Raw genomic sequence first — 57,671 nt, 5'->3', positions numbered from 1 at the left:
TTCCGCCTCCCCGGACTTCGGGGTGGGCGCCATCAACGACCGCTTCGGCCAGATCGAGCCCACGGCGCTGGTGGCCGTGAACGGCTATGGCTACGGCGGCAAGGTATTCCCGCGCCAGGAAGCCTTCCGGGACCTGGTGGCGCAACTGCCATCACTGAAGTGCGTGGTGAGCATCGGGCAGCTACCCGATGATGGGCCCATCCTCGGCGACAGGGTCACCACCTGGGAAGATGCCCTGGCGGCTGGTAAAGGGCAGGCGCCCTCCTTCACGCCGCTGCCGCCGGATCACCCGGTCTACATCCTGTATTCCTCCGGCACCACCGGTAAGCCCAAGTGCATCGTGCATGGCAGCGCCGGGCTGGTGGTGAACCATGCCAAGGAACTGATGCTCCACGGCGATGTGGGGTCGGACGACCGCTTCCTGTACTTCACCACCTGCGGCTGGATGATGTGGAACTGGCAGGTGTCCGCGCTGATAACCGGTGCCGCCGTGGTCACCGTGGACGGCTCCCCGGGCTACCCCGATCTGAACATGCTGTGGGAAACCGTGGCCCGGGAGAGGGTCACCCACTTCGGCACCAGCGCCCGCTTTATCGCCGGCTGTCGTAAGGCTGAGCTGAAACCTGCCAGGGACCTGGACCAGAGCCACCTGCGGGTGGTGTTCTCCACCGGCTCGCCGTTGCTGCCGGAAGACTATGACTGGGTCTATAACGATGGCTCACCGGAGGTGCTGCTGGGTTCCATCGCCGGTGGTACCGACATCTGCGGCTGCTTCGTGGGGGCAACGCCCCTGCTGCCGGTACGCCGGGGCGAGATCCAGTGCCGTTTCCTGGGTGTGGATGCGGTGGCCTATGGCGACGACGGCAAGCCAGTCAGCGAGGGTCGTGGTGAACTGGTCTGCCGCCAGCCACTGCCGTCCATGCCGGTACGTTTCTGGAACGACCCGGATGGTGAGCGTTACCGCGATGCTTACTTCGCCACCTTCCCCGGCGTCTGGGCCCACGGCGACTTTATCGAGTTCACCGAGCACGGTGGTGCCATTATCTATGGTCGCTCCGACGCCACCCTCAACCCGGGTGGTGTGCGTATCGGCACCGCGGAAATCTACCGACAGGTGGAAACTATCGCCGAAGTGGCGGACAGTCTGGTGGTGGGCCGGCAGATCGACGGTGATGTGGAAGTCGTATTGCTGGTGGTGCCGGCGGAGGGCCAGACTCTCTCCGACGACCTGGTGCAACAGCTGCGCCGCCGCATCCGTGAAGGTGCCAGCCCGCGCCATGTGCCGAAGCACATCATTGCCGTGGACGACATCCCCTACACCCGCAGCGGCAAGAAGGTGGAGTTGGCGGTGGCCCGGCTGATCAACGGTTCGGCCAAAGAGGACAACCGCGACGCCCTGGCCAACCCGCAGGCCCTGGACCATATCCGCGAGCAATGCCGCGCCGCCGGCCTGCTGGACGGGGGTGCCTGAACCGGAAGCGATTGCCAATTGTCACGGGTTCTGCAAGTCTTTCCTCCATGGCCCATCATGACAATCCGGGAACAGGGAGGTGAACCCGTGACAGGTAACCGGTACCAAGGCGTACCCCTGGCGCTGCTCCTGATCCTGCTGCTGGCTGGTTGCAGCCTGCCGGTGGTGGACCATGGCAGCGACCTGACGGGGTTACCGGAAAGCGAGGTCCGGGAGACCCTGATCGGCCGGTCCGTGGCGACGCTGGCGTCCCGGAACCCTTGCGACACCGGCGTCTATCCCCTCTACGAACCGCTTGATGCCTTCGCCAGCCGGGTGCTGCTGATCCGCGCCGCCGAGCGCACGCTGGATGTGCAGTACTACATCTGGCAGGAAGACACTACCGGCCTGCTGTTGCTGGGAGAACTGCTGGAAGCCGCAGACCGGGGCGTCCGCGTGCGCCTGCTGCTGGACGATAACGGCATCGGTGGCCTTGACCCCCTGCTGGCGGCCATGGACAGCCACCCGGATATCCATGTCCGCTTGTTCAATCCCTTCACGGTGCGAAGCGCCAAATGGCTCAATTTCCTCACCGACTTCAGCCGGGTCAACCGGCGCATGCACAACAAGTCCATGACCGCTGATAACGCCCTGACGGTGCTGGGAGGGCGTAATATTGGTGATGAGTATTTCGGGGCCACGCCAGGTGCACTGTTCGTGGATCTGGACGTACTGGCCATAGGCACCACCGTGCCAGAGGTGACGCAGCAGTTCGATCGCTATTGGGCCAGCGAGTCCGCCTATCCCCTGGAAGCACTGGTGGAGCCCGTGGGGGCATCCCAGCGCCGCGCTTTGCGGGGGCAGATTCAGGAGACCGCCCGATCACCGGAAGCGCAACGCTACTTTCAGGCGGTCACCGACCGTCCCTTTGTGGGGCTGTTGCTGGATGGCGAGCTGGAACTGGATTGGGCAACGGCCCGTCTGGTGAGCGATGACCCCGCGAAGGTGCTGGACCAGGTGGATGACAGTCGTCTGATGATGAGCGACCTGGCCCGGGATATGGGCCCGCCCGGCCAATCCCTGGAACTGGTCTCCCCCTATTTCGTGCCCACCGACGAAGGCGTGGCGGTGTTCGAGCGGCTGGAGGAAAAGGGCGTCGAGGTACGCATCCTCACCAACTCCGCCGAGGCCACCGATGTGCTGGTAGTCCACAGCGGCTACGCCCGCCATCGCAAGGAACTGTTGAACGCGGGGGTGGAACTCTACGAGATGAGGGCCGTGGGGGCCGGTAACGGCGGCAGGGGCAGTTCCGGTTTCAGCCTGAACAGTTCCTCCAGCCTCCACGCCAAGACCTTTGCCATGGACGGCGACCGGGTGTTCGTTGGCTCCTTCAACTTCGACCCCCGGTCGGCGAAGCTCAACACGGAAATGGGCCTGATCCTGCAGAGCCCGGAACTGGCACGGCAACTGGCCAGCGTATTCGGGCCGGATCTCACGCTTCACGCCTACCGGGTGGAACTGGACGACGATGGTGACCTGATCTGGCGGGATGGCGCGGGTGATGTGCTGACCAATGAACCGGGTACCAATGCTTTCGATCGAGGCATGCTGTGGTTGTTCTCGCTGATGCCTATCGAGGGACTGCTTTAACTTCAGGCCTTTGGGCGACACTCAAAATTCACAAGTGTTATCCGGGATCGTTGCTAGACTAAGTTTGTCTACCATTGGCTAAATCGTACGCAATTGTCTGATCGCTTTGAACAGACTGCTGTTTGTGATGCTGTTGCGACTCATGGGGCAGACGTATCATTAATAGCTTAGAGGGATTTGGCAATGTCATTACGTATGATGGCCATGCTGGCCTTTGCTTCCGTGTTGCCAACGATTGGTAACGCCCAGGATTCGACGGACCACCAGGACTACCCCACCTACGGCTCCAAACCCAATATTGTCATGATCATCTCCGATGACACCGGCTACTGGGATCTAGGCGCCTATCTCGGCGGCAAGGCCCGGGGTATGGATACTCCCAACCTGGATCAGTTGGCCAACGAAGGCATGATGTTCACCGATTTCTATGCCCAGGCCTCCTGTACCCCGGGTCGTGCCGCCATGCAGACCGGCCGCAACCCGAACCGCTCCGGTATGACCACCGTGGCCTTCCAGGGCCAGGGCGGCGGGTTACCGGAGGCGGAGTGGACTCTGGCCTCGGTACTCAAGCAGGCGGATTACAACACCTACTTCGCCGGCAAGTGGCACCTGGGCGAGGATGACTACGCCATGCCCATTGCCCATGGTTACGACAAGATGGAGAACGTGCTGCTCTATCACCTCAATGCCATGACCTACGCCCTTGATGGCTGGAACCCCCAGATCACGGATGATCAGCGCAAGTTCTTCCAGGACAACACCATTGGCATTCTTGAAGGCGAGGCCGGTGGTGAGGCCACGGAAGTCCTGTCCATGGCCGACATGACCGAGGAGGACCTGGCCAATCTCGACACCAATACCGCGGAAATGGCCGTGGTGGAAATGGAGCGCCTGGCCAAGCTGGATCAGCCCTTCTTCATGTCCATCAACTGGTCCGCCAATCACCAGCCGAACATACCAGCCGATGAATATGTGGGTGCTTCGGACGTGAAGTCCAAGTATGGCGACAAGGTGGTCGAGATGGACGCCCAGACCGGCAAGATCCTGAACAAGATCAAGGAACTGGGTATCGAGGAGAACACCCTGGTGGTTTATACCGTCGACAATGGTGCATGGCAGGATGTGCACCCGGATAGTGGCATGACCCCATTCCGTGGTTCCAAGGGTACCGACCGTGAAGGTGGCTGGCGGGTACCGGCCTTCTTCAAGTGGACCGGAAAGATCGAGCCCAACAGCAAGTCCAGCGAGATTGTTGGTGGCCTTGACCTGATGGCCACGTTCGCGCACCTCGGTGGTGTCGAACTGCCCTCTGAAGACCGGGCCGGCGAGCCCATGATCTTCGACAGTCATGACATGGCGCCGATCCTGTTCGCGGATGTGGACGACGAAGACTGGGGCCGTAACACCTGGCTCTACTTCACCGAGACGGAACTGATGCCGGGTGCCATCCGGATTGACCAGTGGAAGGCGGTATTCAACCAGAAGGGCGACAACGGTGCGCTTGCCGGGTCTGAAGCGCCGGCAGCCGAGCTGGGCTGGCGTGGTCCTTCCCAGTATGCCGATGTGGTACCGCAGCTCTACAACCTCTGGGAAGACCCGCAGGAACGCTACGACATCTTCATGACCTCGGGTCGCGAGAACACCTGGGCGTTGCCGTTCTTCAGCCAGGAGCTGGAACAGGTTGCCCAGAGTTATATGGAGCACCCGCCGCGTCCGCTGCAGTCGGATGCCTATGGTGGTCCCATGACCATCAAGCGCTTCCGTGCCCTGCAACAGGTTCAGGGTGTGCTCAAGGAAAAGGGCATCGAGCTGAACGACGTCCAGCAGTGATGACCGGGCCGGGCCGCGATAGTGGCCCGGCCTGTTCTGAGTGGGACTTCAAGGGACACGCATGGGAGCAGAACCATGAAACGAGCAATCGCCGCACTGATCGGTGCACTGGCGTTGGGACCCTGCCTGGCCGACCCGTTGCCCTCCTGGAACAATACCGGCAGCAAGGCAGCCATCATTGACTTCGTGGAATCGGTCACGGACAAGGACGCTGACACCTTCGTGCCAGCAGAAGACCGCATCGCCGTGTTCGACAACGACGGCACGCTGATCAGTGAACAACCGATGTATTTCCAGGCCGCCTACGCCCTGGACCGCCTGAGGGAAAAGGCCGCCGAGGATCCGTCCATCCTCGAATCGGACGTCCTCAAGGCCGCCAATGAAGGGGATATGAAGGGCATGATGGCCGGCGGCATGGAGGGCCTGAGCGAAATCATCAATGTCAGCCACGCCGGCATGTCCGTGGAAGAATTCCAGGCCGATGCCAGGGCCTGGCTGGCCAGTACCGAACACCCGACTTCCGGGCTCACTTATGGTGACATGATCTTCCAGCCCATGGTGGAGCTGCTCACCTACCTGAGGGATCAGAACTTCAAGGTGTACATTGTCACCGGTGGTGGCGTGGACTTCGTTCGCGCTTTCGCTGAGGATGCCTACAACGTACCGCCCGAGCAGGTGGTGGCTACCCTGGGGAACACGGAGTACCAGATCAGCGAAGGCGGTACGCCGATGCTCATGAAAACCGGTGGTATCTTTTTTATCGATGACAAGGCCGGCAAGCCGGTTGGCATCATGCGAGGTATCGGTAAGCGTCCGGTCATGGCAGTCGGTAATTCCGACGGCGACTTCCAGATGCTGGAATGGACCACAGCCGGGGCGGGTCCCAGGCTTGGCATGCTGTTACACCATACCGACGGTGAACGGGAATTCGCCTACGACCGGGATTCACACTTCGGCAAGCTGGCGGATGGCCTGGACCAGGCGGGTGACCGGGGCTGGGTACTGGTGGACATGGCTAACGACTGGGAGACGGTCTGGACTGGCAACCAGTAGCCTGCCTGGCCTGGATTCCGGCACGGAAGGACACAGTCATTCGCACGGTGACGTACCGGGAGACGCCAGCCCATGGACCATGGCGGGTCTTTCCCGGTTTCCGTCTGGCCTGCGGTAACTTTGGGACACAGGGGCGGTCGCCATTGCAGCGGCCCGGGTGTCAGGCGTAACAGGGCGTGATGTGTACCGACTCTTGATAATACTGGCCTGCCTGCTACTGACGGGACTGGCTCACGGGGCTCCGGCGAGCCCGAAGGCGGCCTCACCCGGTATGGCAGCGGATGACCGGGGCTATGTGCGCTCATCAACCTGTGCCGGGTGCCATGAGAATGAGCATGACCTCTGGCGGAATTCCCACCACGACCTGGCCATGCAGCCGGCCATCCCGGGCACGGTACTGGGGGATTTCGGCGACACCACCTTCGACTACTTTGGCACCACCTCCACCTTCTACCGCGACGGCGATACCTACTACGTTCGCACCGATGGCCCGGATGGCGAGCTGGCGGATTACCCCATTGCCTACACCTTCGGTGTCGAGCCACTACAGCAATACCTCATTGAAATGCCGGGCGGACGACTGCAGGCACTGGGCGTTGTCTGGGACACACGCCCGAAGTCGGCCGGCGGCCAACGCTGGTACCACCTCTATCCGGATGAACCGGTCCGCGCCGGTGACGAGCTGCACTGGACCGGGCTCAACCAGAACTGGAACTTCATGTGCGCGGATTGCCACTCCACCAACCTGCAGAAGAACTATGACCTGGAAACGGACACCTACGCCACCACCTGGAACGCGATCGATGTAGGTTGCGAGGCCTGCCACGGTCCGGGTCAGCAGCATGTGGACGCGATGGAAGCGGAAGACTGGGGCCAGCCGTTCAACGGCTTTGAACTGTCCCTGTCCCGGGCAGAGTCCAAGGTTTGGGCCATTGACCCGGAAACCGGTAGTCCGCCCCCCGAGAGTGCCGGACCGGAAATGCAGCCGGAGCTGGAAGTCTGCGCCCAGTGCCACTCCCGCCGTGCCACCCAGTTCCATGGCGCCCGACCGGAAGACGGTCTGTTCAACCACTTCCTGCCTTCGCTGCTTGAGGAAGGGCTCTACCATGTGGACGGCCAGGTGGCGAACGAGGTATATGTCTACGGCTCCTTCCTGCAGAGCGCCATGTACCACGCCGGCGTCACCTGCTCCGACTGTCACAACCCCCACAGCCTGGCGCGCAAGGCGGAAGGCAATGCGCTTTGTGGCCAGTGTCACCAGGCCTCAAGGTTCGACACCGGGGAACACCATGGCCATCCGGAGGATAGTGCCGGGGCCGAGTGCGTCGCCTGCCATATGCCGGACGCCACTTTCATGGGCGTGGATGAACGCCAGGCCCACAGTTTCCGCATTCCAAGGCCCGATCTCTCGGTTTCCCTGGGGGTACCCAACGTCTGCATCGACTGCCATCAGGACAAGGACGATCAATGGGCGGCGGACTCGCTGCGACAACGTCACGGGGAACCGTCAAACGATCACTTTGCGGATGCCCTCCACGCCGGTCGCTACGGCGGCCCACAGGCGGAACAGAAGCTGGCCCGGCTGATCCAGGACACGTCACAGCCAGCCATTGCCCGTGCCACAGCGGCCAGCCTGCTGCCCCGCTACCTGTCGCAGCGGACCGTACCGGTCCTCCAGCAGGCGAGCCAGACCAGAGAGCCGCTGGTGGCGCTGGGGGTTGCCCAGGGGCTGACTGGCATTCCCGAACAGTACCGGGCCATCTTTGGCATTCCCGGACTTTACGACGAGCACCGCATACCCCGCAGCCTCACCGCCAGCAACCTGTCGGCCGACACCTTGCCGTCGGAGCAGCCGGAGGTGAGCCGCCGGCATGCCGACGCCATGGAGGAGTACATCCAGTCACAGCGCAACAATGCGGATCGACCGGAATCGCTGGTGAATCTGGCGGGGCTGTACGGTCAGCAAGGTCAGTTCGCGAAGGCGGAAGGTGTTTATCGCACCGCCATCAAACGGGTGCCATACTACACAGCGGCCTATGTAAACCTGGCCGATCTTCTGCGGGCGCGGGGCAGGGATGCTGAAGGCCGGCAGGTGCTGGAATCGGCACTCGGGAAAGTGAATGACCCGGCCTCAATCGAACACTCCCTTGGCCTGTTGCTGGTGCGCCAGCAGCAGCTTGATCCGGCCATCAAGCACCTTGGCAGTGCCGCGGGCAGCGATACCGCGCCGGCACGCTACGTGTACGTCTACGCGGTTGCACTGGACTCGCAAGGGCGCACCGAGGACGCTATTGCCGAACTGGAGTCAGCCACCGGCCGCTATCCGGGCAACCGGGAAATCCTCTCTGCACTGGTCAGTTTCCTTCGCAAGCAGGGGCAGGCCAACCGGGCCGCAGCCTACGAGCAACAGTTGCGGGACCAATAGTCAGGAACCCCCTGTTTTCACTAAGAAAAACCGTTTCCTATGGCGTAAACAGGAATGGTTACTATACTTACCTGAACATTAATAATGTGTAGTGGTTCACGCAGGGAGTCGCGGTTCTGAACGCCAACACAGCTCCTGATCCTGCCTGCCAGAGTCCTGCACCGAATCATCGAGAGAATGGTTTAAATCGCTTTGGCCAACGTCGCCAGCGCGTCATCTTCGGGAGTGACCGTGGTACTCGCGAATGTATGACTTCCCGGCTGTTGACCTTCATGAAATCGTCTGCGTGGGCCCAGGTAGTTCGTAAGGCCAGGTGGTTCGTAAGGAGGGAAGAAAACCGCACCGCAATCCTATACGTAAGACTATTCGCAACACTCAAAACGTAAACTGGCTGTCCATTGGGCGTGGCAGTACGGAAGTTGCCCGGGACGTGCGTAAATAGTAATGGAGATATCGACGATGATTACCATGAACTTTCGACGTAATTCCCTGGCCATCAGTCTGAGCGCCGTTCTGGCGTCGGGCGGCCTCGCCCAGGCTGCGGGCAATCCGGCAAGTGAGACCACAGCCCAGAACAATCAGGCCGTACTCGACCAACTGCCCTTTGATGACAGAACCGATTTCGAGACCTCTTCCAAGGGCTTCATAGCCCCCCTGCCCAATAATGGGCAGATCAAGAATGACAAGGGTGATGTGATCTGGGACGCTGGCCAGTTCGGTTTTGCCAACGACCAGGAGGCGCCGGATACGGTGAACCCCAGCCTCTGGCGGCAGCTTCAGCTTCTTAGCCAGCCGGGCCTGTACGAAGTGACGCCGGAGATCCACCAGGTGCGTGGTGCCGACCTGTCGGTGATCACCTTTGTTGAAGGTGACTCGGGCGTGATCATTATCGACCCCTGTATTTCGGCGGAAACGGCGAAGGCGGCCTTCGACCTGTACCAGGAACACCAGGGCGAAAAGACGGTAACCGCGGTGATCTATACCCATAGCCACGTGGACCACTTTGGTGGTGTCCGTGGTGTGGTGGATGAGGAGGACGTGAAAGCCGGCAAGGTGAAGATTGTGGCGCCAGAGGGCTTTGTGGAGGAGGCCGTTAGCGAGAACGTCTTCGCTGGCAACCACATGAGCCGCCGGGCTGGATACATGTACGGCAACCTGCTGGAGAAAGGGCCGCAGGGCAGCCTGGGTACGGGGCTTGGCCTCTCCACCTCCACGGGTACGGCCACACTGATTGAACCCACGGATGATATTACCGAGTCCGGCCAGACCATGACCATTGATGGTCTTGAGTTTGAATTCCTGATGGCCCCGGGTAGCGAAGCCCCTGCGGAGATGCATTTCTACATCCCCGAACTGAAAGCTTTGACCGCCGCCGAGAACGCCACCCACACCATGCACAATCTCTATACCCTGCGCGGTGCCAAGGTGCGTAATGCCCGGGCCTGGTCCAACTATCTCCACCAGACCATCCAGGAATGGGGCGACGATGTGGAAGTACTCTACGCACCGCACCACTGGCCCACCTGGGGCAACGAGAACGTGGTCAATCACCTCAAGAAGCAACGGGACCTGTACAAGTACATCAATGACCAGACCCTCCGGATGCTCAACCAGGGGTACAACATGGTGGAGGCTGCTGAAACGATTGAACTGCCCGACGAGCTGGCGACATTCTGGCCTAACCGTGGGTATTACGGCAGCCTGAACCACAACGTGAAGGCAACCTGGAACTTCTACGTGGGCTGGTTTGATGGCAACCCCTCCCGATTACATCCCCTTCCGCCCGTGGAAGCCGGTGAAAAGTTCGTGGAGTACATGGGCGGCGCTGAAGCCGTTATCGAGAAAGCCATGGGCGACTACGACGAGGGCAACTACCGCTGGGTGGCCCAGGTCATGGACAAAGTGGTGATGGCCGAGCCGGACAACCAGCGCGCGAAGGACCTGCTGGCGGATGCCCTGGAGCAACTGGGGTATCAGGCCGAAAATGGCCCCTGGCGTAACTTCTACCTGTCTGGCGCCAAGGAACTCCGTGACGGTGTCAAAGTGATGCCCATGCCAAGTACGGCCTCCCCGGATATTGTGGCCTCAATGCCCCTGGAAATGTTCTTTGACTACCTGGCCATTCAGATTGACGGCAACAAGGCCGCTGGCAAGCAGATGATGATGAACTTCGAGCTGACCGATACCGAAGAGGACTACGGTGTCGCGCTGGAGAACGGGGTCCTGAACTATTACGAGGAGCCTTTCGATGATGCGGATGTGTCCATCTCAATGACGCGAGCCAACCTGAATGACGTGTTGGCCGGTCAGGCATCGATAAAGGATAAGGTCGACTCTGGCGATGCCACCCTGGAAGGCGATACCGGCACTTTCGATGAGTTCCGCTCGCTGCTGGTCAAGTTCGACCCCTGGTGGCCCATCGTGACGCCGAAGGAAACCTCCATGTAGGAAGACTGGGAACCAGCGGGGCTGGCCTCGCTGGTTCTCACGCCCACCCTATTGGTAAGGACATGTCTTATGAATCCAACGACAATGCGATCAGTATGGGCTTGGGCTGGCGCCGGCGTTGTTGCTCTGCTTGTCCCGTTTAACGTGACTGCCCAGGAAGCGCCAGGCGCAGCGGCACAGGCCAACAACCCGCTGGCCAACATGACCGCTTTCAACATGCAGGATTACTACATCGGCGACGTGACCGAATCCGATGAATCCGCCAACCAGTTCTGGTTCCGTTATGCCAGGCCGTTTTCCGCCGGCGACACCAACTGGATTCTGCGGGCATCACTGCCCATCAACACCTTCCCCACCGCGCCGGACGGCGACAAGGAAACCAGTTTTGGTGACCTTAACCTGTTCTCCGCGTATCTGTTCGATACCGGCAATCCGGCGGTCAGCTTTGGTGTTGGTCCCCAGATCACCGCCCCGACGGCCGGCAAGGATGAGCTGGGCAGCGAGAAATGGTCCGGCGGGCTGGTGAATGTCCTGTTCAACGGGGCCGACCCCCAGTTCCAGTACGGTTACCTGCTCTCCTGGCAGGACAGCTTTGCCGGCGAGGATGACCGGGAGGATGCCAACTTTGCCGCCTTCCAGCCATTCGCTTTCTACCAGCTTGGTGGCGGCACCTATCTGCGGGCCGCACCCATCTGGGTCTACAACCTGGAGAACGACGGTTACAGCGTGCCGGTGGGTGTTGGTATCGGGCAGGTGATCAAGCGGGGCAAGACTGTGGTCAACATGTTTGTCGAGCCGCAGTTTTCGATTGCCGACAAGGGGCCCGGGCAGCCGGAGTGGCAGGTTTTCCTCGGTCTGAATCTGCAGTTTCTTAATTAGTAGTGGGCCTGTCACATTCAGTTAACCGTGAAAATGGCGCCCAAGATGATCCTGGACTGGGTAGCAGGGACAACCGCAACCTCTGCTGTCACTGAGACCGCCAGCAAAAAACGGCCTGGGCGGGCGGTCGGCACCGCTGAAAAGGCCTTCTACGACCAGACCTGGAAGCCGGACGATCTGGTAAAGGTGGAGTAAGCGGACAAGTTATTACAAAAAGGGGCCCGGGATATCAATGGCCTGGGCCTCAGACCATCCCCTCATGCTTCGGGACATGATTCAATGTTAATCCAGTCCCTGTTTTCCCTCTGGTAGGCTCTCTGCCCGATGACGATGTCGGGTTTGTTCTGCACCACTCATTCTGCACGATTCTCCTGACCGCCCGGGTTGCCGTAGCTGGTCCTGTTCTGGACCAACAGCTGCCGGTCGGTGCGCTCGGACCTGACATAAACGCCTACAATATCAACACTCTAAGGAAACCAGGCAGTGAAGACGCTTGTATTGATCTGTTCGCTTGTTGTTACCCTGCTTTGGGCCAATACTATTCTTGCCCACCCTAACCATGTCGTGACCGAGCCGTTATCAGATCTGCAGGTCACAGACCGGGCCGACTTTCTGAAGATGCAGTTGGTGGCCAGCAGAAAGCTCGAGGAAAGCTGGTCCGACGTGAAAGCCGACGCGGTGGAAGTGCGGGAAGTGAATGACAGGCGGTTCTGGATTGTGCGATACGACGACCGGCGGGAAGCGCCGGACCGGTTTTATATGGTACTCGACGCACTGGGCAATCTGGTGACCATCAATGACACGGGCAAGATCTAGGAATAGCAACCCGGCCTGGGTGAAATCACTGGCCCCGGCGACGGCCGGCAGGCTGAGTGCCAGCCAGACCACCAGGTTGATGCCGCTCCGTTGGCTGCCGGTTGTCATACGCTGTGCCGACCCATGCCAGTCCCGATGGTTGGCGGGTCAGTCGGTCGCCCCCGGGTCCTGGGCGTCCGTGCCCAGGTACAGGTAGTTGGTGTAGCTGTGTTTCGGGCCTCGTTTCTCGTCGATCAGATGGACCGATACGGACAGGTCCGGATGCTCGCCGGAGGTGAACCGAGTGAGCTGGCCGTCGGTCTCGCCATCCCGGTCACGGGTCATTTCAACGGTGCTCCAGTCCGGCCCCAGGCATTGCATCAGGTAGTTAACGGACTTGAGGTATCGATCCCTGGCAATATCGATGGAGGGTGCCGCCGCCGAACAGCTATAGGCGGTGTCGCCATTACCCCACTGCCAGATCTCGCAATGACCGGCCACCAGGTCTTTCTTCGCCCGATAGGTGGTGATATTGCGGGTGTTGTTGGCTTTTCCGCGGTAGGACGGGAAGCCCTCCGGGTATTCGGCGATCAGCCCCTGGACGGTGGCGCAGGGATCATCGACGCCCTGGGAGAGGCTGGCATCCCGGTTTGCGCAGCCAGTGACCACCGTCATAGCGCAGACCAGCACAATGGTTGGGCCTGATCGGGTCATTGGGAGCCCCCCTGACCGAGCGGTGCGTCCAATGCTTCGGCAACGACCGAGGCGAACTCCCTGGCGGCCTTGTCCAGGGAATCGGGGTCGACCGTGCGGGAAAGTGCCCGCCAGACCGCATTGCCGTTGGTGCCATCATAGAGAGTTGACTGGATGACGTATTCCACCGAGCGTTTGAAAGAGGCCGGCTGGACCGAACGTTCCATGTAGGTCATGGATGCCGTTGGACCAATGTCCCGGTTGTCCGGGATGTAGCTCACGGTTTCCGGCTGGTAGTTCTCGTGGTGTTTCTTGTCGACCAGTGACATCACCAGTACCCCGTCGTACTGGCCCTTGGTGGCGATATCGAGTAACTGGCTGCGCAGTTCCGCCGGGTTATCCCAGGACAGGACGTCGTTGTCATCGGCAAGGTAAAAGGCGCTGACACCTTTCCGGACGATCTGGTCGGTCAATGCCTTGCCCACCGCCCTGCGTACCTCCGGGTTTCCGTTGGCTGCCACTACCAGGATGTTGGAAAAACCACGACTGGGCTGGCCGGTCGACTGGACATCGGTAACGACGGTAGAGCTTTGATGTGCACAGGCGCCCAGTAGGGCTGCAAGGGCGATCAGGGCGACGAATGGACCAATCCGTCCATGGATCATGCGGGTACTCCAGGAAAGGTAGGCGGTGAAGGTTTATGTCCAATACTAAAGCACAGGTCAGGTGGGAATGCCAGGCCAGTTCCCGGGCGGTAAGCGTCGGTTTTAATGGGTGGGAATGCCATATGACGGAATGGTGAAATCTGACCTTAAGACTAAGATCGTAACCCAATATTAAAAAAAAATGCTATCTTATGTGACTCATCAAAAGACCCTATTCAGTCATTGTTGCGGTCGGGGGTTCACAAGACGCTTGACCAGATGGTGACCGTCCTGAATTCATCCATTATCCAGAGGACGAAAATGACAACCGAAAATCCGAAGATTGTCTACACACTGACCGACGAAGCGCCGGCCCTGGCGACCCGCTCCCTGCTACCGATCCTGCAGACCTTTACCGCACCGGCGGGCATCACTTTCGAGACCAGTGATATTTCCCTCGCCGCCCGTATCCTGGCGGCGTTCCCCGATTACCTTGAAGAAGACCAGCGGGTCCCCGATGCCCTGGCGGAACTGGGCGAGTACACCAAGGACCCGGACGCCAACATCATCAAGCTGCCGAACATCAGCGCGTCCATCCCGCAGCTCCGGGCGGCCATCAAGGAGCTGAACGAGCAGGGCTACAAGGTTCCCGAGTACAAGGAACATCCGGAAACCGATGAGGAAAAGGAAGCCCATAAACGCTATTCCAAGGTTCTCGGCAGCGCCGTGAACCCGGTACTGCGTGAAGGCAACTCCGACCGTCGTGCCCCCGCCGCGGTCAAGGCCTTCGCCCGCAAGTACCCGCACTCCATGGGTGAGTGGAGCCCCGCGTCCCGCACCCACGTTGCCCACATGCGTGGCGGCGATTTCTACTCCAGCGAACAGTCAGTCACCCTCGACAAGGCCACCAAGGCCAACATCGTGTTTGAGAACAGCAAGGGTGAGCAGACGGTGCTGAAGTCCGACCTGCCGTTGCAGGAAGGCGAAGTGCTTGATGGCATGTACATGAGCAAGCAGGCCCTGGTGAAGTTCTTCGAGGACGCCATTGCCGATTGTGAGAACAGCGGTGTGATGTTCTCCCTGCACGTGAAGGCCACCATGATGAAGATCTCCCACCCGATCGTGTTCGGTCACGCGGTGAAGGTCTTCTACAAGGAGCTGTTCGAGAAGTACGGCGACCTGTTCCAGGAAATCGGCGTCAACCCGAACAACGGCCTGTCGTCCGTGATCGAGAAGATCAAGCAACTGCCGGAGTCCAAGCAGGAACAGATCCAGGAAGACCTGCACAAGACTTATGAGCACCGGCCGGAAATCGCCATGGTGGACTCGGTCAAAGGCATCACCAACCTGCACGTGCCCAGCGACGTGATCGTGGATGCCTCCATGCCGGCGATGATCCGCAACTCTGGCAAGATGTGGGCCCGTGATGGCAAGCTGAAGGACACCAAGGCCGTGATGCCGGAGTCCACCTACGCCACCATCTACCAGGAAGTGATCAACTTCTGTAAGACCCACGGCGCCTTCGATCCCACCACCATGGGCACCGTACCCAACGTGGGCCTGATGGCCCAGAAGGCCGAGGAATACGGCTCCCACGACAAGACCTTCGAGATTCCCGAAGCCGGCACCGTCCGCATTGTCACCGAGGACGGCACCGTGCTGACCGAGCACAAGGTCGAGGAAGGCGACATCTGGCGTGCCTGCCAGACCAAGGACCTGCCGATCCGTGACTGGGTCAAGCTGGCGGTCAACCGGGCCCGAGCCACCGGCATGCCGGCGGTGTTCTGGCTGGATGACGAGCGTCCCCACGATGCCCAGCTGATCGAGAAGGTGAAGACCTATCTCAAGGAACACGACACCGAAGGCCTGGACATCCGCATCATGTCGCCGGTTCGCGCCATCCGCTGGACCATGGAGCGCCTGATCCGCGGCCTGGACACCATTTCCGTGACCGGCAACGTCCTGCGTGACTACCTCACCGATCTGTTCCCGATCCTGGAACTGGGCACCAGCGCCAAGATGCTGTCCATCGTGCCGCTGCTCAACGGCGGTGGCCTGTACGAGACCGGCGCCGGCGGTTCCGCGCCCAAGCATGTGCAGCAACTGCTGGAGGAGAACCACCTGCGTTGGGACTCCCTGGGTGAATTCCTGGCCATCGCGGTCTCCCTGGAGGAGCTGGGCGAGAAGCAGGACAACCAGCGCGCCCGTCTGATGGGTGAGGCCCTGGACACGGCCACCGGCCGCCTGCTGGAGAACAACCAGTCACCGTCCCGGGTAACCGGCGAGCTGGATAACCGCGGCAGCCACTTCCACCTGGCCCGCTACTGGGCGGAGGAGCTGGCCAACCAGGATGGCGACAAGGACCTGAAGGAGTTCTTTACCAGGCTGTCCAAGCAGTTGGAAGAGAACAAGGACCAGATCCTGGAGGAAATGAGCGTGATCCAGGGCCATCCGGCGGACATCGGTGGTTACTACCACCCGCCCGCGGACAAGGTCTGCAAGATCATGCAGCCCAGCGAGACCCTCAATAAAATCCTGGACGAAGCCCGGGAGAGCGCCAAGCGCACCTGAGTGACAGTCCGGTAGTAAAAAGCCCGGCCGGGGAGACCCGACCGGGCTTTTTTGTGCTATAGCGCAGGAGGTTCGATTGAAGGGGGGCGGGAGCTATCAGTCCTGCCGGATATCCGCAAAAATGCCGTTTGTCAGCTTTACCAGGTCCGCCGGCGCCAGTTCGATTTCCAGGCCCCGCCGCCCGGCGCTGACGTAGAGGGTGTCGAAGTGGTTCGCGGTGTCATCGATGACGGTGGTCAGGGCCTTCTTCTGGCCCAGGGGGCTGACGCCGCCGAGCACGTAGCCGGTGGTACGCTGCACTTTCTGCTTGTCCGCCATGGCGGCCTTCTTTGCCTTGGCGGCTTTGGCGATTTTCTTGAGGTTGAGGCTGGTGGAAACCGGCACGATCGCCACCACCAGTTGCCCGCCATCGGTCTCCACCACCAGGGTCTTGAACACCCGCGCCGGGTCCACGCCCATCTTTTCCGCCGCCTCCAGGCCGTAGGATTCGCCGTTGGCGTCGTGGTCGTACTGGTGGATGGTGTGTTGGATGCCTGCCTTTCTGGCAGACTCGATACCGGGTGTCATGGTTTACTTCGCTTCCGCAGGTTGGTGATGGATGGTTCTGGATGCCGGTGGCACCGTCAGCATAATCGCAAAACCGATCAGCAGGAAAATAAGGATGGTGCTCATTCCCCAGCGCTGGCTGCCGGAAACGGCGGTTACCCAACCTACCATCAACGGGCCCAGGAATGCGGTGGCCTTGCCTGAGAAGGCAAACAGGCCAAACATCTGGGTCTGCAGGTGTGGTGGCGCCACCCGGGCCATATAGGAGCGGCTGGCGGATTGCAGCGGGCCCACGAAGATGCCCAGGGTCATACCCACGACCCAGAACCATAGCGGATCCGTGACCAGGAGAATGGAAGCGGCGCACAGGGTCAGCCCGGTCAGCGACAACAGCACGGTATTGCGCCCGCCGATCGCATCATCCACCCAGGAAAAGGCCAGGGCTCCCAGACCGGAAGTGACGTTCAGGGCGATGGCGAACTGCAGTACCTGGGTCTGGTCCATACCAAAGGTGCCGGCGGCATAAACCCCACCGAAGGTGAAGATGGTGGCGAGGCCGTCGGTGTAGAGCATGCGGGCGATCAGGAAACGGACAATGGTCCGGTACTGCCGCACCTGGCGGATGGAGTCCCGGAGCTGGACCAGGCCCGCCCTGACCGCCGGCACCAGTGGCAGGCCCCGGGACGGCCGGTCCGGAACGAAAAAGAAGGCCGGCAGGGAGAACACCAGGTACCAGATCGCCACCAGTACAAAGGTGGCGCGCACATGCTCCAGCGCGTCTCGGTCCAGGCCCAGCCAGCTGGTATCACCCTCAATGAAGACGAACAATGCCACCACCAGGCAGGTAACGCCGCCGACGTAGCCCAGTCCCCAGGACCAGCCGGACCAGCGGCCCACCCGTTCGGGCGTGGCGAGATCAGGCAGCATGGCGTTGTAGAAGATAAAGGCGCATTCAGCGCCCAGTATGCCGAGACTGATCCAGAAGGCGGCGAACCACAGGTCACCACTACCGGGCGCGACAAACCAGAGCATGGCGGTGGAGACCACGCACAGCAGGGTGAAGGCAATCAGCCAGGGCTTGCGGCGGCCGTTCTGGTCGGCGATGGCCCCCAGTATCGGGGCGAGGACGGCCACGGCGAGACCGGAGAGCCCGACGATGTTGCCCCAGGCTTCGGTGCCGGCGACATCGTCCTGAACCACCGACTGGCTGAAATAGCGGGCGAAGATGAAGGTGAGGATGATGGTGAAGAAGGCACTGTTGGCCCAGTCATAGAGTGCCCATGACCAGAGCGCCCGTCGGTTTTCCTTGGCAGTGGATCCCGGGTGACCGGATGTCATGTGAAGTATCCCTGTAGCGATGTCTTCTGGAAACTTTGTATTCCCGCAGTATGACAGTCGTAAAAAATTGTGGAAGCGGTCGACGTTACAGAGGTGACACACTACTGTTAAGAGTATCCCCGGTAACGCCCCGGGCAATGAAACTGTACCTCCTCGCGTTTGCCGGAGCCCCGGCGCGACAGTGATAAAGGCTATTGCCTGGCAGTATGATGGACCGCTATTTGATGGACCACACCCGAAGAGACCGACTACCGTTAAAACGGTCACTCATTATTGCTTTAGCCTACCTCCTGGCTGGCGGGGTCTGGATCCTGTTCTCAGACGCTGCCGTTGAACGGCTGGTCAATGACCCCCAGATGCTGACCCGTGCTCAGACCTGGAAGGGATGGGGCTTTGTCGCGGTAACCGCCGCCGTCCTTTTCCTGGCCATGTTGCGGCAGTTCCGCCGCGACCAGGAACTGTTTGAACGCCAGTACGGGCAACAGCAGGAGATCATCAAACTCAGCGAGTTCCAGCGCAGTGTCATCGACAACGCCAATATCTGGATTAACCTGCTGGATCAGGATGGCCGCATCCAGCTCTGGAACCGGGCAGCGGAACAGATCAGTGGTTATACCAGTGACGAGGCCATCGGCAATGACACCATCTGGGAGGCCCTTTACCCAGACCCCCCATATCGGCAGTGGGTGCGGGACAGGGTGTATCGCATCCTGGCCGGTCGTGAAGAGGCCGAAGGCCTGGAGACATCCATCCAGACCCGCCAGAACGGTGAACGGGTGATGGCCTGGCATTCCAAGGCGTTCCGGGATGTCCATGGACGGGTGGTAGGCTCCATTGCCCTGGGGATCGACATTACCGAACGCAAGGCTGCGGAGCGGGCGCTTCTGGCTCGGGAACGGCAGTTGGCCACCATCATGGATAACCTGCCGGGCATGGCCTACCGGTGCCTGTACGACGAACATTGGACCATGAAGTTCATTTCCAGCGGCTGCCGGGACCTGACCGGCCATGCCCCCGAGGACCTGATTGATAATCAGGAGGTGTCCTGGGCCACCCTGATACTGGCGGAGGACGCCGTCAGCGTGACCCAGGCAGTGGAGACCGCCATTGGGTCCGCCGAGCCTTTTTCCGTGGAGTATCGGCTGCGCCGGGCGGATGGTGAGGTGATTTGGGTCTGGGAGCGCGGGCGTAGTGTCAAGGATGACGGTGGCCTGGTGCTCGAAGGCATTATCCTGGATGTTACCGATCGCAAGGCCCTGGAAGTCCGCCTGTCGGAACTGGCGACCCTGGATCCCCTGACCGGTCAGTTCAACCGGCGGGAAACCGAACGCATCCTGCAGGAGGAGGTGGCCCGGGCGGAGCGCTATGAACGTCGGCTGGCGGTGCTGTGGATTGATCTGGATAACTTCAAGGAGGTCAACGATACCCGGGGCCACGAGGTGGGGGATGAGGTGCTTCGCACCATCAGCCTGCGTCTCGCCGAAAGTGTCCGTACCGTGGATACCCTGGGGCGTTTCGGCGGCGAGGAGTTCATCGTGGTCCTGCCGGAGATGTCCGTGGAGGAGGCCTGGGATATTGCCGAGCGTCTGCGTCGGCACATTGCCGACGAGCCAGTCCGAACCTCGGTGGGTGAAACCCTGAACCTGACCATCAGCATCGGGGTGGCGGTCTATCCCGATCACGCCGGTTCGGCGGCTACTTTGTGCCGTATGGCGGACAAGGCCATGTACCAGGCCAAGGAGCGCGGCCGTAACCGTACCGTGGTGGTGAGTGAGGTGCCGGGTACTATCGAATCAGGTGGTACGTAACCGAATCAGATGGTGCGTAGCTGGGCCTCCAGGATACCCAGCACCGAGGAGACAATGTCGCGGAAATCGGTGAGGGTCTGGGTGCGCTGGATAATGTCGTGACGTTCCTCGTCAAGTCGTTCCAGTTGCGGTACCACCCGGCGGATGCCCTCGGTGATCACTTCGTAGGGGTAGTGGTGGTCCTGCACGCTGAGCTTGTTCAGTTCCGCCACTTCCTGATGGAAGATGCTGATGATGTCGTACAGCAGGTCCTTGTTCTGGATGGTGCTGGCTTCCCAATAAGCATCGTCGAGGATTTCCAGGAGAGAAAGGTATTCCCGCAGGGTATCGGCAACGGAAGTCTGGCTCATGACATGCTCCTTGTTATCATGAACCAGACTATAGCATTAACGCCGTTACGCCACCTGCCGGGCGATCCAGGAGTCGTAGCGGCTCGCCAGTGCCTTGACGTAACGGGCCTCGGCGCCATCCAGGCTGGCCAGTACGCCGTTGAAGATCCAGCCGCGTTCATAGAGACCGAGCACGCTGCGTTCATCGTCAAGATTGACCCGCTGGTTCAGTTTCCTGCAGATCGCATCCAGCAGCGGCATTTTCTCCGGGCGGCGGATAGGGCCGGGCCTGCGGCTGGCCGGTACGTTGGCGGCACGTCTGGTTGTTGGTCTGTTCATGGCGCTGCTCATAGCAATCTCCTTACCGTTTTGCGGCTGCAAAAAACGAAAAACCCGGCCTCACGGGACCGGGTCTTCATGCGGGAGACTGCATGCCCGGTCGCCTGAGCTTCCGGGCAGAACCGAAAGCTTTACCTGAAAATCACCACGCCACGGACCGGCATCAGGGCCTTGCGCCGTGTACCCGTGAACAATGGATAGCGATGTTTCTTCAAGCCCATGTGGGACTCTCCGTACGGTTTCATAGTCAGGTAATGCTGTTCAGTGGACGGCCGGCCACCGAAGGGCCGACGACGTATCAGTGTATCGCGGAGGTGGTGGTTTGCAAATGGGTAGGCGCGCGGCGGGCATAAGCACAAACCCTGCCTTCGGCAAACGCGTACAGACGGCCAGGGGAGCGATACGGAGAATAATCAGTGTCACGTGTTTTACGTTGTGCAATCCGCAGTATCACGTCAGTTACTGTGTGATCTCTCCTTTATTGTTTTGGCGCTACGGGCTTCCCGCAGCGCCTTTTTTTTGCGTGAGAGATCTACAGCTTGCCCAGGGGGGCGTGCTGGTCACTTCCGACGGCGGCGGTTACCTGGCACCAGGTGGAGTGGAGGATGCGGGCATCATTGGCAGCCCGGTGAACCGGCAGTCCCAGGTCTTCGATCACCTGGTGCCGGGTGGCGGACCAGTGCTGGATCTGAGCCGGGGACAGCAGCAGCGATACCGACTCGAGCTGGAAGGCGGGGCGCATGTCCGCCGCCCGGTAGAGGCGGTGCAGCCAGAAACTGTCGAAGGTCCAGGCATCGCAGAACACCTCGCCGTCGAGCAGTTCGTTGAGGTGGTGGGCCACCTGTCTGACACTCAGACCTTCCGCTTTCAGTGTATCGCGGCTGATGCCGTGGATTGCCTCGGCACTGTCCGACCAGTCGTGCCAGAGTACGTGGGGCTTGATCAGCCAGCTATGCAGGGAACCATCCGGCAGGCACAGGCCAACCTCGATCGGGTAACTGGCGATCAGGTCGAGGCTGGAAGCCTCAAAGTCAATAAAGGCCGGTGCGTTGGGCTGGGTCATCGGCAAATCAGTTAGTCGTTGAGCTGTCTGCAAAGTGTAACCGTCCATGTGTCTTGACGCGAACCCATACTGTCGGGTGGCTGTTACAATAGAAAGTCGATCATACCCCGGCGCAGGATTTCCGACAGTCCGGTACTTCCGAGGGGTACGTTCGAGGGATGCGCTGATGCTGGCCCAATACCGGGTAACCAAACAGTGCACTATTGTCCATTTTGCAAGCGGGAGGGCAGGTGTCGAAAACCGTTGTCGTGATCTACTCAGGGGGGATGGACTCATTCACCCTGCTCCACCGGGCCTTGGCGGAAGGGCACCGGGTGCACGCGCTGTCGTTTGACTATGGCCAGCGCCATGTCCGCGAACTGGAGGCGGCCTCCGCCGTCTGCGGCGACCTGGGCCTGCCCCACAAGGTGCTGGATATCCGGTCCCTGCAGGCGGTGATGGCGGGCTCTGCCCTGACCGGGGGCAGCGAGGTGCCAGAGGGGCACTACGAGGAAGAGAGCATGAAATCCACCGTGGTGCCCAACCGCAACATGATCCTGCTGTCCCTGGCCACCGGCTATGCAGTGACCGTGGCGGCGGATGCGGTCTGGTTCGGTGCCCATGGTGGCGATCACGCCATCTACCCCGACTGTCGACCGGAATTCGTCGAGAAGATGGATGCGGTGTGCCGGGTGGCTAACTACGAGCCGGTGGCCGTCGAAGCCCCCTACATACGCGCCGACAAGGCGGAGATACTCGCCGAAGGCCTGGCCATGGGCCTCGACTATGGCCAGACCTGGACCTGCTACAACGGGCGACACAAGGCCTGTGGTGTCTGCGGCTCCTGTGTCGAGCGGCTGGAAGCCTTTGCCTCCCACGGCGTTACCGACCCCCTGCCCTATGAGGCCCGCAACTGATGTACCGGGTGAAGGAAGCCTTCTACACCCTCCAGGGGGAAGGCGCCCAGGCCGGGCGTGCCGCCGTGTTCTGCCGGTTCAGCAAGTGCAACCTTTGGAATGGCCGGGAATCCGGCCGGGCCACGGCGGTGTGTGATTTCTGCGATACGGACTTTGTCGGTACCGATGGCCAGAATGGTGGCCGTTTTGACACCGCCGCCGCCCTGGCGGCCCACGTGGCGTCGCTGTGGCCCCCGGACACCCGGTCGGCCCGCGAGTCCGGGCTTCGGCCCTATGTGGTGTGTACCGGTGGTGAACCCCTGCTACAGCTTGATGAGCCCCTGATCGCCGCCTTCCACGAACAGGGGTTCGAGGTGGGGGTGGAAACCAACGGCACCCTGCCGGCACCGTCGGGTATCGACTGGCTCTGCGTCAGTCCCAAGGCCGATGCCACCGTGGTGATCCGCGAGTGTGATGAACTTAAGGTGGTCTATCCGCAGCCCCTGGCCATGCCGGAGCGGTTCCGGTCGATCCGGGCCCATCATTACTTCCTGTCTCCCATGGCGTCGCCGATCACCCCGGACGATGGCCGGGATCCGGTCAAGGCCAGCAATACCCGCAAGGCGGTGGACTACTGCCTGCAGCACCCCCAGTGGCGCCTGACCATCCAGATGCACAAGATTGTCGGTATTGACTGACCCGACCGGATGCCGGCATCAAGGCGGGCTATAGCCTCAGGTCGGTCATCACCGGGTTGTGGTCCGAGGCCCGCCATGGCGAGTCCTCCGGTACATCGGTGTCCGTGGTGGCATTGTAGGCCCTCAGTCGGGGCTCCTCGGCGTTGACCGACCAGATGTGACTGGCCTTCACCCGCTCCATCAACGCGTCGTTCGCCAGATGATAGTCCAGGGTACCCAGGCGTCCGTGGTAGCGGAATGTTCCCTGCTCGAGACCGTGGAAGTGGGTAATGAGGTCGGTATAGCCGGTGTTGCCCAGGACCTGAAGGGGAGCTTCCCGGGCGTAGGCGTTGAAGTCTCCGGCCAGCAGTATCAGGTGATCCTTCCCGCTGCCATCCGGACGCCAGCGTGCCAGTGCCCCGGCAGCGGACTCCCGCGCCTCCGCAAAGCAGGCCTGGCCATCCCGGCGGTCCTGTTGTGCCGCCGGGGCATTGTGGCAACCCTTGGATTTCAGGTGTACGGCGATCACCGTCAGTGCCGCTCCACCGTCGATACGCCGGAACGCCTGGGCCAGCGCCGGGCGGTGCCACTGCCGGAAGGCGCCGTCGTTGATCAGGGTGGCCGGTCCTGTTGGTTGTACCCTGTCTGAGCGGTACAGCAGAGCATTGCGGATGACATCGTCGTCCTGGTCGGTGCCCCCTTCTATAAACCGCCAGTGGTCGCCGATGGTCCGGGCCAGTTCCGCCAGTGCGCTGTTGTCGCCGTACCCGTCATTCTCCAGTTCCGAAACCGCGAGGATGTCCGGGTCAGTGGCCTGTATCTGGCGGGATAATCTTGCCAACTGTTGCTGATAGGATGCGTGGTTACGGGCACCGCGGGCTGTGGGAAATCCCTGGCCCTGGCCGTCGCCGTTGAACAGGTTGCCCAGGTTCAGCGAGACGACCCGCAGGTTGGCCTCCCGGTGTCGTGTTGGTGGCATTTGCCGGGGGGTGGCGTGGTAGATATCGGGTTGCGTCAGGGGCTGCAGGCGCCAATTCCCGAAACGGTAGTCCATGACCCCCGCGACAGGGGCGATCCTGTCGCCGACCCGCAGGGGATTGCCTGGTGACGTTCCGTCGGGCAGGTAGGGGATGGGGCGGGGGTATTTCCTGCGGAGACCATCATCCAGTATCAGGCGCTGCTGTTCCTGTTGTGCCAGTAAGGCGTGTGTCTTGGGCCCCGGTTCCAGGCGTTGGGTCGGCGTCCACTGCAGGGAGGGTGCAAGCACCAGTTCACCAAAGCGGGCAAGGTTCCAGGTGTCGGTGATGACCAGGGGTTCGGTGGTTTGTACCAGCATGCCCTCGAGGGCCTCATGACCACCCTCGGGTAACTGGCCGGGCTGGAGGGCGGTCGGGGCGGGCAAACCCGGACTGGCGCAGGTTGCCACCTGCCGGACGTTGGTGAGTGAGGTCAGGCCGTAATACTCCCGGACCTCACCACGAACCCGCACACGGTCCCCCGGCTTGCCCTCCCGGGCCCGGGTATGGACAAACAGCCCCTCCGAGGTGGCCGGGTCCCCGTCCTGCTCCGCCAGCGCCTGCTGGAGGTAGAAGCCCTGGAATCCACCCGGTTGACGCACGTCCACGGTCAGGATGCCTTCCACCGTGACCTGCCTGCCAGCCATGGGGGATTTTCCGCCCCGGCCCTGGATATCGGAGACCGGGTTGTGGGCGTCGCCACAGGAGGCTGCCCACAGCGGACCCATGGTTGTGTACAGCAACAGTGCAACAACCGTTCGAAGCACGAGACCGTTTCCGGGAAGGTTCCGGCAGCGGGCAACAGCAGGTGTCACTGACCGGGTCTTCTTCCGGTCAGACAGCGTCGGCCTGCGTCGCCCTGGCGGGTTGCTGGGTGTCTGTCTTCAGCCAGGCCGGCAGGGCGTCGCCATTGGTCAGTTCCAGGGGGGTGGCGGCAATGTCGTCCTCGCGACCACCGGCAGACAGTCCCAGCATGGGCATCAGCCAGGGAGCCATGGCTTCACGACAGCGGATTTCCATGGGGCCGTCCTCCAGGCCATAGTCGGCACAGACCAGTCGGCGACGGGCTGTATCGAGACCGGCGGCGGGCTGGACCCGGAGGCTGATCATGCGGTTCCAGCGCTCGTCGTGTTCTTCCCGGTGGCGGGACTTGTCCCGGGATACCTGGAGCTTGCCGGTCAGGCGGCTGAGGCGGAAATCGCCAAAGCCTTCCTTGCGGTCACTCCAGGCACGCACATGCCAGCCCTGGCCGGTCATGACGAGGGTGTGGGGTTCCAGGACCACCGGCTCACCATCGGGGTGGTCAAGGGTGAGGTAGCGCGCTTCCAGCTTGCGCTTCTGGCGACAGGCGGTAATGACGGCGCGGGTGACTTCGGGGCTGGCTTGACGGCAGGGGGCCCGCACCACACAGCTGTCCGGCAGTCCGATGTCGAGATTCTCAAAGCAGTCACTCAGTGATTGGTGCCGGCAGGCCAGTTCCAGATACTCTTCCGGCTGTCCCCGCGTAACCACGGGCTGGAAATCCGTGGCGGGGATGTAGCCTTTCAAGTGCCTGTCGTACACCAGGTTGCCGGGTGCCAGTTCTCTCAGATAGGTATTGATGTCCTTTGACGCCTGCTGACGGCCAATGCCAAAACCGTGGCAGATGTGATTGGTAGTAAGACGACCTTCCCAGAGGGCAACAATTTCTATCAGACGATAACGCAGCAGCAGATCCCAGCGAATGGGCCATTCCGTTTTTTTCATAGTGTCGGGCTCTTGGTGATGGCTAACAGAGGTCGGGTCGACAGCGACCGATCCATGATCACCCGACCGATGTTAGCAGCATTAAGGTACGTCGGTGTGTTACGGGCCCTTAATGTAAAATTTTGTAAAACGCAGGCGCAGAGCGCCTTCCAGAGGTTTTTGGAAAGCATTCAGAAGAGGGTTTCGGCATCTGCGTAATAGCTGCGAATGCCAATGGATGCTTAAATGAAGGTTGCTGTTGATTCGGCACCTGATTGCCCGTGGAACGCGGGTCCTTGCGAAAAACCGTACCCTTCCCGGAGAGTTACCGATGACCCGAATGGTGGCGTCACTGTCGGCGCTGATCCTGAGCATCCTGCTTCTGGTCAGTGGCAATGCCTTTCTGACAACCCTGCTGGGTATCCGTCTGAGTATTGAAGGTGTGGAGCCGTCGGTGATCGGCTGGGTTCTGGTGTGCTATTCCGTGGGTTTTGTCCTGGGGACCCTCTATGTGCACCGGGTCATCACCCGTGTCGGCCATATCCGTGCCTTTGCCGTGTTTGCAGCGCTGGCAGCGGTCACCGCTCTCATCTACCCCCTGTCGGTCACCATGGTGCTTTGGGCGCTTTTGCGGATTCTTTCGGGTTTCAGCATCGCCGGTGTGCTGGTGGTGATTGAAAGCTGGTTCAGCAGCCGGGCCACCAGCAGTAACCGCGGCGCCCTGTTCGCGGTCTACCAGATCGTGTTTTACATTTCGGCGGCAGGTGGCCAACTGGTGGTCAACCTGGGGGATCCGGCCAACTTCATGCCCTTTACCCTGGCGGCTATCCTGCTGACCCTGGCACTTATTCCGCTCTCCCTCACCCAGATGGACGCGCCGGTGATTGAGTCCGCCGAACGGTTATCCTTCTTTACTCTGGCCAGGGATTCCTTCACCGGTGCGGCGGGGGCGCTGGTGTGCGGGGTGCTGATTGGCTCTTTTTACGCCCTGGGTCCGGTGTACGCCACCATGGCCGGTCTGGATGTGTCAAAGACCTCGGTGTTCATGGCGGTGGCCATCGTCGCCGCCATGCTCCTTGCCTGGCCCCTGGGGCGCATCTGCGACCGCTTCGATCGGCGGCGGGTGATGTTCATGGCCTCCATGATTGCCTCCACGACCGCTGTGGTGGTGGCAACGACCGGTAGCGCGAGCATTCCGGTGTTAATGGTGTTGGTGGGGGTGTTCACCGGGTTTTCCGCCAGTCTCTACCCCATTGCGGTGGCCATCACCAATGACCGGCTGGAGTCGCACCAGATCGTGGCGGCCAGTGCCACGCTGCTTCTGAGTTACGGGATCGGCAGTGTTATCGGTCCCATTGTCATGGCCGAGTTGATGGGGGCCCTCGGACCTTCTGGGCTGTTCTGGGGCAGTGCGGGGTTCCTGGTATTGCTGGCCATCGCCACCAGTTACCGGATCAGCCACACACCGGACGTGCCCGTGGCGGAGCAGGAGCACTTCGTGGCGACCATGCCGGAAGCGTCGTCGGTACTGGCGGAAATCGACCCCCGCAACGAGGATTTCCATCCAGGCCCGGAAGTGGATATGGAGGAGGTCAGGCAGACAGGCTGACGCTATTTGATCTGGCACAAGTATGATCAATGTGTAACTTGTGTTCGTCTCAATGATTAGCTTACTATTGCTGAATCGACAGGCCACAGGACAAAGACACATGGATCAGCAGACTATCCGAGACCAGTTTCCGTTCGCCGTTGCCCGGATAACCCGACGCTGGCGCAAGTTGTTGGATGAGCGCCTCAAGGACCTGGGGGTGACCCAGGCGCGCTGGTCCACCATGGTGTATCTCCAGCGTGGTGGCGAAGGGCTGACACAGCGGGAGCTGGCTCACCTTATGGCCATCGAGAACCCCACCCTGGTGCGTTTGCTCGACAGCCTGGAAGAACAGGGTCTGATCGAACGCCGGCCCTGCAAGCGTGACCGACGTGCCCGTCGGCTGTACCTGACCAGCGCTGGCGAGCGGTTCATGAAGGACCTGAACGAGCGTGGCGATATACTGCGGGATGAACTGCTGACCGGCATCGAGGACAAGGACCTGGAAGTGGCCCTTGGTATCTTCGAACGGGTGATGGAAAACGCCGTCAACCTGAAAAAATAGTCAGGTTGTGCCGGTTGAGATTCTGTCGCCGGCCCGCTATGCTCTTGATCTCCTTCGGGGGAGTAGTCTCCGCAGCAGTGACATGCTGTGGGTGATGGTCAACATACTTGGGGTACATCCCCATGGCCATCACGTTCCCGGGCATTGCTGAAAGGCAGTGCCAGGCGGAACTGGCAAGACCCGGGGAGCTGTCACTTCCGATAGGCGGAGAGTGATGGCTTCCTGTGTCTCGATGATCCGCCTTGGAGCCCTGTAAACATCATGGATGCCTTTCTCGCTTCTACCCTGTCAGTCGCCATTGCTGAAATTGGCGACAAGACCCAGTTGTTATCGCTTTTCCTGATCAGCCGATTCCACCGCCGTACACCGATTATCATGGGAATCCTGGTGGCTACGCTGGTGAATCACGGGCTTTCCGCGTTGCTGGGTGCCTGGGTGGCGAGCTGGTTACCCCAGGAATGGGTGCCGTGGCTGGTGGCGTTCAGTTTCCTGGCCATCGCCCTGTGGCTGCTGTTCCCGGACCGGGACGACAGCGACGAGTCGACCCTGCTGGGCCTGGGAGCCTTCGCTGCCACCACGGTAATGTTCTTCCTGGCAGAGATCGGTGACAAGACCCAGGTGGCAACGGTGGTACTGGCGGCGCGATACGACGCTACTTTCTGGGTGATCGTGGGCACCACGGTTGGTATGCTGTTGGCAAACATTCCGGTTATTGTGGCCGGAAAATGGCTGATGCAGCGGCTGCCGATGGCGACCGCGAGGATCGGCGCCAGTATTCTGTTTGTCTGCCTGGCTATTATTACGGTTGTGGCAGCCTACAATGGACTATGAGCCGTGTCGGTCGGAACCGGCACCCCGGAACTCCGGTTGTGTCGGGGTGTCATACACAAGAGTTAACGAGCCCCGGCAGCGGGCTTACAGTCATATCGGGAACACCAGAATGGTCAACACCAAAGGTATCGGAATCACGGTTGTCAGCCTGCTGATGTGGATGGGGGCCGCCTCGGCCATGGCCGAGGCGGACACCGATGGCCGGCAGGCCCGGAGTGCATCGTCCGAGGCAAGCCCTGCACAAACCGGGCAAGCCGACGAGTCTGGTGAGCAGACTCGTCCGGAATCCCCGGTCTGGGTGTTGGAAGGCGACCTGGCGGGCAAGCTTCAGACCATGACGACCCGGGAAGAAGATACCTTCGCCGCCATTGGCAGCCAGCGAAGCCTGGGTTACCTGGAGCTGGTCAAGGCCAACCCCGATATTGATCCCTGGCTTCCCGGGGACGGCACCCGTATTACCCTGCCCCGCAAATATGTCCTGCCGGATTCCCGGCGTGAGGGCATTGTGATCAATCTGGCGGAATACCGCCTCTATTATTTCCGCGATGGTGGCGTTCAGGTATTTCCGGTCGGGGTGGGCACTGATGACAACCCATCCCCCATCACCGATGCTGAAGTGACTCTGGGAGTGGCATCCCCCGCCTGGTACCCACCGGCCAGTATCCGGGCTGAGTATGAAGCCAACGGCGAGTACCTGCCGCGCATGATCCCACCCGGGCCGGATAATCCCCTGGGGCCCTATGCCCTGATCCTGAGTGAGGACGGCTACCTGATCCATGGCACCAACAAGGGATTCGGTGTTGGTACCCAGGTCAGCCACGGCTGTTTCCGCATGTACAATGAAGATATCACCGGGTTTGCGCAGCAGGTGGGCAAGGGCACCCCGGTCCAGGTAATACGCCAGCCGGTCAAGGTGGGTATGCAGAATGGGCAACTGTGGCTGGAAGTCCATCGCTCCGATGAGAAGTACACCGAAGCGGAGAAGGAAGAGCTCTGGCAACAGGTTACCGAAAAGCTCGCCAGTGTTACCGAAGAAGTGGACGGACTGGAGGTCCAGCGCCGGGCCGTGGAACTGACGGTTGATAAGGCCGACGGTATTCCCCGTATGATAGGGGAAAGGGTGCCCCGGGTCGCCAGTCGTGATGGCGATGCGGCAGCGGCGGGTGAGCGCCCGGAGCAGGTTTCCACCCGTCCATCCGAAACATCCCCGCCCTCTCCGCAGCGCTGGTTCTGAGTAGCATCCGTCGGAGCAAGTTGACTGGCGTTAAACGGGGTGGTGGTCGATAGTTCCATGCATGGGAGCACGGAATGGATAGACTCAGAACCCCGACAGAACCCTCGCGGTTTCGCATTGGCCTGTGGGCCGGGCTGATGGTGCTGGCCTTCGGGCTGTCTGTCGGCCAGTGGGTGCTGGCGCAATCGTCCTCCAGCCGTTCTGCCGTTGTCCTGTCGGTAGACGGGGCCATCGGGCCGGCCACCATGGACTACGTGGTCCGCGGGATCGAGCAGGCCAGTGAGCAGGACGCCGCCGTGGTTGTCCTGCGGATGGATACCCCCGGTGGCCTGATGAATTCCATGCGTTCCATCATCAAGACCATCCTCGCCTCCGACGTGCCGGTGGTCACCTGGGTCAGCCCGTCCGGCGCCCGGGCGGCCAGTGCCGGTACCTATATCCTTTATGGCAGCCATGTGGCCGCGATGGCACCGGCCACTAACCTGGGCTCGGCAACGCCGGTGCAGATGGGCGGTATGCCCGGCAGCAGCGATCCTCCTGACAATAACGACGATACCCCTTCCGGCAATGGTGAAAGCGCCGAGGATGCCAGTGAATCGTCCTCCGATGACAGCACCGCCATGGAGCGCAAGGTCATGGAGGATGCGGTGAGCTACATCCGTGGACTGGCGGACCGCCACGGGCGCAACGCGGACTGGGCCGAACGGGCGGTCCGGGAGGCGGTGAACCTGGGGGCTGAGGACGCCCTGGAGCAGAACGTCATCGATGTGGTGGCCGCCGACCTGAATGACCTGCTGAACCAGATCCATGGCCGCTCTGTGGTCATGGCTACCGGCCAGCAGACCCTGGATACGCAGAACCTCACCATCGTGCGCCAGAAGCCGGACTGGCGCACCCGCCTGCTGTCTGTGATCACCGACCCCAACATCGCCTATTTCCTGATGATTATCGGTTTCTACGGCATCATCTTTGAGCTGGCTAACCCCGGTAGCGTGTATCCAGGCGTGATCGGCGCCATCTGCCTGGTACTGGCCCTGTTCGCCTTCCAGGTGCTGTCGGTGAACTATGCCGGCCTGGCGCTGATCCTGCTGGGGCTGGCATTCATCGTGGGGGAGGCGTTCATGCCCAGCTTTGGCATGCTGGGTATCGGCGGCATCATCGCCTTTGTGCTCGGGTCCGTTATCCTGATGGATGGCAGTCACCAGAACATTTCGCTGCCGGCGATCGGTGGCACGGCGGCGGTGGCGGGCGGCTTTATCCTGTGGACCGTGACCCGGTTCATGGGGCTGCGTCGCAAGGCCCCGGCCGTGGGTATGGAGCACATGAGCGAGGAGCGTTGCCGGGCGCTGGACGATTTCGAGCGTGATGGGGACCACTATCGCGGTCACGTACAACTCGGTGGAGAACGCTGGAAGGCCGTCAGCGATGAACCGGTACCCCGTGGCCAGTGGCTGCGGGTTGACCGGGTTGACGGCCTGACGGTAACAGTGAGCCCCGGAGACGGGCCGCATGACAGTAAGGAGGCATTATGATCGGTGAACTGATTCCCTGGATTGCACCCACGGTGGTGCTACTGATCATCCTGGGCTCGGCCATCCGCATCCTGCCGGAGTACGAGCGGGGTGTGGTGTTCTTCCTGGGGCGTTTCCAGGGTGTGAAGGGGCCTGGGCTGATTATCATCATTCCGGGCATCCAGCAGATGACGCGGGTGGACCTGCGGGTCATTACCCTGGACGTGCCCAGCCAGGATGTGATCTCCAAGGATAACGTGACGGTGCGGGTGAACGCCGTGCTCTACTTCCGGGTGGTGGATCCGGAGAAGGCTATCCTGCGGGTTGAGGATTTCGGGTCCGCCACCAGCCAGCTTTCCCAGACCACGCTTCGTTCGGTGCTGGGCAAGCATGACCTCGACGAGATGCTGTCGGAGCGGGACAAGCTTAATTCGGACATCCAGGAGATTATCGACGCCCAGACCGAGGACTGGGGCATCAAGGTGGCCAATGTGGAAATCAAGCACGTGGACCTGAACGAGTCCATGATCCGCGCCATTGCCCGCCAGGCGGAAGCGGAACGTGAGCGCCGGGCCAAAGTGATCCACGCCGAAGGCGAACTGCAGGCCTCGAAGAAACTGGTGGAGGCAGCGGAAGTCATGTCCACCGACTCAGGTGCCATGCAGTTGCGCTATCTGCAGACGCTGTCCGATATGAGCACCAACAACGCCAATTCTTCGACGATCGTTTTTCCGTTACCCATGGATCTGATGGAAGCTTTCAGGAAGAAGGCGGCGGGTGCCGGGGCGCCCCGCGCGGCACCGGATGATCCGGACAAGGAGGATTCGTAAACCTGACGGGATGGCAGCCATAAAAAAGGCCGGCTAGTGCCGGCCTCCGTCTTTGCAGATGCTATCCAGCCATTACTTCTGGCTGGACTGCTGAAGCATACGACGAGCGCGCTCGTTTGCTTCGTCTGCAGACTTCTGGGCTTCTTTCGCTTCTGCCAGGGCCTGCTCGGCACGACGCAGGGCAGTGTTGGCCTTGCGGTCGGCGTTGTTTGCAGTGCTCAGGGCGTTGCTGGCGGTCTGCTCTGCGGAGTTGGCAGTTGCAGTCGCCTCATCGATAGCAGCCTGATCAGTTGTGGCACAACCGGCAGTCAGTGCGGTGGCCAGTGCAAACCCTGCGATCGTCAACTTACGCATGTCTAGTATCCCCTTGTTGGTCGTTATACTTCCTGTGGTGCAGAAGTTCTGAATGAATAACATCCTGTTATGTCGGTTCCGGTAGATGCCCACCGGATTCATAAACAGTGTAAAACACTCCACACAAAAATGTTAACTCGGGATACGTAAAAATTCTTAGGTAATTACATAAACTTAAGTATAGGTTCAGGAACTTTATGAATCTGCGGCGTTTTTAGGGGGTATTAGGGAAGTATGCGGATCGGTGTTCCCACCTCGACAAGCCGCCAGATTTCGTCCATTGCCTCGTTGGTGACGGCAATACACCCGTCAGTCCAGTCCAGGCCCTGATAGGCAAAGGCCATGTCTCCCACGTCGTTGGGCAGGCCGTGGATCATGATATTGCCACCGGGCTGCAGGCCCCAGGCCTCGGCCAGTTTCCGGTCCTTGTGATTGGGGTAGGAAATGCGGATCGACTTGTAATACTCGCTGTTGGGGTTGCGGAAGTCGATGGTGTAACTGCCTTCCGGCGTGCGGCTATCACCCTCATACAGCTTGTGACCCTCCGGTGTTTTGCCCAGGGAGATGCGATAGCTGCGGATGATCTGATCGTTGGACATCAGATAAAGACGACGCTCGTCCTTGTGCACGACAAGCTGATTGATGTCCGTTGTGGTGCCGGTCTCCGCCATGGCGAGCGTGCGGTTGCCGGCAGCCTGGGCTCCGCTGGCCAGGATAGTGAGGGCCAGGAGCACCGGAACGGCTATATATGTATGTAAGCTAGAAAGTAAAATACGCATGGCTCTATGGATATCGGGTCTGAATTGGTCACGATTCCGCTATCTTATAGCACAAAGCTAAGGTTGCACGCAGGTAACTTTTGTGGGGATATGTCACAAAACCTTGCCAGGGTTGCAGAGTGTTTCCGCCTGGTGTCAGGCGTCCGTCATTTTCAGGCCCACCTTGGTGACCTGGTCGGCGTCTGTCGCCCGTGCCACCAGTATGACCGGCCCGAGGGTGACCTTATCACCCACCACCGGGTGGCCTTTGGTGCGCTTGGCAAAACATTCCGCCAGGGACAGCTCCGGGGGCAGTTCGTCGAACTCGATCCCGTACACCTGCTCCACATCTCCCAGCAGGGCATCCCCGTTCAGTACGAAGTCACCAAAGAAGGCGCGGTCCGCCAGGTGCCGTGGTGGCTGCCTGCCTGACAGTGATTTACCCAGTTCCTTGAGGGCGGACGACACCGCAAACACCGCTACCACATCGCCCTGGGATATCTTCAGGTCCGGTGTCGGCTGCAGGCACTGGCGATCACGGAATACACCGGCAATGGCGGTGTTATCCGGCAACGATAGCTGGCCCAGGGGGCGTGGGTCTTCCCAGCGATCCCCCCTGAGCGGGAACAGCATCAGCTCGTGGTCGCCGGTGGCGGGCACATCCAGTGGCAGGCGGCGATAGGGTTCCCCGGTGGAGGGCACCTCCAGGTTCAGCTTGCGGGCCAGTGGCGCCAGTGAGGTTCCCTGGACGATCAGGGACACCAGCACGATAAAGAACGCAAAGTGGAAAATATCCCGTGCCTCCGGCAGACCGGCCATGATCGGAAACAGCGCCAGCACGATGGGCACCGCCCCCCGCAGTCCTACCCAGCTTATGAAGAACAGCTCACGCAGGTTGAACCCGAACGGCCAGAGTGTGCCAAACACTGCCAGTGGCCGGATCACGAAGATCAGGGTCAGAGCTAGCACCAGGCCGCCACCGGCCAGTGGCAACAGGTCCGACGGATTGACCAGCAACCCGAGCATCAGGAACAGGCAAAGCTGAGCGAGCCAGGCGAGGCCGTCATGAACCTGGAGGATCATGGGCATCATCCGTACCGGGCGATTGCCCACGATGACCCCGGACAGGTAGATGGCGAGAAAGCCGCTGCCGCCGACGATGTTGGTGCCGGCGAAAACGCACAACCCGGCTGCTCCTACCATCAACGGATACAGCGCCGGTGTCAGTCGTACCCGGTTGGCCATTTCCACGATCAGGAAACCACCCAGCACTCCGACAATGGTGCCGATGCCGAACTGCTGTACCAGCATCAGCAGTCCGTCGGCCAGGCTGGAGGCGCCGTTGGCACTGAGCAGGCTGACCAGCATCAGGGTCAGGAAGATGGCCATGGGGTCGTTGGAGCCGGACTCGATTTCCAGGGTGGCACTGACCCGTTCATTGAGGTGCAGGCCGTGGCCCTGCAGGAGAGAGAACACCGCCGCCGCATCGGTGGACGAAATAATGGCGCCGATCAGCAGGGCTACCATCCAGTGCAGGTCGAACACCAGCCAGGCGCACAGACCTGCCAGGGCAGCGGTCACGAACACACCGATGGTAGCCAGTACCAGGGCAGGCTTCAGGCCCACCCGGAAGGTTTCGGCCCGGGTCCGCATGCCGCCGTCCAGCAGGATGACTGCCAGGGCCAGGTTGCCGATGACAAAGGCCAGTTCAAAATCATCGAAACGGATGCCCCCGGCCCCGTCTTCCCCCATCATCATGCCCACCACCAGGAAAATCAGCAGTACCGGCATGCCCACCCGGCTTGACAGCGGGCTGAGCAGGATGCTCATCACAAGCATGGCGGCGCCGATAAGGATCAGATGGGGGTCCATTAACTCTCCAAGCGGGGTGACTTCCAACCAGTCTCCAATACGCCCGGACCACCGTGGAGGCATGTGATCCTGGAACCGTCGGGAGACTCCCTAAATACTAGCTGACTCTTAGCCCCTGCGAACACGGTATGTTACCGGGTATTGCCTGTCTTGGCGGGCGGGCTTATATTGAGGCCAGCGCGGGTGTAGCTCAATGGTAGAGCAGAAGCTTCCCAAGCTTAAGACGAGGGTTCGATTCCCTTCACCCGCTCCAGCCTTCCCATCTGCTTGGCGTAGAGTGTGTCGCAGTGGTATCACTGATACCGCCGAGGTGTTTACCGGCGCCTGCGACGCATCAGGCTGGACCGTCGAGCGCAAGAAATTCTGATACATCCTGCCGGGCCGGATGAGTTGGTCCGGCCCTTTCTTTCCTTGGGTTAAGCTCCAGTGTCAGTGCAGTTTCAGTCGGGGCTGCATCGCCCGGCTGACCCGGTCCATGGCCCAGATAATGGCGGTTCGCAGCGGCCCGTGCAGGGCGTTCTGGTGCATGCGGTACAGCGATGCATAGAACAGCCGGGCCACCTTGCCTTCCACATACATGGAGCGACCGGACAGGTTGCCCATCAGGTTACCCACGGTAGTGTAGCGGCTGAAATTGATCAGCGAGCCATGGTCGTGATAGACGAAAGGCACCGGTTCGCCGCCCTCGATACGATGTCGCAGGGTCTTGAACAGGGTATCCGCCTGCTGGTGGGCGGCCTGGGCCCGGGGTGGTACCGGACGATCGGAATCCGGTTGCGGGCAGGCGGCGCAGTCACCCAGGGCGAACACGTCCGGGTCGGTGACCGACTGCAGGGTCTGTTTCACCACCAGCTGGTTGCCCCGGTTGGTTTCCAGGTCCAGTTGGCCGAGCCACTCCGGGGCCTTGATGCCGGCGGCCCAGATGGTCATCTGGGAAGGGATCTCGGTGCCATCCTTCATCACGATGGCGTTCTCGCGTACCTCGGACACCGGCTGGCCGGTCAGCACCCGCACATCCTGGCGCTCCAGCTCCCGGGTGGCGGCCAGGGACAGGCGGCCGGGCAGTGCCGGCAGGATACGGTCCGCCGCCTCGATCACCGAGATGCGGATATCCTCCGGGGCAAGATGGTTCATGCCATAGACCGGCAGCTCGCGGGATGCCAGCCGCAGTTCTGCCGCCAGTTCCACGCCGGTGGCGCCGGCACCGATGATGGTGATGGGAAGCTGGTGGTCCTGGCCTTCCTTGGCATCGTGGTTGGTGCGCAGGAAGGCATTGAGTAGCAGGTTATGGAAGCGCCGGGCCTGGGGCAGGCTGTCCAGGAACAGGCAGTGATCCTTTGCGCCGGGGGTGCCGAAGTCATTGGCGGTGCTGCCCACCGAGATCACCAGGGTGTCGTAGTGGATATGCCGCTCCGGTACGACTTCGTCGCCGTCCTCGTCCAGGAAGGGGGCGATGACAATACGGTGGTTCTGGCGGTCGATCCCGGACATGCGACCAAGCTGGAATTCGTAGTGGTGCTTGCGGGCGTGGGCCCGGTAGTTGATCTCGTTGGCGCTGGCGTCCAGGGAGCCGGAGGCCACTTCATGGAGCAGGGGTTTCCAGACATGGGTCAGGCCGGCGTCCACCAGGGTGATACGGGCCTTGCCCTTGCGGCCGAGCTTGTTGCCCAGGCGCGTGACCAGTTCCAGGCCGCCGGCGCCGCCGCCGACCACGACAATATGATGGGTATGTTCCATAGACAGCTTTCCTGTAAGTGAGGACAGGCAGACGCCCTCAATGACAGGACGGCTGGCTCTCATCACTCTTGGTCGACAGGGGGACTATCGGGGGAGCGTTGATGGTTCTGGCCCGGTCCATCGGGCCTTCGACCTGTACGCTCGCGTGCCAGTTTACGATATCCCATTAGCACACTACATATCTATCGGGTACGTAGTTGCACAGAGCTATTGCAAACTGGCGAGTGAGCGTGACAGGGTCGTGCACTCTCTGGTTGTTATGGCAAGTCGGTCACCGCACCGACGGACGCGGAACTGACTGTGCGGGCATATTTGGCCAGCACGCCCCGGGTCTTCCTGGGGGCGGGTGCCTGCCAGGCCTGACGCCGCCGCTGCATCTCGTCATCGGAGATGTCCAGTTCGATGGTGTTGTTGACCGCATCGATGGTGATTGTATCACCGTTCTCCACCAACGCGATGGGGCCACCCTCGGCGGCTTCCGGGGTGATATGGCCCACCACGAAGCCATGACTGCCGCCGGAGAAGCGGCCGTCGGTGATCAGGGCCACATCGCTACCCAGGCCCTTGCCCATGATGGCGGAGGTGGGGGTGAGCATCTCCCGCATGCCAGGGCCGCCCTTGGGGCCTTCATAGCGGATCACCAGCACATCGCCGGCCACCACGGTGCCGTCCATGATGCGCTCCTGGGCTTCCTCCTCGGAATGGAACACCCGGGCCTTGCCGGTAAAGTGGGTGCCTTCCTTGCCGGTGATCTTGGCCACGGCCCCGGTAGGCGACAGATTGCCGTAGAGGATGCGCAGGTGGCTGTCTTCCTTGATGGGATTGTCGAAGGCGTGAATGATGTCCTGGCTGTCCGGGTAGGGCTCGACGTCCGCCAGGTTCTCCGCCAGGGTCTTGCCGGTGACGGTCAGGCAGTCGCCATGGAGCATGCCCCGGTCCAGTAGCATCTTCATCAGCGGCTGGATGCCACCGATGGCCACCAGCTCCGACATCATGTAGTGGCCGGAGGGACGCAGGTCGGCCAGCACCGGTACCCGCTTACCGATACGTTCGAAATCTTCCAGGGAAAGCTCGACACCGATGGTGCTGGCCATGGCCAGCAGGTGCAGCACGGCGTTGGTGGAGCCGCCCAGGGCGATCACCACGGTGATGGCGTTCTCGAAGGCCTCCCGGGTCATGATCTCCGAGGGTTTGATGTCCTTCTCCAGCAGTTTGAGTACCGCCGCGCCGGCGGCCTCGCAGTCGGCCAGCTTGGTGTCGGAGACGGCATTCTGGGCGGAGCTGCCGGGCAGGCTCATGCCCATGGCCTCGATGGCGGACGCCATGGTGTTGGCGGTGTACATGCCGCCGCAGGAGCCGGGGCCGGGAATGGCGGTTTCCTCGATCTGCTTCACCTCGATCAGGTCCATATTGCCCTGGGCGTGGGCACCCACCGCCTCGAATACCGAGATGATATCGGTATGGTTCTCACCGGGCTGGATGGTGCCGCCATAGACAAACACCGAGGGCCGGTCCAGGCGGGCCAGGCCCATGACGCAGCCGGGCATGTTCTTGTCGCAGCCCCCGATGGCCACCAGGCCATCGAAGCCCTCGCAGCCGGCTGTGGTCTCGATGGAATCGGCAATGACCTCCCGGGACACCAGCGAATACTTCATGCCCTCGGTGCCGTTGGCGATACCGTCGGACACGGTAATGGTGTTGAAGATCAGGCTCTTGCCCCCGGCCCCGTCGGCGCCTTTGGCGGCCTCCCGCGCCAGGCCGTCGATATGCATGTTGCAGGGGGTGAGGTTGCTCCAGGTGGAGGCAATGCCCACCTGCGGCTTGCGGAAGTCCTCATCGGTGAAGCCCACCGCCCGCAGCATGGCGCGGCTGGCGGACTTGCCCAGGCCGTCAACCACCGGGGCGGAATGACGGCGTCGCTTGTCGTCGGTCATGATGTGTCTCTCTCGTGGATCGTGTAATCCCAAGAGGTTAGTGCGTGGCGGGTGTCTGCGTAAAGGCGCCCAGGGCATGTATACCGTTGTGTGCCCTTTTTTTTGGCCACTATAGCCTTACAGTGATAGATATACCGGAATCGTTCCGCCGGGGGTGATCTGGACAAGCCCTCAGCGCAACTGCTAAAACCGGGTAACTGATCGAAAGCCTACAGGAGCAAACCATGAAGGTTCACTTTAATGGCATTACCGAGGGCCAGCCGGTCCCCGAGAAATTTGCGTTTGGCGTATACAGCGAAGAGGACCATATGAGCTTCGGTCCCAACCGCAACCCGGAAGTCACCTGGGAGGACGCCCCGGAAGGCACCAAGAGCTTTGTGGTGATGATGTTTGACCCCGATGTGCCCAGCATTGCCGACGACGTCAACCAGGAAGGCAAGGTGGTGTCCAACGAGATCCCGCGGGTGGATTTCTTCCACTGGCTGCTGGTGGATATCCCCGCGTCCGTTAACCGAATTCCGGAAGGTGAGGACAGCGACGGTGTCAGCCCCAAGGGCAAGGAGCCGGGCCCCGGCCCCATCGGCATCCGTGGCGTCAACAACTTTACCCAGTTCCTGGCTGGCAACCCGGACATGGCGGGGACCTACGGTGGCTATGACGGCCCCTGCCCGCCCTGGAACGACGAGCTGATCCACCATTATCACTTCGAGGTGCATGCCCTGGATGTGGAAACCCTGGGACTCGACGGCGAGTTCGATGGTGAAGCCGTCAGCAAGGCCATGGAAGGACATGTGCTGGCCAGCGAGCGGGTAACCGGAACCTACACCCTGAATCCGAATCTTCGCTAGGTTTCACCTCCACCTTGCAATCTCCTCGTTCTCCTGGTGCCTGTGGTTTGTGTTGAACACAGCACCGGGGACATGGTCCCCGCCCGCCATGGTCTCCGGGTGTGGCCGACCCTGGCTGATTGGTTAGGGGGCCCTCTACATTTACGTTGAAGGCGTCCTTTCCCATCGGGGCTCAGTCGCGTTGCCCGAAACGGAGTGATTGCTCACCCTCAACCCGGGTCTATGCTGTTGGTAACAGCACCAATGGCTAGGAGGTTCCATGAAACCGCTTTTGATGAATGTCCTGATTGCAATTTCCCTGTTATCCAGTCAGCCATTGCTCGCCCAGGAGGATCCCCTGCGCGTGGGCATGTCGGGCCAGTACTTCCCCTTCACGTTTGTTGAGCAGGATCAGCTCCGGGGCTTCGAGGTGGACGTAATGGAGGCCCTGGCCCAGAAGATGGGGCGAGAGGTGGACTATCAGACCGCCAATTTCTCCGGCCTGTTCGGGATGCTCGAGTCCGGGCGTATCGATACCGTGGCGAACCAGATCACCATCACCGAAGAGCGCCAGCAGGCCTATATCTTCAGTGACCCCTATGTTTACGATGGTGCCCAGGTGGTGGTGAAGAAGGGCAACACGGAGATCAACGGGGTGGAGGATCTCAAGGGCAAGACCGTGGCCGTGAACCTTGGTTCCAACTTCGAGGACCTGTTGCAGGAGCTGCCCTACGCCGACCAGATCGACATCAAGACCTACGACAGCAATATCGAGCGGGATACCGCCCTGGGCCGGGTTGATGCGTTTGTGATGGACCGGGTCAGTGCCAGCCAGATTATCAAGGACAAGCCCCTGCCGCTGGCACTGGCCGGGCCGACTTTCTCACAGATCACCAACGCCTACCCCTTTCGGGACACGGACCAGGGCCGGGCCCTTCGTGACGAGGTGAACCAGGCCCTGGCGGCCCTGCGGGAGGATGGCACCCTCAAGGCGATCTCCGAGCGATGGTTCGGCACCGATATCACCCGGCCCTGAGGGGCGCACCTAGGCGGCTTTCACTATGGACGTCCTGAACGTCGAGTACATGATCGGGCTGATACCCATCCTGTTGCGGTACCTGCCCCTGACACTGGAGCTTGCCGGCGTGGGCATGGTGCTGGCCCTCATCCTGGCGTGCCTGTTCGCGGTTGTCCGGGTGTTGCGTATTCCCGTGCTCAACCAGTTGACCATCCTGTTCATTTCGTTTTTTCGCGGTACGCCGCTGCTGGTGCAGCTGTTCCTGTTCTATTACGGCCTGCCGCAGCTAGTCAGCGCGTTGACGGTGATTGACGGCATTACGGCGACCATCATGGGCCTGACCATGCACTTCTCCGCCTATATGGCGGAGTCCATCCGGGCGGCCATCATCGGGGTGGATCGCAGTCAGACCGAAGCGGCGCTGTCCATCGGCATGACCAACGGCCAACTGATGCGGCGGATCGTCCTGCCCCAGGCCACCCGGGTGGCGCTGCCCACGTTGATGAACTACTTCATCGACATGATCAAGGCCACCTCCCTGGCCTTCACCCTGGGGGTGACGGAACTGATGGGGGCGACCCAGAAGGAGGCGTCCGGCAGCTTCCTGTACTTCGAGGCCTTCATCGTCGCGGCCATCATGTACTGGATCGTGGTGGAGCTGCTGTCCAAGCTCCAGCACTACCTGGAAATTCGCCTGAACCGGGCCTATAGCCGATGATCAGACTGGACTCACTCAGCAAGCACTTTGGCAAGACGGTGGTCCTCGACGGGATTGACCTGACAATTGAGAAGGGCGAAATCGTCGTCATCATCGGTCCCTCGGGCACCGGGAAATCCACCCTGCTGCGCTGCGTCAACTTCCTGGAGCAACCTACCTCAGGCACCATGACCGTGGGTGACCTGACGGTGGATGTGAACCGGGCCAGCCGGGCGGATATCCTCTCCATGCGCCGGCGAACCGCGTTTGTGTTCCAGAACTATGCCCTGTTCGCCAATAAGACGGCATTACAGAACATCGCCGAACGCCTGCTGGTGGTGGACCGATGGCCGAAAGAAAAGGCCCATCGGCGGGCCCGGGAGATCCTGGAACAGATTGGCCTGGCCGACAAGGCGGATGCCTACCCGGCGTCCATGTCCGGTGGCCAGCAGCAACGGGTGGGTATTGGCCGGGCCATGGCCGCCGGTGCCGAGGTGATCCTGTTTGACGAACCCACCTCGTCCCTCGACCCGGAGTGGGTGGAAGAAGTGCTGGGATTGATGAAAAAGCTGGCCGCCGAACGCCAGACCATGATGGTGGTCACCCATGAAATGTCGTTTGCCCGGGACGTAGCCGACCGGGTGATCTTCATTGATGGCGGGCGGATCGTGGAGCAGGGGCCGCCCAGCGAGATCTTCTATCACCCCCAGGATCCCAGGACAAAGGACTTCCTGAAGAAAATCCTGGCCACCAATCCTGTGTGAATCCGGGGATTGGATCGATCAGGGCCGGTTATTGCGACAACTCCGGAAAGTTGTCGGGCTGGTTCAGGGCCCAGTCATAGTCGATGTAATCAATGGCATTGGTCTGGTTCGCCCGGGCGCCGACATCGGTGTCTGCCCACTGCCGGATAAAGCTCCTGACCGAGCCGGCTTCCTCCCCGAAATCCATACGGTACCAGTCGAAGATGGCGCTGAGCCTCAGGGTGCTGCCGTCGATGGTCAGATGTCGGGGGGTATTCAGGGCCAGCCGGGTGTTCTCCGTCAGCAGGGTTTCCAGGTTGTCTTCGGTGTAGATGGCTTTCCGCAGTGGCGGACAGCCCACCGCAGCACAGTTGACGGCGAAATGCACCCGGGCATCCATCCAGCCTCTTTGCTGGTAACCCTCACCCAGCAGGATGTCCTTTTCCATCTGGTCGAGGCTGTAGTCCTGGCCGCCAATGGTGAACAGGGAACGCTGGAAGATATTGTCCCGGAATGGGTTTAGCCGACCGCCGTAGTCCCACACTGACGACACCAGCTCACCGTCGGGCCGCTCCGTGAGGATCTGGTGGATCATGAAAAAGTTATAGGCGTTGATCCAGAAGGCCACCGACCGGGCCTTGCCCGCCAGGCCTGCGGGGTCGAAGGCCGCCAGCGCGTCCGCCTGTTGGCCCAGCAGCGTTTGGGTGTCTTCCTGCCGCAGGGCTTCCTCGTAATCGAACGCGGAGACAAGACCGTCGCCGGGCAGTTCCTGTTCGGTCAGGTGCCGCTCGAGCAGGGTCTGGTAGTGCTGGAAGAGTGAGGCATTGTCCGTGGCCAGAGCGAGGGCGGGGGCCACCAGCAACAGAAGGCCGAGGATGATTCGCAGGCGTGGCATTCAGATTCCCCTTCTTCCTTTGATGACTATCCCGTCAGACACCGGAAATCGCCGTTTGTTACACCCGGCCCGGATTCCCCAAGGCCCTGTGGAGCAATCTTCACAGGACTGACCATGAAGTGTCACCGACACGTCATGTGTGCTTGTCACGTTGTGTCATGAGAAGGGTAACCGTCAGGGGCAGACATGCCACACTATCGCAGCGTTTTCATTTCCGACGTTCACCTGGGGACCCCGGATTGCCAGGCAGACTACCTGCTGGATTTCCTGGACAATGTCCATTGCGACACCCTGTACCTGGTGGGCGATATCGTGGACCTGATCGCCATGCAGCGGCGGGTGCACTTCACCAAATCCCACGAGGCGGTGGTGCACCGCCTGCTGGCCATGGCCGCCAACGGCACGCGGGTGGTGTACGTGCCCGGTAACCACGATGAGTTCATGCGGCGCTTCTGCGGTCAGACCATCAGTGGCGTGGAACTGCACCAGAAGATCATCCACACCACCGCCGATGGCCGACGGTTCATGGTGTGCCACGGTGATCAGTTTGACCAGGTGGTGCGCTGCAGCCCGCTGATGTTGCTGGTGGGGGACCGGGCCCACGGCCTGCTGCTGCGGCTTAACCGCTGGTTCAATGCCTGGCGCCGTCTGCAGGGCAAGCCCTACTGGTCGCTGGCGGCCTGGCTGAAAGGTCGTATCGGCAAGGCGCGGACCTTTATCCGCCGCTTCGAGCTGGCGGCGCTGACCGCCGCCGAGAAGGGCAACTACGACGGCTTCATCTGCGGCCATATCCACTCCGCCGGCTTCCTGCGCAGCCAGGAAGGACTCTACTGCAACGACGGCGACTGGGTGGAGCACTGCACCGCGCTGGTGGAAAATGCGGACGGCAAACTGGAACTGCTGCACTGGTCCGAGCAGCCATCGATTATTGCCACCGAACCATCGGCGCCGGCCCCGGAAGTGAGTGGCGACCGTCGCCCGGTGATCGACATCCTGCCGGCTGCGTTTCTGGAGCAGGTGAACCGGATCTAGGAGTCTGCCGGTTACTTTTCGAGCGGGCTTCTGGTAAGCTTCGCGCCCCCGATATGTCAGGCACCTGACATCCATCAACCGAACAGTACGCTGCCCATCGTGACGATCACTCCGCCCTAGTATTCCGGCTCTCCCCTAGTCGGCCTGTTTTCGACATGCTGCCTTCCCGATCTACCGGCCTGGTCCAGGCGGGTCATGGGGAGCTGTCTGTCATGTTCACGCTGCGCGGCCAGCGTCCCAAGATGTCTGAAACCCATGGAACCCCGTTGTTATGGTGAAAACCCTCAAAGCCAACTGGCTGTCCAATATTCGTGGTGACCTGCTCGCCGGTATCGTTGTGGCCCTGGCCCTGATCCCGGAAGCCATCGCCTTTTCCATTATCGCCGGCGTTGACCCGAAGGTGGGTCTGTATGCCTCCTTCTGCATTGCCGTGGTAATCGCCTTTGTGGGCGGTCGCCCGGGCATGATCTCCGCCGCCACTGGTGCCATGGCACTGCTGATGGTGACGCTGGTGAAGGAACACGGGCTGGAATACCTGCTGGCGGCCACCCTGCTGACCGGGGTACTGCAGATTGGTGCCGGTTACCTGAAACTGGGCGGCCTGATGCGGTTCGTGTCCCGCTCGGTGGTCACCGGTTTCGTCAATGCACTGGCGATACTGATCTTCATGGCCCAGCTACCGGAGCTGACCAATGTCACCTGGCATGTCTATGCCATGACGGCGGCGGGCCTGGGCATTATCTACCTGTTCCCCTACCTGCCGGTGGTGGGCAAGCTGATTCCGTCGCCGCTGGTGTGCATCGTGGTGTTGACCGGGGTGGCCATGTGGTACGGCATGGATATCCGCACCGTGGGGGATATGGGCGAACTGCCGGATACCCTGCCGGTGTTCCTGTGGCCGGATGTGCCGCTGACCCTGGAGACCCTGATGATCATTCTGCCCTATTCCGTGGGCCTGGCGGTCGTTGGTCTGCTGGAGTCGATGATGACCGCCACCATCGTAGACGACCTGACCGATACCACCTCCGACCGCAACCGGGAGTGCCGGGGACAGGGCATTGCCAATATCGGTTCAGGGATGCTTGGGGGCATGGCAGGCTGTGCGATGATTGGCCAGTCCATCATCAATATCAAATCCGGCGGCCGTACACGATTATCCACCCTCACAGCGGGGGTTTTCCTGCTGATCATGGTGCTGGTGCTGGACCAGTGGCTGGTGCAGATTCCCATGGCGGCGCTGGTGGCAGTGATGATCATGGTGTCCATCGGCACCTTCAGTTGGGGGTCCATCAAGAACCTCAAGGATCATCCGCTGTCCACCAATATCGTGATGGTGGTGACCGTGGTCGTGGTGGTGGCCACCCACAACCTGGCCTTCGGTGTGCTGGCCGGGGTGCTGCTGGCGGCCCTGTTCTTCGCCAACAAGGTGGGGCACTACATGCTGGTCACATCCGAGTACGATGAAACGTCTGATACCCGTACCTACAACGTGGTGGGCCAGGTATTCTTCAGTTCCTCGGAAAAGTTCACCGAATCCTTTGACTTCAAGGAAGCACTGGATAAGGTGATCATTGACCTGAGCCGGGCCCATTTCTGGGATATCACCGCCGTGGCGGCCCTGGACAAGGCGGTTATCAAGTTCCGCCGTGAAGGCGCCGAGGTAGAGGTGATTGGCCTGAACGAGGCCAGCGCCACCATCGTTGACCGTTTCGGGGTGCATGACAAGCCGGACGCCGTCGACCAGTTGATGGGGCACTGATATGACAGAGAACACGCAAAGCCATAGCGATCGCGGTCAGAATAACAACCATAATGACAATCAGAGCGAGAATGCCATGCTACGAGTCGTTGCCTGTATCGATGGTTCCCGGGCCGCTCCGGCGGTCTGTGACTATGCTGCCTGGGCCGGTCGGCATATGGGGGTTCCCCTCATGCTGCTTCATGTGCTCGACGAGGAGCGCTACCCGGTAGCCCCGGACCTGGCCGGCAATATCGGCCTCGGCAGTCGGGAACACCTGCTGGAGGAGCTGGCGGACCTGGATCAGCAGCGCAGCAAGGTTGCCCTGGAGCAGGGCCACCACCTGCTGGAGCAGGCGGAACGGCGGGTGATGGACACGGGTGCCGCCGATGTCATCAAGCGTCAGCGCCACGGGGACCTGACCGAATCCCTGTTGACCCTGGAAAGTCAGACCCGGTTGCTGGTCATGGGGCTGCACGGCGAGAGCAGTTCCGACCGTGACCTGCACATCGGCAGCCAGCTGGAAACCGTGATCCGCAGCCTGCATCGTCCTATCCTGCTGGTGCCGGACGAGTTTACGCCGCCGAAGAGTGCGATGCTGGCGTTCGATGGCAGCAAGACCGCCTTCCGCAGCGTTGAACTGCTGGCGGGCAGTCCGGTTCTCAAGGGCATGCCGCTTCATATCGTGATGATCGGACCGGAAACCGGTGACCGCTGGGAGCAACTGAAACAGGCGGAAGCCATGCTGTCGGACCTGGGCGGGGAGATTACCCTGGCCATCCGCGCTGGCGATGTGGAACCCGCACTCCACCACTATCAGGCGGAGCACGATATCGACATGCTGGTGATGGGTGCCTATGGCCATTCCCGCATCAGGCAGTTCCTGGTGGGCAGCACCACGACCACCATGCTGAAGACGGCGGAGAAGCCGCTGGTCATCCTCCGGTAGCAAATGATATGGCAGTCTGGGAGCCTGCGTGGTAGAAAGTTGCACCGCTGCGACCGCCCCACATTGGTCCCTTTTGAGCGCTCATTTTCGTTACATAGAACCACTTTGCGCCTCAAATGACCGTCAAAATGGCCTCAATGTGGGATGCTCTCGCCTGGCGCGATTTCTACCGCGCAGACTCCAGGGGCGGGTAACTGGGCAAGGCACTGGTTTGCTTGCTTTTATAATGAAATAATCATCGTTAGTTTATTGCCTCAATTACGGTATCGGTCTTGTTGCATGTCCGCATGATCCCAGGGCCGGGTTTTCTGATCAGGATGTCTAACCTATGCGCACCTTTGTCCGTTTTCTGATTGTCATTGTCCTTCTGGGTCTTATCCTGGGTGGCATTTTCGGCTACAAGTTCTACCAGTTCGGCCAGATGAAGGAGATGATGTCCCAGCCCCAGCCGCCGACACCGGTGAGCGCCACGAACGTCGCCCTGGAGCAGTGGACACCCGCCATCAAGTCCGTGGGGAGTGTCGAGGCAGTCAACGGTATCCGGGTGGCCAATGAGGTGCCCGGCGTCATTGAGGAAATCGGGTTTGAATCCGGTGATACCGTTGAGCAGGGAGACATCCTGATCCGTCTGGATTCCCAGATCGACGAAGCTGCCCTGCGAACCCGTCGTGCCGAGGCCCAACTGGCGGCCCAGGAGTTCAAGCGCATTGAAAACCTGCTGCCTCGCCGTGCCGTGTCCCAGTCCCAGTACGATGAAGCCAAGGCCAACTATGACGCTGCCCGTGCCCGGGTCAACGAGGCCGAGGCCCAGCTCAACAAAAAGGTGATCCGCGCGCCCTTCGACGGCACCCTGGGCCTGCGGCTTGTGGACCAGGGGGAGTACGTCCCCACCGGCACGCCGATTGTCGAGATCAATATGCTCGATCCCATCTACCTGGACTACACCCTGTCGGAGCGCAACCTGCCCAGCGTTGACCGTGGTTACGAGGTTCGGGCGACCGTCGCCGCCGTGCCGGGGGAAACCTTTACCGGCGAGGTCAGCGCCATCAATACCTCGGTGAATCCTGAAACCCGCACCGTGCGTATCCGGGCCACCCTCGCCAACCCCGATGGCAAGCTTCGCCCGGGCATGTTTGCCACGGTGATGACGCGCCAGCCGGAAGATCGGCCGGTGCTGACCCTGCCCCGCACTGCGGTGTCCTACAACACCTACGGTGACTATGTGTTCCTGATTGGTGAGAACGACGACGGCCAGCTCACGGTCAACCGTCGTTCCGTACAGACTGGTGAGGTCCGGGACGAACGCGTCGCTATTGAGAAGGGGCTTGAGGAAGGTGACCAGGTGGTGGCCAAGGGCCTGTTGCGACTACGGGCGGGCCAGTCGATCGAGATCCAGCAGGATGATGAGCAGCCGGCGGAGGCGTCCGAGTAATGCGCTTTACTGACGTTTTTGTCCACCGGCCGGTGCTGGCCACGGTGGTCAGCCTGTTGATCCTGCTGCTTGGGGCCCGTGCCGCCCTGGAGATGGAAATCCGGGAGTACCCACAGCTTGAAAGCACCACGGTAACCGTGACCACGGCCTACCCGGGTGCCAGCTCCGAGCTGGTGAAGGGCTTTATCACCACGCCATTGCAGCAGGCCATGGCCGAGGCCAGTGGTATCGACTACCTGACCTCCACCAGCTCCCAGGGCCAGTCCACCATCAATGCCAAGATGGAGCTGAACTACGACGCCAACGCCGCCCTGGCGGAAATCCAGGCCAAGGTGGCCAGCCAGCGTAACGTGCTGCCGGCGGATGCCCAGGACCCGGTTATCACCTCCGAGACCGGGGACTCCACGGCACTGATGTATATCGCCTTCTACAGTAACGACCTGGACGTACCCCAGATCACCGATTACCTGACCCGGGTGGTGCAGCCCAAGCTGCAGGCCCTGGCCGGCGTCGGCAAGGCGGACCTGCTGGGGCGCACCTTTGCCCTGCGGGCATGGCTGGACCCGGAGCGCCTGGCGGCGGTGGACATGACGCCCCAGGAAGTGGTCAGCGTGCTGTTGCGCAACAACTACCAGGCGGCCGTGGGTAACACCGAAGGCAAGTACACCAAGATCAGCCTGACCAGCGACACCGACGTATCGGACCTGGACCAGTTCCGGGACCTGGTGGTGAAGGAGGCCAATGGTTCCATTATCCGCCTGCGGGACATCGCCAGTGTGGAGCTGGGCTCCCAGAGCTACGACCACCTGGCCATGTACAAGGGCCAGCCGGCCACCTACGTGGCCATCGAGATGTCCCCCGGCGCCAACCCGCTGACCGTGGCCGGGCTGGTGAAGGCGGCGCTGCCGGACATCGAGGAACAACTCCCCTCCGGCCTGGACGTGCGCCTGGCCTACGATGCCTCCGAGTTTATCGACGACTCCATCAACGAGGTGATCAAGACCCTGCTGGAAGCCCTGGTGATCGTGCTGGTGGTGGTATTCCTGTGCCTGGGGTCGCTGCGTGCCGCGGTGGTGCCGTCGGTGGCGGTGCCCCTGTCGCTGGTGGGCGGGGCCTTTATCATGCTGATGATGGGCTTCTCCCTGAACCTGCTGACGCTGCTGTCGATGGTGTTGGCCATCGGCCTGGTGGTGGATGATGCCATCATCATGGTGGAGAACGTCCACCGCCACATCGAGCAGGGTGAGACCAGATTCCATGCGGCCCTCCATGGCGCCAGGGAAATGGCGATCCCCATCATTGCCATGACCACCACCCTGGTGGCGGTCTACGCGCCCATTGGCTTTATGGGCGGCCTGACCGGCTCGCTGTTTATCGAGTTCGCCTTTACGCTGGCGGGCACCGTGGTGATTTCGGGCATTGTCGCCCTCACCCTGTCGCCGGTGCTGTCCGGGGCCATCCTCAAGCCCCATGGTAATCCCAGCCGCTTCGAGCAGTTCGTGGAGAAGACGTTCAACGGGCTGGCCAATGCTTACAAGCGTGCGCTGGCCTCGCTGATGTCCACCATCTCGGTGGTGATCTTCTTCGCTTTCATGATCTTTGCCTCCATCTTCTTCATGGTCATGCTCAGCCAGAGCGAGCTGGCGCCGGAAGAGGACCAGGGTATCCTGTTTTATCAGGGCAAAGGGCCGCAGACGTCAACCCTGGAATACCTTCAGGAAGAGGGCAGTGAAGTGCAGCAGCGCATGACCACGGTGGACGGTTACCAGGAGGATTTCATGATCCTCGGTATCACTGGCCCCAACGAGGTCTTTGGCGGCTTCAAGATGGCGCCCTGGAGCGAACGGACGGTCACCCAGTTCGATATCCAGCCGAAGCTGAATGCCGAGCTGAACAAGGTCACCGGCCTGCAGACAGCGGTCTTCGCCCCGTCGTCCCTGCCGGGTTCCAGCGGTCTGCCGTTCCAGTTCGTGATCACCACCGGTGGCGACTACGAGCAGCTCAACGAGATCGCCAGCGAGTTGCAGGGCCGCGCCATGCAGAGTGGCAACTTCATGTTCCTGCAGAAGTCCATCGCCTTCGACAAGCCGGTGGTCCAGATCCAGGTGGACCGGGACCGGGTGGCGGACCTGGGCCTGTCCATGCAGGATGTGGGGCAGGCCATGTCCAGCATGCTTGGTGGCGGCTACATCAACCGCTTCAGTATGGAAGGCCGCTCCTACCAGGTGATTCCGCAGGTGCAGCAGGACTTCCGCATCAGCGAGGCGGCCCTGAACGACTACTACATCCGCTCGGATACCGGGGACCTGGTACCCCTGGGCAGCGTGGTCAGTTTCCAGGAAGGGGTGGAGCCGTCCCAGCGGACCCAGTTCAACCAGCTCAACTCTATCACCCTGCAGGGCGTGGTCATGCCGGGTGTGGCCATGGGGGCCGCCATGGACTGGATGGAGCAGAACGCCAGCGAGATCTTCCCCCAGGGCTTCAGTTCCGATTACATGGGGCAGACGCGGCAACTGTCCACCGAGGGCAGTGCCCTGGCCATTACCATGGCCCTGTCGCTGCTGGTGATCTACCTGGTGCTGGCGGCCCAGTTCGAGAGCTGGCGTGACCCGCTGATCATCCTGGTGTCTGTGCCTCTGTCGGTGGCTGGTGCCATGGCGTTTATCGTACTGGGCTTCGCCACCATCAACATCTACACCCAGGTGGGGTTGATCACCCTGATCGGCGTGGTCGCGAAGAACGGCATACTGATCGTGGAATTCGCCAACCAGTTGCAGATCGACCGCAAGCTGGACAAGCGCCAGGCGGTGCTGGAAGCGGCGGCCATCCGACTGAGGCCGATCATCATGACGTCGCTGGCGCTGATCTTCGCCATGGTGCCGCTGCTGGTCGCCATCGGCCCGGGCGCCCAGAGCCGCTTCGCCATCGGCCTGACCATCGTGGCGGGCCTGGGCATCGGCACCTTCTTCACGGTCTTCATCCTGCCGGCGTTCTATATCCTGCTGGCCCGTGACCACAATGCGGGTAAGCCGGACGACGATGAAGGTGAAGAGGCAGAGAGCGACGGCATAGGCATAACGTGATGTCGTCAGAAAAGGGGGCTCAGGCCCCCTTTTTTTGTGATACTCACGACGCCCCCTGACGTACCCCTGACCGGATGCAATTGCGACTTTCCCGTTATTATTTTGTGAGGTCTGCAAGCTAGTCTGTAATGGATGGCGGAATGCGGTGTCTGAGTAACACCTTTATATGTCAAAACGGAACCGATAGACGATGTCCAAACCGAAACTGATCCTGCTGGCGATTATCGTGGTCCTGGTGGCGGCTTTCCTGCTGCTTGGCGGGCCGGAGCTGCTGACGCTGGAGAATCTGCAACGCCACCAGACGTCCCTCGACCAGTGGATATCCGGCCATCTGCTGCTGGCGGTTTCGGTTTATGTGCTGATCTATGTGGTAGCCGCCGCCCTGTCGCTGCCCGGGGCAGCGGTGCTGACACTGGCTGCCGGCGCCTTCTTTGGCAATGCGGTGGGGCTGCTGGCGGTTTCCGTGGCTTCCACCATCGGGGCCTCCCTGGCGTTTCTGGTTGCCCGTTTTGTGCTTCGCGATACGTTGAAGAAGAAGTATGCGAATACTATCAAACGCATCGATGAAGGCATCGATAGAGATGGGGTGTTCTACTTGGCGTCAATGCGTTTGGTGCCCGCCTTCCCTTTCTTTCTGATTAATTTGGCCATGGGCCTCAGCAGTATGAAGCTTCGCACCTACGCACTGGTGAGCTGGGTAGCCATGCTGCCGGGTACCTTTGTGTTCGTGAATGCCGGCACCCAGTTGGCTCAGATCGAAAGCATGGGGGATATTGTGTCCGCCGACCTGTTGCTGTCCTTTGCGCTGCTGGGGCTGTTCCCGCTGATCGCCAAGGTCGTGGTGGACATTATCCGCCGTCGACGCGCCTATCGGGGGTTCACCAAACCTGAGCGCTTCGACTACAACCTGCTGGTGATCGGCGGCGGTTCTGCCGGCCTGGTATCCGCCTATATCGGTGCGGCGGTGAAGGCCAGGGTTGCCCTGATCGAGCGGGACCGGATGGGGGGTGACTGCCTCAACACCGGCTGCGTGCCGTCCAAGGCGCTGATCCGTAGTGCCCGGGCGGCGGACACCCTGCGCCATGCGGACCGCTACGGGCTGGACTCGGTGCCGGTGTCCGGCTCTTTCACCAGTATCATGGCTCGGGTCAAGCGGGTGATCCGCAAGATCGAGCCCCATGATTCGGTGGAGCGCTATCAGAGTCTCGGGGTGGACTGCATTGCCGGCAGCGCCGCCTTCGTGTCCCCCTGGGAAGTGGACGTTACCCACAATGACGGTCGCCGGGAACGACTCAGCGCCCGCAGCATTGTGGTGGCTACTGGCGGCAAGCCCTTTTTGCCGCCGATTCCGGGGCTGGATGCCATGGCGCCGCTCACCTCCGAGAACCTGTGGGATCTGGAGGAGCAGCCGCAACACCTGCTGGTGATGGGTGGCGGGCCCATCGGCTGCGAGCTGTCACAGGCGTTTGCCCGGCTGGGCGTGACCGTTACCCAGGTGGAGGCCATGAACCGGTTGCTGATGAAGGAAGACCCGGAGGTGGCGGAACTGGTGGCGGACAGCCTGCGCCTTGACGGTATCGATCTGCGGCTGGGGCACAAGGTTGTGGAGTTCACCGAGGAAGACGGTGAACGGGTGGCCGTCTGCGAGCGTAACGGCGAACCGGTGCGGATCCCCTTTGACCGGGTGCTGGTGGCGGTGGGACGCGCTGGCAATACCGAGGGACTGAACCTGGAGGCCCTGGGTATCGAGCCCCGTCGCAATGGCACCGTGCCGGTGGAAGAGGATATGTCCGTGGGCTTCCCCAATGTCTTTGCCTGCGGCGATGTGGCCGGCCCCTATCAGTTTACCCATGCGGCAGCCCACCAGGCCTGGTACGCGGCGGTGAATGGACTGTTTGGTCAGTTCAGACGCTTCCGGGTGGATTACCGGGTGTTGCCGTGGGTGACCTTTACCGCGCCGGAAGTGGCCCGCGTGGGCCTGAGCGAGGAGGAAGCGCAGCAGCAGGGTGTCCATTACGAAGTGACCCGCTACGGGCTGGATGACCTGGACCGGGCCATCGCCGAGGACGAAGACCACGGCTTTATCAAAGTGCTGACGGCACCGGGCAAGGATCGCATCCTGGGTGCCGTGGTGGTTGGCACCCACGCCGCTGAGATCCTGGCGGAGTTCACCCTGGCCATGAAGCATGGCATCGGGCTCAACAAGATCCTGGGGACCATCCACCCCTATCCCACCTGGAACGAATCCGCCAAATTTGCCGCCGGCCAGTGGAAACAGGCCCATGCCCCGGAAGGCGTGCTGGGCTGGCTGGCGAAGTTCCACCGGTGGCGGCTGGGGGCTGGTCGATCCGCTGACCGCGTCCGTAAACAGGATGAATCTGTAACATAAGCCGGATTCCCGTGTCCGAGGAGTCATAACAGGCAAGAGTGGAGCACCTATGCCCCTGACCGCAGAGAGAATCATACCTACGACTGAAGTGCTGGAGCCCCGTGCCCGGGACAGTTGGACCCATACCCGGGCGGGGGAGCCCCGTGGCTACATCGACTCCGACCGCCTGAAGGAGTTGTGGATTCACACCGGTACCGCCTGCAACCTGTCCTGCCCTTTCTGTCTGGAAGGCTCCCACCCCGGCGATGGCCGCATCCCGGGGATGACGTTGAGCGATGTAAAGCCATTTATCCACGAGGCCCTGGATATGGGCGTGGAGCAGTTCTCCTTCACTGGCGGCGAACCCTTCGTGATCCGGGATTTCGTCAATATCCTGGACTACGCCAGCCAGCACCGCCCCTGTTTCGTACTGACCAATGCCACCGACCCCCTGCTGAAGCGCCGGCACCAGGTGCTGCCGCTACTGGATAATCCCTACCCGATCCATTTCCGGGTCAGTCTGGACTACCCGGATGCGGCCCGCCATGACGTGGATCGGGGGGATGGCAGTTTCGACAAGGCCCTAGAGGGAATCCGCTGGCTGGTGGACCAGGGCTTCAAGGTGTCTATTGCCCGCCAGACAGATAACCAGGAAGAGCCCGGGCAGATAGAGGACGCCTTCCGGTCGATTTTCCGCGACTGGGGCATTCCCGACACCCTGGCCTTTACCGCCTTCCCGGACCTGGGCACCCCGGGCTCAGATGACGGCAGCCCCGAGATCACTGAAACCTGCATGGAAAAGTACCCGACCCGTGAGAGCCGGTCCCACTTCATGTGTACCTATACCCGCATGCTGGTGAAGAAAAACGACCAGGTCCGGGTCTATGCCTGCACGCTGGTGGATGATGACCCGGAATACGACCTGGGCGGCACCCTGGCGGAAAGCATGGATGAGCGCATCATGCTGCGGCATCATCGGTGCTTTGCCTGCTATCGCTTTGGTGCGAGTTGTAGTGCGCCGGAATAGCAGCAACAAGGCGCCGCCCCCACAACAACCAGGCCAGTGACACCCGCCAACAACAGAGGAAGAGGAAAAAAAGGAATGACCGGCACCGAAGCCACCCTGTTTTGGGGATTTCTCATCGTATACGGAGTGGTGATGTACGCCCTTTCACCCCGGAGCCGCAATGCGGCGTCCTTCTACCGGGGCGCCGATGACCAGGGCCGGCCAGTCGGTCAGTGGTCACTCACCGTCTCCATCTTCATAAGCTGGATCTTCGCCAAGTCCGTGACCAATGCTGCCAACCTGGGGGCGGCCTACGGGGTCACCGGTGGCCTGGCCTACGCCGCCTACTGGCTGTCGATTCCCGTGGCCGGGTACATCATCTACCTGATCCGTACCCAGACCGGGGCTGGCAGCCTGCAGGAATTCCTGACCTCCCGTTTCGGGCGCCTGGCGGCGCTGAGCTTTGCCGCCGCCATCCTGATACGGCTCTACAACGAGGTCTGGAGCAACACCGCCGTGGTGGGTGGTTACTTCGGCAGCCCCGGAGACTGGCCCTACTACACCGCTGCCGTGGTGTTCACCGCCTTCACCCTCGCCTACAGCCTCAAGGGCGGCCTGCGCAGCTCCATTTTCACCGACATGATCCAGGCGGTGGTGTTCGTGTTCTTCGTGGCGGCGGTATTGTTCCTGATCATCCCCGCCAACGACACGGGTGCCCTGCTGACCAACGGCGAGTTCCGCCTGGATGCTGGCATGGACCTGCTGCTGGTGGCCGGGCTGCAGTTGTTCAGCTATCCGTTCCACGATCCGGTCCTCACCGATCGGGGCTTTGTGAACCGGGAGAAGACCATGCTCAAAAGCTTCGTGGTGGCGGGACTGCTGGGTTTCGTGGCGGTCTTTATCTTCAGCCTGGTGGGGGTGCATGCCCGCCTCAATGGCATCGACGCGGGCGGCAATGCCCCGGCGGCCGTGGGCCAGGCCCTGGGGCTGACCGCCCTGTTCCTGATGAGCATGGTGATGATGACCTCCGCTGGCTCCACCCTGGATTCCACCTTCTCATCCTTCTCCAAGACCATCGCCGTGGACCTGCCCCGGCTGGCGCGGCGGGCCGCCGACAGGCTGCCCAGCATGAAGGTGGGGGCGGTGGTGATGATCATCTTCGCCATCCTGGGTAACCTGCCCATGTTCGCGGGGACCGATATCCTCAAGGCCACCACCATCTCCGGTACCATGGTGATGGGCCTGGCCCCGGTGTTCCTGTTCTATGGCTTCACCCGCTGGTCGCCCTGGAGCTTCCACCTGAGTTTCTGGAGCGGCCTGACCCTCGGCGTGCTGCTGACCGTGGGCTGGATTCCGGACTCCTGGGCCATTGGCGAGGGCGCCTATGCCCTGCTGCTGGGCACCAACGCCTGGGGCATCCTGATCTGCACCGGCGGCTTCTTCCTGCCCCTGGTGATCCGCCGGCTGGCCGGGCGCTCTGTTCCCGCCGCCGAGGCCGGGTCATGAGTGAGGGGCGCGCCTGTCCGCTGCATTACCGGTACCGGCCCGAAGACCTGACCCGCGAGCCCGTGGCCTGCGACGCTGACGTGCTCTATGTGGTCGGTGGCCTTTATGGCAATCCCCTGGCGCTGGATGAAATCGAGGCCATGGCCCAACGGGAGCGGGCGTCGGGGCATCGGGTGCATCTGCTGTTCAATGGCGACTTCAACTGGTTCAACGCCAGCGACGAGCTGTTTGCCACCATCAACCGCCGGGTGCTGGACCATGATGCCATCACCGGCAATGTGGAGTACGAACTGGCCCGGCTGGGGGATGGCGCGGGTTGCGGCTGCGCCTATCCGGATTTCGTGGACGATGCTGTGGTGGAGCGGTCCAACCGTATCATGGTGCGCCTGCAGGGCATTGCCGCCAACCACCCGGAACTCCAGCAACGGCTGGCCCGGTTACCCCGTTACCGGTGCCTGATGTTTGGAGGACTAAAGGTTGTGGTCCTCCATGGTGATCCCGAATCCCTCGCAGGGTGGGGGCTGTCCCACGAGGAACTGGGCGCTCGGGGCAACGGGCAACTGGCAAGCTGGTTTCGCCAGACCGGGGCCGATGTCCTGGTCAGCACCCACACCTGCCTGCCGGTGATGCGGGCCCTGGAGGTGGATGGCCGACAGCGGTTATTCCTCAACAACGGCTCGGCGGGAATGGGCAACCTGGCTGGTAGCAGCGCCGGCCTGTTGGTCAGGATTGCCCGGTCCGCACCGTCGGAGGCGGCGTACGGGCTGCCTTCCAGTCTTCCCGTCAGTGCCGCCCTGGAACCGGTGCGGTTTCCGCTGTCTCCCTGGCTGTCGCTGTTCGATGCCCTGTGGCCTGAGAATACTGACGCTGCATTGTCATATCGCCATCGTATTCTGGGCGGTACTTCCCTGACCCAGGAGCAATTGCGGGCGGGCACTGGAATATCTGAGGAAATCATCTAATCTTTACGGTAGTGGGACATGAAAAGGATAGTGTGGCCGTGCGCCCC

The 57,671-nt window shown here is 61.3% G+C and carries 46 protein-coding genes and 1 tRNA gene (1 of these 47 running past the window's edge); 32 read left to right on the top strand and 15 right to left on the bottom strand.

Annotated features, from left to right (window positions below):
- From ACJO3T_RS16145 to ACJO3T_RS16110, 8 genes are all read left to right on the top strand, one after another.
- Positions 1 to 1,471 carry the 3' portion of an acetoacetate--CoA ligase gene (locus ACJO3T_RS16145; RefSeq protein ID WP_406979132.1) on the top strand. 524 nt of this gene lie to the left of the window's left edge, so 1,471 of the gene's 1,995 nt are visible here — the last part of the coding sequence; its start codon lies off the left edge, out of view; the stop codon is at positions 1,469 to 1,471.
- 87 nt (positions 1,472 to 1,558) lie between these two features.
- Positions 1,559 to 3,100 (top strand): phospholipase D family protein, encoded by a 1,542-nt coding sequence (locus tag ACJO3T_RS16140; protein ID WP_406979131.1) that lies wholly within the window; start codon positions 1,559 to 1,561, stop codon positions 3,098 to 3,100.
- 183 nt (positions 3,101 to 3,283) lie between these two features.
- The gene (locus tag ACJO3T_RS16135; RefSeq protein ID WP_406962694.1) at positions 3,284 to 4,930 is read left to right on the top strand and encodes an arylsulfatase; all 1,647 of its coding nucleotides are present in this window, start codon (positions 3,284 to 3,286) and stop codon (positions 4,928 to 4,930) included.
- Between the two features lie 75 nt (positions 4,931 to 5,005).
- On the top strand, positions 5,006 to 5,983 hold the full coding sequence (locus tag ACJO3T_RS16130; protein ID WP_406979130.1) for an HAD family hydrolase: 978 nt from the start codon (positions 5,006 to 5,008) through the stop codon (positions 5,981 to 5,983).
- Between the two features lie 271 nt (positions 5,984 to 6,254).
- Positions 6,255 to 8,408, top strand: coding sequence for a tetratricopeptide repeat protein (locus ACJO3T_RS16125; RefSeq protein WP_406979128.1), 2,154 nt, complete (start codon positions 6,255 to 6,257; stop codon positions 8,406 to 8,408).
- A 468-nt stretch (positions 8,409 to 8,876) separates the two neighbouring features.
- Entirely contained in the window at positions 8,877 to 10,856 is a 1,980-nt protein-coding gene (locus ACJO3T_RS16120) for an alkyl/aryl-sulfatase (protein ID WP_406979127.1), read from the top strand.
- A 144-nt stretch (positions 10,857 to 11,000) separates the two neighbouring features.
- A complete protein-coding gene (locus ACJO3T_RS16115; protein ID WP_406979126.1) occupies positions 11,001 to 11,735 on the top strand; it encodes a hypothetical protein in 735 nt (244 codons plus the stop codon).
- A gap of 483 nt (positions 11,736 to 12,218) precedes the next feature.
- On the top strand, positions 12,219 to 12,551 hold the full coding sequence (locus ACJO3T_RS16110) for a DUF6488 family protein (protein ID WP_406962704.1): 333 nt from the start codon (positions 12,219 to 12,221) through the stop codon (positions 12,549 to 12,551).
- Between the two features lie 147 nt (positions 12,552 to 12,698).
- Here the strand turns inward: ACJO3T_RS16110 and ACJO3T_RS16105 are convergent, their stop codons facing one another.
- Positions 12,699 to 13,244, bottom strand: a complete 546-nt coding sequence (locus ACJO3T_RS16105; protein WP_406979125.1) for a hypothetical protein — start codon at positions 13,242 to 13,244, stop codon at positions 12,699 to 12,701.
- Positions 13,241 to 13,888, bottom strand: a complete 648-nt coding sequence (locus tag ACJO3T_RS16100) for a hypothetical protein (protein ID WP_406979124.1) — start codon at positions 13,886 to 13,888, stop codon at positions 13,241 to 13,243. Before ACJO3T_RS16100 ends, ACJO3T_RS16105 begins: the two co-directional genes overlap by 4 nt.
- Before the next feature lie 300 nt (positions 13,889 to 14,188).
- Between ACJO3T_RS16100 and ACJO3T_RS16095 the strand changes: the two genes are divergently transcribed.
- Entirely contained in the window at positions 14,189 to 16,438 is a 2,250-nt protein-coding gene (locus ACJO3T_RS16095) for an NADP-dependent isocitrate dehydrogenase (RefSeq protein WP_406979122.1), read from the top strand.
- A 96-nt stretch (positions 16,439 to 16,534) separates the two neighbouring features.
- Here ACJO3T_RS16095 and ybaK read toward each other — a convergent pair whose 3' ends face one another.
- Together ybaK and ACJO3T_RS16085 are read right to left on the bottom strand one after the other, a co-directional pair.
- Entirely contained in the window at positions 16,535 to 17,005 is a 471-nt protein-coding gene (ybaK, locus tag ACJO3T_RS16090) for a Cys-tRNA(Pro) deacylase (protein ID WP_406962712.1), read from the bottom strand.
- A gap of 3 nt (positions 17,006 to 17,008) precedes the next feature.
- Positions 17,009 to 18,322, bottom strand: coding sequence for an MFS transporter (locus tag ACJO3T_RS16085; protein WP_406979120.1), 1,314 nt, complete (start codon positions 18,320 to 18,322; stop codon positions 17,009 to 17,011).
- A gap of 356 nt (positions 18,323 to 18,678) precedes the next feature.
- Between ACJO3T_RS16085 and ACJO3T_RS16080 the strand changes: the two genes are divergently transcribed.
- Complete coding sequence (locus ACJO3T_RS16080) at positions 18,679 to 20,130, top strand: sensor domain-containing diguanylate cyclase (RefSeq protein ID WP_406979119.1); 1,452 nt, start codon at positions 18,679 to 18,681, stop codon at positions 20,128 to 20,130.
- 5 nt (positions 20,131 to 20,135) lie between these two features.
- On the opposite strand, the gene ACJO3T_RS16075 is transcribed toward ACJO3T_RS16080, so the two are convergent.
- From ACJO3T_RS16075 to ACJO3T_RS16065, 3 genes are all read right to left on the bottom strand, one after another.
- A complete protein-coding gene (locus ACJO3T_RS16075; RefSeq protein ID WP_328185383.1) occupies positions 20,136 to 20,480 on the bottom strand; it encodes a hypothetical protein in 345 nt (114 codons plus the stop codon).
- A gap of 45 nt (positions 20,481 to 20,525) precedes the next feature.
- Positions 20,526 to 20,798 (bottom strand): hypothetical protein, encoded by a 273-nt coding sequence (locus ACJO3T_RS16070; RefSeq protein WP_328185384.1) that lies wholly within the window; start codon positions 20,796 to 20,798, stop codon positions 20,526 to 20,528.
- Between the two features lie 532 nt (positions 20,799 to 21,330).
- Complete coding sequence (locus tag ACJO3T_RS16065; RefSeq protein ID WP_406962718.1) at positions 21,331 to 21,861, bottom strand: 3'-5' exonuclease; 531 nt, start codon at positions 21,859 to 21,861, stop codon at positions 21,331 to 21,333.
- Positions 21,862 to 22,091: 230 nt separating this feature from the next.
- Between ACJO3T_RS16065 and queC the strand changes: the two genes are divergently transcribed.
- Both queC and queE read left to right on the top strand, forming a co-directional pair.
- Positions 22,092 to 22,757, top strand: a complete 666-nt coding sequence (queC, locus tag ACJO3T_RS16060; RefSeq protein WP_406979118.1) for a 7-cyano-7-deazaguanine synthase QueC — start codon at positions 22,092 to 22,094, stop codon at positions 22,755 to 22,757.
- The gene (gene queE, locus ACJO3T_RS16055) at positions 22,757 to 23,434 is read left to right on the top strand and encodes a 7-carboxy-7-deazaguanine synthase (protein ID WP_406979117.1); all 678 of its coding nucleotides are present in this window, start codon (positions 22,757 to 22,759) and stop codon (positions 23,432 to 23,434) included. Before queC ends, queE begins: the two co-directional genes overlap by 1 nt.
- A 28-nt stretch (positions 23,435 to 23,462) precedes the next feature.
- On the opposite strand, the gene ACJO3T_RS16050 is transcribed toward queE, so the two are convergent.
- Positions 23,463 to 25,196: an ExeM/NucH family extracellular endonuclease gene (locus tag ACJO3T_RS16050; protein WP_406979116.1), complete on the bottom strand. Its 1,734-nt coding sequence runs from the start codon at positions 25,194 to 25,196 to the stop codon at positions 23,463 to 23,465.
- Between the two features lie 67 nt (positions 25,197 to 25,263).
- Positions 25,264 to 26,175: a WYL domain-containing protein gene (locus ACJO3T_RS16045; RefSeq protein ID WP_406962726.1), complete on the bottom strand. Its 912-nt coding sequence runs from the start codon at positions 26,173 to 26,175 to the stop codon at positions 25,264 to 25,266.
- A 310-nt stretch (positions 26,176 to 26,485) separates the two neighbouring features.
- Between ACJO3T_RS16045 and ACJO3T_RS16040 the strand changes: the two genes are divergently transcribed.
- The 6 genes from ACJO3T_RS16040 (at position 26,486) to ACJO3T_RS16015 (ending at position 32,713) form a co-directional block, all read left to right on the top strand.
- Positions 26,486 to 27,763, top strand: a complete 1,278-nt coding sequence (locus ACJO3T_RS16040; RefSeq protein ID WP_406962728.1) for an MFS transporter — start codon at positions 26,486 to 26,488, stop codon at positions 27,761 to 27,763.
- A 115-nt stretch (positions 27,764 to 27,878) separates the two neighbouring features.
- The gene (locus ACJO3T_RS16035) at positions 27,879 to 28,307 is read left to right on the top strand and encodes a MarR family transcriptional regulator (RefSeq protein ID WP_406962808.1); all 429 of its coding nucleotides are present in this window, start codon (positions 27,879 to 27,881) and stop codon (positions 28,305 to 28,307) included.
- 261 nt (positions 28,308 to 28,568) lie between these two features.
- Complete coding sequence (locus tag ACJO3T_RS16030; protein WP_406962730.1) at positions 28,569 to 29,138, top strand: TMEM165/GDT1 family protein; 570 nt, start codon at positions 28,569 to 28,571, stop codon at positions 29,136 to 29,138.
- Positions 29,139 to 29,247: 109 nt separating this feature from the next.
- Positions 29,248 to 30,372 carry a L,D-transpeptidase family protein gene (locus ACJO3T_RS16025; RefSeq protein WP_406979115.1) on the top strand — a complete coding sequence of 375 codons (1,125 nt, stop codon included), beginning with the start codon at positions 29,248 to 29,250 and terminating at the stop codon, positions 30,370 to 30,372.
- A gap of 74 nt (positions 30,373 to 30,446) precedes the next feature.
- Complete coding sequence (locus tag ACJO3T_RS16020) at positions 30,447 to 31,904, top strand: NfeD family protein (protein WP_406979114.1); 1,458 nt, start codon at positions 30,447 to 30,449, stop codon at positions 31,902 to 31,904.
- Entirely contained in the window at positions 31,901 to 32,713 is an 813-nt protein-coding gene (locus ACJO3T_RS16015) for a slipin family protein (protein WP_406962736.1), read from the top strand. Before ACJO3T_RS16020 ends, ACJO3T_RS16015 begins: the two co-directional genes overlap by 4 nt.
- 72 nt (positions 32,714 to 32,785) lie before the next feature.
- Here the strand turns inward: ACJO3T_RS16015 and ACJO3T_RS16010 are convergent, their stop codons facing one another.
- The 3 genes from ACJO3T_RS16010 to ACJO3T_RS16000 all read right to left on the bottom strand — a co-directional run bounded on the left by ACJO3T_RS16010 (position 32,786) and on the right by ACJO3T_RS16000 (position 35,697).
- Complete coding sequence (locus ACJO3T_RS16010) at positions 32,786 to 33,067, bottom strand: Lpp/OprI family alanine-zipper lipoprotein (protein ID WP_328185395.1); 282 nt, start codon at positions 33,065 to 33,067, stop codon at positions 32,786 to 32,788.
- Between the two features lie 224 nt (positions 33,068 to 33,291).
- Positions 33,292 to 33,738: a L,D-transpeptidase family protein gene (locus ACJO3T_RS16005; protein WP_406962810.1), complete on the bottom strand. Its 447-nt coding sequence runs from the start codon at positions 33,736 to 33,738 to the stop codon at positions 33,292 to 33,294.
- A gap of 243 nt (positions 33,739 to 33,981) precedes the next feature.
- Positions 33,982 to 35,697, bottom strand: coding sequence for a potassium/proton antiporter (locus ACJO3T_RS16000; protein WP_406962738.1), 1,716 nt, complete (start codon positions 35,695 to 35,697; stop codon positions 33,982 to 33,984).
- Between the two features lie 179 nt (positions 35,698 to 35,876).
- On the opposite strand from ACJO3T_RS16000, the gene ACJO3T_RS15995 reads away from it, so the two are divergent.
- Positions 35,877 to 35,950 (top strand) — tRNA-Gly (locus ACJO3T_RS15995).
- A 176-nt stretch (positions 35,951 to 36,126) separates the two neighbouring features.
- Here ACJO3T_RS15995 and ACJO3T_RS15990 read toward each other — a convergent pair.
- Positions 36,127 to 37,434: an NAD(P)/FAD-dependent oxidoreductase gene (locus ACJO3T_RS15990; protein ID WP_406979113.1), complete on the bottom strand. Its 1,308-nt coding sequence runs from the start codon at positions 37,432 to 37,434 to the stop codon at positions 36,127 to 36,129.
- Between the two features lie 257 nt (positions 37,435 to 37,691).
- Positions 37,692 to 39,368, bottom strand: coding sequence for a dihydroxy-acid dehydratase (ilvD, locus tag ACJO3T_RS15985; RefSeq protein ID WP_406979112.1), 1,677 nt, complete (start codon positions 39,366 to 39,368; stop codon positions 37,692 to 37,694).
- A gap of 224 nt (positions 39,369 to 39,592) precedes the next feature.
- On the opposite strand from ilvD, the gene ACJO3T_RS15980 reads away from it, so the two are divergent.
- The 4 genes from ACJO3T_RS15980 (at position 39,593) to ACJO3T_RS15965 (ending at position 42,674) form a co-directional block, all read left to right on the top strand.
- Entirely contained in the window at positions 39,593 to 40,216 is a 624-nt protein-coding gene (locus ACJO3T_RS15980; RefSeq protein WP_406979111.1) for a YbhB/YbcL family Raf kinase inhibitor-like protein, read from the top strand.
- Between the two features lie 259 nt (positions 40,217 to 40,475).
- Positions 40,476 to 41,231: an amino acid ABC transporter substrate-binding protein gene (locus ACJO3T_RS15975; protein WP_406979110.1), complete on the top strand. Its 756-nt coding sequence runs from the start codon at positions 40,476 to 40,478 to the stop codon at positions 41,229 to 41,231.
- Positions 41,232 to 41,256: 25 nt separating this feature from the next.
- On the top strand, positions 41,257 to 41,931 hold the full coding sequence (locus ACJO3T_RS15970; RefSeq protein ID WP_406962757.1) for an amino acid ABC transporter permease: 675 nt from the start codon (positions 41,257 to 41,259) through the stop codon (positions 41,929 to 41,931).
- The gene (locus ACJO3T_RS15965; RefSeq protein WP_406962759.1) at positions 41,928 to 42,674 is read left to right on the top strand and encodes an amino acid ABC transporter ATP-binding protein; all 747 of its coding nucleotides are present in this window, start codon (positions 41,928 to 41,930) and stop codon (positions 42,672 to 42,674) included. Before ACJO3T_RS15970 ends, ACJO3T_RS15965 begins: the two co-directional genes overlap by 4 nt.
- Positions 42,675 to 42,702: 28 nt before the next feature.
- On the opposite strand, the gene ACJO3T_RS15960 is transcribed toward ACJO3T_RS15965, so the two are convergent.
- Positions 42,703 to 43,548 (bottom strand): DUF547 domain-containing protein, encoded by an 846-nt coding sequence (locus ACJO3T_RS15960; RefSeq protein WP_406979109.1) that lies wholly within the window; start codon positions 43,546 to 43,548, stop codon positions 42,703 to 42,705.
- A 186-nt stretch (positions 43,549 to 43,734) separates the two neighbouring features.
- Between ACJO3T_RS15960 and ACJO3T_RS15955 the strand changes: the two genes are divergently transcribed.
- The 9 genes from ACJO3T_RS15955 (at position 43,735) to ACJO3T_RS15915 (ending at position 57,624) form a co-directional block, all read left to right on the top strand.
- Entirely contained in the window at positions 43,735 to 44,580 is an 846-nt protein-coding gene (locus ACJO3T_RS15955; protein WP_406962763.1) for a UDP-2,3-diacylglucosamine diphosphatase, read from the top strand.
- A 271-nt stretch (positions 44,581 to 44,851) separates the two neighbouring features.
- The gene (locus ACJO3T_RS15950) at positions 44,852 to 46,339 is read left to right on the top strand and encodes a SulP family inorganic anion transporter (protein ID WP_406979107.1); all 1,488 of its coding nucleotides are present in this window, start codon (positions 44,852 to 44,854) and stop codon (positions 46,337 to 46,339) included.
- Positions 46,340 to 46,415: 76 nt separating this feature from the next.
- Positions 46,416 to 47,267 carry a universal stress protein gene (locus tag ACJO3T_RS15945; protein ID WP_406962812.1) on the top strand — a complete coding sequence of 284 codons (852 nt, stop codon included), beginning with the start codon at positions 46,416 to 46,418 and terminating at the stop codon, positions 47,265 to 47,267.
- 328 nt (positions 47,268 to 47,595) lie between these two features.
- Complete coding sequence (locus ACJO3T_RS15940) at positions 47,596 to 48,699, top strand: efflux RND transporter periplasmic adaptor subunit (RefSeq protein ID WP_406962767.1); 1,104 nt, start codon at positions 47,596 to 47,598, stop codon at positions 48,697 to 48,699.
- Positions 48,699 to 51,782, top strand: coding sequence for an efflux RND transporter permease subunit (locus ACJO3T_RS15935; RefSeq protein WP_406962769.1), 3,084 nt, complete (start codon positions 48,699 to 48,701; stop codon positions 51,780 to 51,782). Before ACJO3T_RS15940 ends, ACJO3T_RS15935 begins: the two co-directional genes overlap by 1 nt.
- 190 nt (positions 51,783 to 51,972) lie before the next feature.
- A complete protein-coding gene (locus tag ACJO3T_RS15930; protein WP_406979106.1) occupies positions 51,973 to 54,171 on the top strand; it encodes a dihydrolipoyl dehydrogenase family protein in 2,199 nt (732 codons plus the stop codon).
- 49 nt (positions 54,172 to 54,220) lie between these two features.
- Positions 54,221 to 55,177, top strand: a complete 957-nt coding sequence (locus ACJO3T_RS15925) for a radical SAM protein (protein WP_406962773.1) — start codon at positions 54,221 to 54,223, stop codon at positions 55,175 to 55,177.
- 75 nt (positions 55,178 to 55,252) lie between these two features.
- Entirely contained in the window at positions 55,253 to 56,662 is a 1,410-nt protein-coding gene (locus tag ACJO3T_RS15920) for a sodium:solute symporter family transporter (RefSeq protein WP_406979105.1), read from the top strand.
- Positions 56,659 to 57,624, top strand: a complete 966-nt coding sequence (locus ACJO3T_RS15915) for a metallophosphoesterase family protein (protein WP_406979104.1) — start codon at positions 56,659 to 56,661, stop codon at positions 57,622 to 57,624. The genes ACJO3T_RS15920 and ACJO3T_RS15915 overlap by 4 nt, the downstream gene beginning before the upstream one ends.
- Positions 57,625 to 57,671 lie beyond the last annotated feature (47 nt).

This window comes from Marinobacter shunpengi, assembly GCF_045449715.1.
Lineage (GTDB): Bacteria > Pseudomonadota > Gammaproteobacteria > Pseudomonadales > Oleiphilaceae > Marinobacter.
The sequence above is the reverse complement of the archived record's forward strand: the minus strand, read 5'-3'. Positions and strand labels throughout refer to the sequence as shown.

Excerpts from the sequence above, each read along its gene's own strand:
- ACJO3T_RS16135 (WP_406962694.1), top strand. The coding sequence starts at position 3,284 with ATGTCATTACGTATGATGGCCATGCTGGCCTTTGCTTCCGTGTTGCCA.
- ACJO3T_RS16130 (WP_406979130.1), top strand. The coding sequence starts at position 5,006 with ATGAAACGAGCAATCGCCGCACTGATCGGTGCACTGGCGTTGGGACCC.
- ACJO3T_RS16125 (WP_406979128.1), top strand. The coding sequence starts at position 6,255 with ATGGCAGCGGATGACCGGGGCTATGTGCGCTCATCAACCTGTGCCGGG.
- ACJO3T_RS16120 (WP_406979127.1), top strand. The coding sequence starts at position 8,877 with ATGAACTTTCGACGTAATTCCCTGGCCATCAGTCTGAGCGCCGTTCTG.
- ACJO3T_RS16105 (WP_406979125.1), bottom strand. The coding sequence starts at position 13,244 with ATGACCCGATCAGGCCCAACCATTGTGCTGGTCTGCGCTATGACGGTG.
- ACJO3T_RS16100 (WP_406979124.1), bottom strand. The coding sequence starts at position 13,888 with ATGATCCATGGACGGATTGGTCCATTCGTCGCCCTGATCGCCCTTGCA.
- ACJO3T_RS16095 (WP_406979122.1), top strand. The coding sequence starts at position 14,189 with ATGACAACCGAAAATCCGAAGATTGTCTACACACTGACCGACGAAGCG.
- ybaK (WP_406962712.1), bottom strand. The coding sequence starts at position 17,005 with ATGACACCCGGTATCGAGTCTGCCAGAAAGGCAGGCATCCAACACACC.
- ACJO3T_RS16085 (WP_406979120.1), bottom strand. The coding sequence starts at position 18,322 with ATGACATCCGGTCACCCGGGATCCACTGCCAAGGAAAACCGACGGGCG.
- ACJO3T_RS16080 (WP_406979119.1), top strand. The coding sequence starts at position 18,679 with ATGCTGACCCGTGCTCAGACCTGGAAGGGATGGGGCTTTGTCGCGGTA.
- ACJO3T_RS16075 (WP_328185383.1), bottom strand. The coding sequence starts at position 20,480 with ATGAGCCAGACTTCCGTTGCCGATACCCTGCGGGAATACCTTTCTCTC.
- ACJO3T_RS16070 (WP_328185384.1), bottom strand. The coding sequence starts at position 20,798 with ATGAACAGACCAACAACCAGACGTGCCGCCAACGTACCGGCCAGCCGC.
- ACJO3T_RS16065 (WP_406962718.1), bottom strand. The coding sequence starts at position 21,861 with ATGACCCAGCCCAACGCACCGGCCTTTATTGACTTTGAGGCTTCCAGC.
- queE (WP_406979117.1), top strand. The coding sequence starts at position 22,757 with ATGTACCGGGTGAAGGAAGCCTTCTACACCCTCCAGGGGGAAGGCGCC.
- ACJO3T_RS16045 (WP_406962726.1), bottom strand. The coding sequence starts at position 26,175 with ATGAAAAAAACGGAATGGCCCATTCGCTGGGATCTGCTGCTGCGTTAT.
- ACJO3T_RS16040 (WP_406962728.1), top strand. The coding sequence starts at position 26,486 with ATGACCCGAATGGTGGCGTCACTGTCGGCGCTGATCCTGAGCATCCTG.
- ACJO3T_RS16030 (WP_406962730.1), top strand. The coding sequence starts at position 28,569 with ATGGATGCCTTTCTCGCTTCTACCCTGTCAGTCGCCATTGCTGAAATT.
- ACJO3T_RS16025 (WP_406979115.1), top strand. The coding sequence starts at position 29,248 with ATGGTCAACACCAAAGGTATCGGAATCACGGTTGTCAGCCTGCTGATG.
- ACJO3T_RS16020 (WP_406979114.1), top strand. The coding sequence starts at position 30,447 with ATGGATAGACTCAGAACCCCGACAGAACCCTCGCGGTTTCGCATTGGC.
- ACJO3T_RS16015 (WP_406962736.1), top strand. The coding sequence starts at position 31,901 with ATGATCGGTGAACTGATTCCCTGGATTGCACCCACGGTGGTGCTACTG.
- ACJO3T_RS16010 (WP_328185395.1), bottom strand. The coding sequence starts at position 33,067 with ATGCGTAAGTTGACGATCGCAGGGTTTGCACTGGCCACCGCACTGACT.
- ACJO3T_RS16005 (WP_406962810.1), bottom strand. The coding sequence starts at position 33,738 with ATGGCGGAGACCGGCACCACAACGGACATCAATCAGCTTGTCGTGCAC.
- ACJO3T_RS16000 (WP_406962738.1), bottom strand. The coding sequence starts at position 35,697 with ATGGACCCCCATCTGATCCTTATCGGCGCCGCCATGCTTGTGATGAGC.
- ACJO3T_RS15990 (WP_406979113.1), bottom strand. The coding sequence starts at position 37,434 with ATGGAACATACCCATCATATTGTCGTGGTCGGCGGCGGCGCCGGCGGC.
- ilvD (WP_406979112.1), bottom strand. The coding sequence starts at position 39,368 with ATGACCGACGACAAGCGACGCCGTCATTCCGCCCCGGTGGTTGACGGC.
- ACJO3T_RS15980 (WP_406979111.1), top strand. The coding sequence starts at position 39,593 with ATGAAGGTTCACTTTAATGGCATTACCGAGGGCCAGCCGGTCCCCGAG.
- ACJO3T_RS15975 (WP_406979110.1), top strand. The coding sequence starts at position 40,476 with ATGAAACCGCTTTTGATGAATGTCCTGATTGCAATTTCCCTGTTATCC.
- ACJO3T_RS15970 (WP_406962757.1), top strand. The coding sequence starts at position 41,257 with ATGGACGTCCTGAACGTCGAGTACATGATCGGGCTGATACCCATCCTG.
- ACJO3T_RS15965 (WP_406962759.1), top strand. The coding sequence starts at position 41,928 with ATGATCAGACTGGACTCACTCAGCAAGCACTTTGGCAAGACGGTGGTC.
- ACJO3T_RS15960 (WP_406979109.1), bottom strand. The coding sequence starts at position 43,548 with ATGCCACGCCTGCGAATCATCCTCGGCCTTCTGTTGCTGGTGGCCCCC.
- ACJO3T_RS15955 (WP_406962763.1), top strand. The coding sequence starts at position 43,735 with ATGCCACACTATCGCAGCGTTTTCATTTCCGACGTTCACCTGGGGACC.
- ACJO3T_RS15950 (WP_406979107.1), top strand. The coding sequence starts at position 44,852 with ATGGTGAAAACCCTCAAAGCCAACTGGCTGTCCAATATTCGTGGTGAC.
- ACJO3T_RS15945 (WP_406962812.1), top strand. The coding sequence starts at position 46,416 with ATGCTACGAGTCGTTGCCTGTATCGATGGTTCCCGGGCCGCTCCGGCG.
- ACJO3T_RS15940 (WP_406962767.1), top strand. The coding sequence starts at position 47,596 with ATGCGCACCTTTGTCCGTTTTCTGATTGTCATTGTCCTTCTGGGTCTT.
- ACJO3T_RS15935 (WP_406962769.1), top strand. The coding sequence starts at position 48,699 with ATGCGCTTTACTGACGTTTTTGTCCACCGGCCGGTGCTGGCCACGGTG.
- ACJO3T_RS15930 (WP_406979106.1), top strand. The coding sequence starts at position 51,973 with ATGTCCAAACCGAAACTGATCCTGCTGGCGATTATCGTGGTCCTGGTG.
- ACJO3T_RS15925 (WP_406962773.1), top strand. The coding sequence starts at position 54,221 with ATGCCCCTGACCGCAGAGAGAATCATACCTACGACTGAAGTGCTGGAG.
- ACJO3T_RS15920 (WP_406979105.1), top strand. The coding sequence starts at position 55,253 with ATGACCGGCACCGAAGCCACCCTGTTTTGGGGATTTCTCATCGTATAC.
- ACJO3T_RS15915 (WP_406979104.1), top strand. The coding sequence starts at position 56,659 with ATGAGTGAGGGGCGCGCCTGTCCGCTGCATTACCGGTACCGGCCCGAA.